This is a genomic window from Mycolicibacterium vulneris (assembly GCF_002104765.1).
Taxonomy (GTDB): domain Bacteria; phylum Actinomycetota; class Actinomycetes; order Mycobacteriales; family Mycobacteriaceae; genus Mycobacterium; species Mycobacterium vulneris.
The window spans coordinates 1-55,661 of sequence record NZ_NCXM01000016.1; the positions used below are offsets into that span (position 1 = coordinate 1).

Consider the following 55,661-nt stretch of genomic DNA (forward strand, 5'->3'; position numbering starts at 1 on the left):
GTCGAACAGTTCCTCGACTCGCTCGGCAGGGCTCACCGCCACCGGAGACGACGCAGTCGAGGACATAACGACATCATCGCAGCCGGGTACGACAAATCACGGCCGCCCAAACCGCCGGGGAGTGACCGCCATACAACTGCCAAGAGGTGCGCGGCCGCGCGCGATCCATGTCACGAAGACCAACGGCCGGTTCCCGGCTCAGTCGATGTGCGTCGGTGGGTCGCCGAAGGTGAAATCCGATGGCTGCTGGCCGGGACCCATCAGACCGCAGTGGTTGTCGGGCACGAGGTAGGAACTGGCGCCATTGGGAACCAGGCGGGTGACTGCGACGCAGCGTTGCCAGGTGCCGTCGGGCTGGACGGGTCCGTCGCACTTGCTGAGAACGGGTCCCCCGTACTGACAACCGGCGCCGGCCGGCGGCGCTGCGGCGATCAGCCCTGCGGCCGTCAGCAGGGCCGCCGATCCACCAACGATGCCGCGCTTCATGGTTGCCTCCCGTCACGACGCTACCGCTTGATTAAGCGATTCTGGCCGTTTAGTCCCGGCTACAGCGGGCACGCCGCCAGCATGTCAGTTACAGCCTTTCAAGATCTGCCGTTGGCCGACCGTGACCGCAAGTGGGACGGCGACGCGGCCGAAAAGCGGGTGCGGCAGTGGGCCGATGCGCAGGACGGGCCGAACCAGAAATACCGCGACGCGCACGTCTGGTACGACGGCGAAAAGAAGGACAACTTCACGGCCTACAAGCTGCTGATCGCCGACGTCATCGACGGCGACCTCAAAGCCGTGCCACGCGGAGTGATGGCGGCCGGCGCGATCATGGACGGCGCGCGCGGCGGTATCGACGTGCCCGCATCCGATGTCGATCGGATCAAGAGCCACCTGGCGAAGTACTACAAAAAGATGGGCGAGAAGCCACCCTGGGAGCGGGACTAGACCGCGACCATGAGCTGCGACAGCCCGCGCAGTGTGACGTTGGTCTTGTACTGGGGCTCGCTGTCCAGCCGGGCGTTCGGGAAACGGGCCGTCACCGCCGACAGGGCCACACCGGCCTCCAGCCGGGCCAGCGGGGCGCCCAGGCAGTAATGCGCACCGCGACCGAATCCTAAGTGCCGCAACACTTTCCGGTCCGGGTCGAAGACATCGGGGCGGTCGTATTCGGCGGGATCGCGCTGGGCGGCGGCGGTCAGCAGCATCATGATGTCGCCCGCGGGTACGTCGATGCCCCCAATTGCCATGTCGTCGCCCGCAGTTCGGGCGATCATCTGCACCGGCGGGTCGTAGCGCAACGTCTCCTCGATGACCGCCGGGGCACGGTTGGCGTCGGCGCCGAGCGCGGTCCATTGCGACGGTTGGCGCAGCATCGCCAGGACCGCGTTCCCGATCAGGTTCACCGTGGTCTCGTGACCGGCGACCAACAACAGGACGCAGGTGGAGACGATCTCCTCCGCGGTCAGCTGGTCGCCCGATTCTTCCACGGCGATCAGCCCGGACATCAGATCGTCACCGGGCCGCGAGCGTCGCCGGTCGATCAGGCCATGCAGGTAGGCGCGCAACCACATTCCGGCGTCCATCCGCTCTTTCAGGTTGTCCGACGGCGTTCCGGTGAAGGCGACGAAAGGGTCCAGGGATTGCGCCAGCAGCGCGGACACCCGGCTGAATTGCGGCTCGTCCTCGATCGGTACGCCGAGCAGGCGGCAGATCACCGCCACCGGCAGTGGATAGGCTAGGTCCCCGACGACTTCGAACCGTCCCCGTTCGGCGATCCGGTCGAGCAACCCGTCGATCAGCTCGGTGATGTCGGGTTGCAGCGCGTTCACCACCTTCGGCGCGAACGCCTTGCTGACCAGTTTGCGCAGCCGGGTGTGGTCCGGCGGGTCCTGGAACAGGAATCCCGGCGGGGTTTGCGGCGGCGCTTCGGCACCGGCCTCGATGAGCTGCCGGGACTGCGCCTCGATCTGCGCGCGGGCGGCCGTCGACTTGAGCCGGTCGTTGCTCGACGACGGGTGGCGCAGCACTTCGTCGCAGTCGCGGTAGGTCGAGAACACCGCGAGGTTGCCCTCCGGCAAAGCGAACGATCCGCGTTCGCGAAATTGCGCCAACATAGGGTAGGGGTCGGCACGGACCGCCGGGTCCAACAGCCGCACCAACAATTCGTCGGGCTTTGTGGACTCGGTCGGCGCTGTCGTCATGCTGACATTGTGCCCGCCGTCCGGCGGCGTCCGATTCAGCGGCGCAGGAACTGCACGATGTGGCCGGCCAGTTCCGCTCCGGCGTCCTCCTGCAAGAAATGGCCGGCACCGCGGACGACCGGGTGGTCGATCCCCTGTGCGCCGCGCATCTCACGCCGGAAGATCGCGGCCATCGGCCCGGTGATCGGGTCGCTGTCGCTGAAGGCGACCAGCATGGGTGTCGGGCTCACCGACAGCCTGGTCCAGGCGGTCTTGTTGGCCGCCGCCGCGGGATCGTCCGGCGAGGTGGGCACCAGGCCGGGCATGGCGCGCGGCCCGGCGCAGTATTCGTCGGTGGGGAACGGCGCGTCGTAGCCCGCGCGCTCCTGCTCGCTCATCTGGTGGCGACAACCACCCTGCACGAACGCGCCGATGTTCAGGGTCGGGGCCGACGTGATGGCTTCGCGGAAGCGCCACCAGACGTCGGCCATCGGCTGCTCGCCGTTCGGCAGCCCGGTGTTGGCGACGACCACCCGCGCGAACCGCTCGGGATGCTCTGCGGCAAGCCGCAATCCGATCAGCCCGCCCCAGTCCTGGCCGACCAGGGTGACGTTGCGGAGGTCGAGCACATCGAAGGCCACCGCGCGCATCCACTCGACGTGGCGCGCGTAGCTGTGGTCTTCGCGGCGGGTGGGTTTGTCCGAACGCCCGAACCCGACCAGGTCGGGGCAGATCACTCGATGACCGGCGGCGGCCAAAATCGGAATCATCTTGCGGTACAGATACGACCACGACGGTTCACCGTGCAGCATGAGAATCGGATCGGCGCCTTCCGGCCCGTCCTCGACCCAGGCGACGCGCAGTGTGCCGCCTTCATCGTCGGGCACTTCGCCATACCTTGGGGCGTAAGGAAAGTCGGGAAGACGGTCGAATCGGTCGTCGGGTGTTCGCAGCGTCTGCATGTCACGCCCCTTCGGATAGTCCGGCCAGGCCCGGATCCGCGATCAGGCGATCGAGAAAGCCGAGCTGGCCCTTCAGCAATTTGATGCGCGCGGTCGCGACCGCGAACCAGCCCACCCGGTCGACCTCGGGAAACTCCCGCAGCTTGCCCGACCCTTTCGGCCACTCCAATTCGAAAGTGTTGCTGCGCGCGTCGGTGATATCGAGGTCGCCGTGCACGGCGAAGGCGGTCACCACCTTGCCGCCGGATTGCTTCAGCTGACCCAGGTCTATTCGCGGGCCGGCCGGCACCGCCAGCCCCAGCTCCTCGGCGAACTCACGCCGCGCGGCAGCCCAGGGATCCTCCCCGTCGGTGTACTCGCCTTTCGGGATCGACCATGCGCCGTCGTCTTTGCGCGCCCAGAACGGTCCACCGGGGTGCGCGATCAATACCTCGACGACGCCGTCGCAGGTCCGGTACAACATCACGCCCGCGCTGAGTTTGGCCATCGAGTCCTATTCTCCCACAGCGTGTTCCAGATCCTTGAGCGAGGACTCCAGGTGCGCGAGCAGGCGCTGCAGATGCGGCACGCTGCGCCGGCACCCCACCAGACCGAAGTCCAGATTGCCGGCGTTGTTGGCCAGGGTGATGTTCAGCGCCTGGCCGTCCAGTGCGATGGACAGCGGGTAGTTGCCGTCGAGCCGGGCGCCCCCGTAGTAGATCGGCTGCGTCGGTCCCGGCACGTTCGAAATGATGATGTTGAACGGGGGCGACGTCGACGCGACCCAGCCCGGGACCGCCGCCAACGCCAATGCCGACGTGTTGACGCCCGACAGTGCCAGCGCCTGAAACCGCGGCAACTGCGAGAAAACCTTCTTGTTGCTGCGCATCGAGTCGCTGATGGTCAGCAGACGCTGCGCGGGATCTTCGGCGTCAGTGGCGAGATTGCACAGGATGGCCCCGACCAGGTTGCCACCGGCGTCGGCCTCTTCCTCGGTGCGCAGGCTCACCGGGACCATCGCGATCAATGGCGTGTCCGGCAGCGCGTCCTGCTCGAGCAAGTAATAGCGCAGGGCGCCCGAACACATCGCCAGGACGACGTCGTTCACCGTGACCCCCGCGGCCTGCTTCACGCTTTTTATGCGGTCCAGTGACCAGGACTGCGCCGCGCAGCGGCGGGCGCCGCCGATCTTGACGTTCAGCATGGTCTTCGGCGCCCCGAAGGGCAGGGTCAGTTGCTGCTCGAACAGCGCCGAACGCGCCAGCCCGATTGTCGAGGGAGCAAGTGCGGCAAGGGATCCCGCCGCGCGGACCAACGAGCTCAAGGGAGAGGACGGGCCGGATCTGCGCTGGGGTTTGCGCAGGCTCCATGGGGCACGGATCTCGACGTCGTCGGGGTCGGTGGACAGCGCGCGCTGCATCAGCTTCTGCGCGGAGACACCGTCGATCAGCGCGTGGTGCACCTTGGTGTAGATCGCGAACCGGCCGTCTTTCAGGCCTTCGACGACGTGCGTCTCCCACAAGGGGCGGTGGCGATCCAGCAGGGTGCTGTGCCATCGCGAAGTGAGCTCGAGCAATTCGCGGACCCGTTTGGGCGACGGCAGTGCCGAACGCCGAAGGTGATAGTCGATGTCGACGTCGTCGTCGTAAGTCCAGCCCAGATTTGCGATTCCGCCGACGAAGCTCGCGGGGTGCTTGCGAAACGTGGGCTGGAAATCCGGCTGGGCGGCCAGGCTCTTGTAGAGGTCACGAACGAAGCCGCGGCCTGTGCCCGATGGCGGCTCGAACAACTGCAAGCCTCCGACGTGCATGGGATGTTCGCGAGATTCTCCCAGGAGAAAGATCGCGTCGGTGGGCTTTATCAGTTCCATCCAACTATTAGACCCCTCCTGACATCGCGGCGAAGGCTCTCTCTCTAGAACATCGCCGCCGAGCCGATGTCGGGATGGCTGCGCATGTAATCCACGAGCCGATCGACATAGCTCCGGAACGCGGGCGGCTCGATACCGCTGCCGGCGAGATCGGCTCGGCAATGATCGGTCAAGTAGAAGGTGGGTTGCGCGAAGTAATCGACCGCTTCGGGGGGAATCCGCATCAACCGGTGGAGCCCCGGGACGTGTGCCAGTGATGCTTTCGTCAATTTCACGGGCAGCTTAACTTTGAGGAGCTCGCGATTTGTCGCCTGGGCCAGCGTATCCGCCATCTCATCGACCGTGAGCGGACGCGAATCCGCCAGCTGGTAGGTACGCCCTTCGGAAACGGAGAGTCCACTCAGATATCCGACGGCGTCAACGATGAAGTCGCGCGGGACCACGTTGACCCGCGTCGCCGTGGGATCACCCACCACCGGGAGGATCGCGTGCCGAGGCTGTCGCAGCAGCCACTGCATGACGAAGTAGGGACCGTCGAATTTTTGTGTCTGCCCCGTGCGACTGTCGCCGACGACAATCGAGGGGCGATAGATCGTTACAGGCATGCCCGTGGACATGCGCCGACGCACGTCCGCCTCGGCGAGGTTCTTGGTCTCTTCGTAAAAGTTGTTGAACCGCGCACCGACTTCGAGGTCGTCCTCGCCGAATGGGCCGGCATAGCGGCCGCTGACATAGCAGGTGCTGAAGTAGTGCAAGCGCGTCAGGGAGGGACAGCGCTGGAGCGCGTCCAGGACGTTTCGGGTGCCGTCGACGTTGACGCGAAGCGCCACGTCGCGGGGCACCGCCAAGTCATACGCGGCGGCCAGGTGCCACGCCTCGGTGACGGAGGTGAGGATATCCGCAGCGAGGCCAAGACCGGGCTGGGTGATGTCGCCTTCGACTGGCTGGATGCGCCCCTCGAGGAACGGCTCCGCATAGCTCAGTTCCTCCACGCGGCGCTGTGCCAACGCGCCGTATTTCGGCTGCACCAAACAGATTGCCGTTTCGCCAGTGCGCTTGAGGATGCCTGGCAGCAACGCGCTACCGAGAAAGCCGGGAAAGCCCGTCATCAAAACGGTCATGACTGCACTCCTTGCCGGGCGGTTTGTTGTCAAAGTGGTTGCGGCCAAAAAATCTGCCACCACGCAGCGCATGCGTACGGAGCGTCTTTCCTCGAAGAGCGGGCAGGGCGTGCATCGCTGTCTCCCCTACCGAAAAGGGTCCCGTCGCACAGAAAACGCTATCGACTTCAGGCCGCGTTAGGTCGGGTCTTTTGGCCCTCCACGGCGGCCATTGGTCCTCAGGTTGGGAGGACTGCACCCCGGTGACGCGCAAGCGCAGATACTGCTGAGCAGATGCCCCAGAAGACAGCGCAGGGAAGTGATGCACGGCAACGAAGCCGACCAGCCCGAGCGGGCCAAATGGGATCCAGTCTTCACCGAGCTGATGATCAACCTGGTCACGCCCGTCATCAGGAGATGGTTCCGGCCGGAGGTAAGGGGCCTGGACGCCTTCCCGCCGAAAGGCGTCGTCTTGCTGGTGTCCAATCACTCGGGCGGTGTGCTGACGCCCGATTGGAACGTGCTCGCCCCCGCGATGTACGACAGGTTCGGCTATGACCGCCCGTTGTTCACCGTGGCCCACTATGGGGTGTTCTTTACGCCGTTCCGTGCGTCGCTGGGCCGGCTCGGCGTCATTCATGCCACCCGGGAGAACGCTGCCGCAGCGTTATGTTCAGGTGCGGTCGTGCTGGCGTTTCCCGGCGGTGACTACGACGCGTTCCGGCCGACGATGAGGCAGACCGTTATCGATTTCGGTGGCCGTACCGGATACGTCGGCCCCGCAATGCAAGCCGGTGCGCCAATCGTCCCCGCCGTCTCGATCGGCGGACAAGAAACGCAACGTTCGTCACTCGGGGTCATTCGCTGGCAAAACGGTTAGGGCTCAAGCGGTTCCGAATCGAGATTCTGCCCGTTACCATCGGCATCCCCTTCGGTTTGACGGTGTTCTTCCCGCCAACCTTCCGCTGCCCGCCAAGGTCGTCTATCAAATTCTGCAGCCGATCGACGTCGCCGCGCAGTTCGGCATGGACGCCCGACGTCCACGAGGTCGACGCCTACGTGCGCTCGGAGATGCAAACCGCTCTGGACCGGCTGGGCCACGAGCGCCGGTTACCCCTATTGGGCTGAGGGGTCGCTTCCGTCGAAAAAGTCTTTCGACCCGGCGTCAGGGGTGGCAGCATGAATTCGTGACGACAGCACCGTTGACATGGGATGTGGTGGCCGTTGACAAGCCAGAGGATGTCAACGTGGTCATCGGGCAGGCGCATTTCATCAAAACCGTCGAAGACCTGCACGAGGCGCTGGTCGGAGTGAGCCCGTCGCTGCGGTTCGGAGTGGCCTTTTGCGAGGCGTCCGGACCACGGTTGGTTCGCCGCAGCGGCAACGACACCGATCTAGTGGAATCGGCGACACGCGCCGCGCTGGCCATCGCGGCCGGACACAGCTTCGTGATCTTCTTGCGTGACGGCTTTCCGGTCAATGTCCTCAATCCGGTGAAAGCGGTGCCTGAAGTGTGCGGGATCTACTGCGCCACAGCGAATCCGGTTGAGGTCATTGTCGCTGTGTCTCCGCACGGTCGCGGCATCATCGGCGTCATCGATGGGCAGCCTCCCGTCGCTGTGGAAGGCGATCGTGATGCCGCCGAGCGCCACGATCTACTGCGCGCCATCGGTTACAAGCTCTGAGGGTCAGGAGTGCCCGGTCTGGATCAGGGTCGACTCACTCGGATGCCATCGACCATACCGACGTGGCAATCAGATCACCGCGCTCCAATCCCGCGGCGCGGTGTTGGTGCACCTTGGCGTAGTCAGCAGTCGTCACCATGTCGATGAACGCCTGCGGGGTCGGATACTCGACAATGAGGATGGCGTCCCACCAAGGCTTTTCGCTATCACCGATAACAAAGGCCGGCGCTGTTCCCGCGTAGCGCAGGGTCGCGCCGACGCGTTGAAGGTGTGGGGCCACTTCCCGGCCGTACTGCAGATAGCTCTCCACGCCGCCCTCGGGTTTGAACTTCAAGAGGTTGACCATCACCACCGGCGCGTCAGCCGGTCGCGCCGCGAGCGCGGCGAACTGGTCGGGCGTCGGTTCCAAGCCGCCCATGTGAATCTCCTTGCGTTGTTTTGTTCTAGAAGCGGACCGGGCAGCTACAGCAGATCGGTGATGGTCTTCAAGCCCGCGTCGTAGAGCACGCCGGGCAGCATCCCGCCGTCGCATTCGATGGTGGTGCCGTTGACGAAGTCGACCTGTCCGCCGGCCAGGAAAACGCAGACGCGCCCGACTTCGGCGGGCTCACCCGCACGGCGCATGGGCACGGCGGCGAAATACTTTGCGCCATCGGGGTCGTCCTTGGGCAGCACGAAGGACCGGAAGTTCTCGGTCATCGTGGGCCCCAGCGCTATGCAGTTGACCCGCACCTCGGGTCCCCACTCTTCGGCCAGCGACCGGGTGAGGTGGTTGAGGCCGCTCTTGGCCGCCCCGTAGGAGACCAGGGTTGGCGAGCCCGCCGGATGTCCGGCGCCGCTGGAGATGTTGATGATGCAGCCGACGCCGTCCTGGGTCTGCATCTGCCGATAGGCGCGGATCGCGAACCACAGCGGGCTGATGAGATTCATCTGCACGGCGAAGGCGTGGAACAGGGCGGTGCGTGCGTAGTCGTCATCATCGGCGGGCGCGCCCTGAATGCGTTGCACCAGTTCGGGAATACTCTCGGCATGCGGCGCCGGGACGGTTCCGCCGGCATTGTTGACCAGGATGTCGACCCGTCCGTGGGTGGCCACGACGTCCGCGACGAACGCGTCGATCGAGCGGTAGTCACCCTGATCGCACACTTGTTGGGAAGCGCGGTCCGCCCAGTCCGGTTCGATGCCGGGGATGCTGTCGAGCGGTGAGCGCGAGCAGCCGATCACGGTCGCGCCGGCGCGCAGCAGTTCGTGGGCGATGCCCACCCCCACGCCGCGGCTCGTGCCGGTGACGATCGCGATCTTGCCGTCGAGGACGCTCATCAACGGACCCTCTCACCGAACGGTCGATTATTGACAGTCACTGCCAGCAAGTCATAGCCTGCCATTTCATTCGCCGATGTGTAAAGGCCGCACACCGTCCGGGAGGTCAAATATGAGTAGCCCGTCCAAGCTTCGTGTCGTCCAATGGGCCACCGGGGGCGTGGGGAAAGCGGCGATCGCATGCGTCATCAATCACCCACTGCTGGAGCTGGTGGGGTGCTGGGTGCACAGCGCGGACAAGAACGGCGTCGACGTCGGCAAGATCATCGGGACGCAGGACCTCGGTGTCAAAGCCACCACCAGCATCGACGAGATACTGGCGCTGGACGCCGACTGCGTGATGTACAGCCCGCTGATACCCAATGACGACGAGGTGATCGCGATCCTGCGGTCCGGGAAGAACGTGGTGACCCCGGTCGGCTGGGTGTATCCCGACCCGGGCAATAAGCGCCACCAAGCCGTCGCCGACGCGGCGACGGAAGGCGGTGTGACGCTGCATGGTTCGGGAATCCATCCCGGCGGCATCACCGAGCGCTTCCCGTTGATGGTGTCCTCGCTGTCGTCGGCGATCACGCATGTGCGTGCCGAGGAGTTCTCCGACATCCGCACCTACAACGCACCCGACGTCGTGCGCCACATCATGGGTTTCGGCGGCACCCCCGAGGAAGCCACGCAAGGGCCGATGGCCGGACTGCTCGACGCGGGCTTCAAGCAGTCGGTCCGGATGATCGCCGATCACATGGGATTTCGCATCGATCCCAACATCAGGACCATCCAGGACGTTGCCGTTGCGACCGCCGATATCGACTACGACCCCTTCCCGATCACGACCGGCACCGTGGCCGCGCGCCGGTTCCGCTGGCAGGCGCTGGTTGACGGCGAGCCGGTCATCACCGCGGCCGTCAACTGGCTGATGGGTGAGGAGAATCTGGAGCCTGCCTGGAATTTCGGCGACCGCGGCGAACGCTTCGAGGTGGAGATCACCGGCGATCCCGATGTGAGCCTCACCTTCAAGGGTCTGCAACCGGAGACGATCGCGGAAGGCCTGGTGAAGAACCCGGGCGTCGTCGTCACCGCCAACCACTGCATCAACGCCATTCCCGACGTCTGCGCCGCCGGGCCGGGCATCAAGACCTACCTCGACTTGCCGTTGTTCGCCGGGCGTCCGGCCGAGAAGCTCGCCGCGGGCAAGCCATGACGAGAAGAGCGTGCTCGACGGCACCCACCGCCGCGTCACCGACGCCCGTTGTACCGCTGACCAGGATCCGTTCGAGATCGGCGGCGTCCGAATGTCTTTCGTGAATAACCCGGACGGGATGCCGGTCCAGTTCATCGAACGACCCCACGGGGCGCGCGGCACGTACGAGATGCGCCGCGGTGTGCGGTTGCAGATGGGAACCGCCAGATGAGTTATAGCCACCCCGATTCGATGCGCGGGCACGTCGCGATCGTCACCGGCGCCGCCCAGGGCGTCGGTAAGGGCGTCGCCACCGCGTTGCTCGAACGCGGCGCCGAGGTGCTGCTGGTCGACATCCAGGAAGAGACCCTCGGCCGCACGGCCACCGAGCTCGAGGCGATCGGGCGGGTGGAACAACTCGTCGCCGATCTGCGTGACCCGGACAGCGCGCAGCGGATCGCGGCCGCGGCGGTCGACGCCTTCGGCACCGTGCACGGCCTGGTCAACAACGCCATCGCCACCAACGAGCCCAAGGCGTTCATCGACATCACCACCGAAGACCTGGCCCTCGGCTATGACGTGGGCCCGCGCGCGACGTTCCTGCTGATGCAGGCCGTGCACCCGTTGATGGTCGAGGCCGGCGGTGGTTCGATCGTGAACCTCGGTTCGGGGACGGGCACCGGCGGCGAGCCCAAGTGGGGCGGCTATGCCGCCGCCAAGGAAGGCATCCGCGGCCTGTCCAAGGTGGCCGCGCTGGAATGGGGCCGCGACAACATCCGCGTCAACGTCATCTGCCCCTTCGCCGAATCCGACGGCGTCAAGTTCTGGAAGTCGTTCGCGCCCAAGGAGTACGACAAGGCCGTGGGCCGGGTTCCGATGAAGCGCATCGGCGACGTCCGCACCGACGTGGGCGCGCTGGTGGCGTTCCTGCTCGGCACTGACGCCACCTTCATCACCGGCCAGACCATTCACGTCGACGGCGGGATCGGCTGCTTCCGATGACCTTTCCCACCAGACCAGTGTCGCTCCGCGACCGGCAGCGCGCACAGGTCCGGGCCGATATCCGGCGCGCGGCGTTCCGCCTGTTCGTCGAGCGCGGGTACGACGCGGTGACCACCGAGGAAATCGCCATGGCCGCAGGCGTTTCCCCGCGCACGTTCTTCCGGCACGTGCCGGCGAAGGAAGAGCTCCTGCTCGCACCCGTGCGCTACGGCGGCGCCGCGATCGTCAATCTCCTCGAGGGGCGGCCCGCCGACGAGTCGCCCGATGTCGCGCTGATCAACGCCATCATCACGCGGACTCGCTCATTCGAACAGTCCGACACCGAAGAGTGGCGCGAAGCCCTGCTGGTGGTTCCCGACCTGCTCGACAAGGTCACGGTGCACCGGCCAGCCGACAAGGAGCGCGCGACCAAGCTCATCGCCGAACGGATGGGCGTCGATCCGGATGCCGACCTCCGGCCGGGCCTGCTGGTCCAACTCGCGTTCGCGGCAGCCGATTTCGCCTTCCAGCAATGGGTGCGGCAATCCGGAAAGCCGCGGCCACTGGATCGATACGTCACCGATGCGCTGGACGCGGTTAAGAGCCCGCACTGGAAACGGAAGTGAGCCGGTTTCAGATTCGTTGCGTAACTTCGGGATTAGCGATCCTGATGGGCTGCCCGTCCAGGAAGGCCACCACCGATTCCACCGTGTCGGAGTAGAAGGCACCCAGCATTTCGCGCGTGACGTACCCCAGGTGGGGAGACAGGGTCACGTTCGGAAGCAGCCGCAGCCGATGGTCTTTTGGCAGCGGCTCGGTGTCATAGACGTCCAGCCCGGCCCCCGCGATGCGCCGGCTTTCCAGCGCCGCCAGCAGGGCTGCCTCGTCGACGATCGGGCCCCTAGAGGTGTTGATCAGGTAGGCGTGTGGCTTCATCAGTGCCAGCTCGGCCGCGCCGACCAGCCCCCGGGTGCGTTCCGAGAGCACCAGATGAATGGAGACCACATCCGATGATTCGAACAGTGTGACCTTCTCGACCCGGCGGGCGCCCGCACTCGCGGCGGCCTGCTCGGTGAGATTCTGGCTCCACGCAATGACTTCCATGCCGAACGCCGCGGCGTATTCAGCCATGCGCCGGCCGACTCTGCCCAGGCCGAGCAGCCCGAGGGTCTTGCCGGACAGGGTCATACCCGCGCTGCTCTGCCACCCGCCGTCCCGCATGTTGCGATGCTCGTCGGCGAGATTGCGCACCGTCGCGATCATCAGCCCCCAGGCGAGTTCGGGCGTGGCGTCGCGCGTGGACCTGAATCGGGGATGGGCGAAATCCGAATGCGCCACCAAAATCCCGTGTTCGGTGGCCGCGGCCATGTCGAGGTTCGGCAGGCTCCTGCCGACGATCGTGATCAGCTTCAGTTGCGGCAGCCGCTCGATCAGGGTGCGCGGAAACGCCATCCGCTCGCGCAGGGTGCACACTACATCAAACGGCCGCAACGCGTCGGCCGCCTCGTCCTCGCCAAGGTGCCGATCGAAGACGGTGACCTCGGCCCGCTTTTGCACCGGAGACCAGTCGGCCACCTGCAAGGCCACGCCGGCGTAGTCGTCGAGAATCGCTACCTTGGGCATGACGTCTCTTTGGTCCAGTGCATGGCTCACTGGACCATCATGTCGTCGGTGGCGTCAAGACCGTGACGGCATCGCGCGGCGCGCTAATGGCCTTCGATCCGCCACCGCATGATTTCCGGAGGGCAGCCGCGCTGCCAATCGTCGCGTGGCTCACGATGGCTTTATCGGGGCTCGCTGTTGCTCGTCGGAATGCCCCGTTCAGGTCGTAATCGCGGGTGGATACGGCAGATCCGTGCTGCTGTGTGGGTCGACGTATACCGGGCGGCCGAGATACGGGAAGGCGCGTTGTGGGCAGGCGGGCCGGTCGCAGATCTTGCAGCCGGCACCGATCGGCACGATCGATTCGGTGTTGGTCGGATCGATGCCGACGGAGTAGATGAGTTTTCCGGCGTGGGCGACGTCGCAGCCGAGCCCGATGGCGAAGCTCTTGTCCGGCCCGAGGTAGCGGCTCGGCTCGGTCGTGGTGGTCCGGGCGATCCAGAAGTAGCTGCGTTCGTCGGGCATCTGCGCGACCTGCGTCAGGAACTGGCCGGGCCGCGAAAACGCGTGATGCACCACCCACAGCGGGCAGTTTCCGCCGACGCGGGAAAAGTGAAACGCCGTGGCGGACTGGCGTTTAGAGATGTTCCCCGCGCTGTCGGTGCGGACGAAAATGAACGGGATGCCGCGGGCGTTCGGGCGTTGCAGGGTGGACAGCCGGTGGCAGATGGTTTCAAACCCCACCTCGAAACGCCTTGCCAACTGGTCGATGTCGTAGCGGACGCCCTCGGCGGCATCCAGGAATCTCAGGTAGGGCAACAGCAAGGCGCCGGCGAAATAGTTGGCCAGGCCGATGCGGGCGACGCCGCGCGCATCGTCGCTCAGCTGATCGTCGCCGGCGATGATCCCGGTGATCAACCTGTCCTGGGTCAGTAAGGCAATCTGGGTGGCGAGCTGAAAGGCACGCTGGCCGGGGTGCAGCCACCGGGCCAGATACAGGGTTCTTGATTCGGGCGCAAACAGCCGTTTGGAGTTGGGATCTAGCACCTGGCCGTCGTCGATCACCACCGTGACGTCGAGTTGGTCGGCAAGCAACTGCGCCAGCTGGCCGTCGAGACCGCCTATGCGCAAACGGTTCTCGTTGAACAGGTCTTCGGCCGCGACGTCCAGTTCGCCGATGTAGTTCTTGCGGTCGTAGAAGAAGTCGCGGACCTCTTCGAAAGGCATTGGCTGCTGGGACATTCCCGACGTGTCCGAGGTTTCCGAGTTGGCGCGACTGTGCAGCGCTTCGAGGTCGGCGGTGGCGTCGTGCAGCCGGCGGTGCAGATTGACCAGTGTCTGCCCGATCGCCGGCATCCGGGCGACCAGCTCCTCGACTTGCGCGGCCGTGGCATGCGTGTCGGCCAAAACTTCGCGCAGGTCCGACACCAAGCGGGCGTCGGATTCCGGTGCGAAGTAGTGGGTCGGCAAGTCGAACCGCTCGGTGAGGGTGAGCAGCACCGGCACCGTGATCGGGCGCTGATCGTTTTCCAGCTGGTTGACGTAGCTGGTCGACAGTCCCAGGACGCGCGCCAGCGCCACTTGGGTCAGCCCCTGCTCCTCGCGCAATCGCCGTAGCCGCGCTCCGGCGAACGTTTTCGCCACCCATCACACGGTACGCCCGGCCTTTTCACAAAGTTCGCAAAATGCCGTTGGTAAGGACACACGATTACGCTTTTACAGGGCATTTACCTCCCACACGGCGTTGCGTACTGTGCGGCTTATGCGCCTTCACGACGTTCGATCCCGACGCAGCGCCGACGACTTCCCACGGAATGAGCACCTGGCCTGGAAGATCGCCGAGGTCGCGGCCGACCCGGTCGCCGTGCCCGCCGACACCGAGGCGATGGTGATCAGCCGGATCATCGACAACGCCGCGGTGTCGGCCGCCTCGGTGACCCGCCGCCCGGTAGCCGCCGCCAGGGCCCAGGCCCAGGCGCACCCCAACTCGTTCAAGGGCGCCAAGGTCTTCGGCATCCAGGGGGACTACTCCCCGGAATGGGCGGCCTGGGCCAACGGCGTCGCGGTGCGCGAACTGGACTTTCACGACACGTTCCTGGCGGCCGAGTACTCCCACCCGGGTGACAACATCCCGGCCCTGGTGGCAGTGGCCCAGCACCTCGGGATCAGCGGAGCCGACCTGATCCGCGGCATCGCAACGGGTTACGAGGTCCAGATCGATCTGGCCAAGGGAATCTGCCTGCACAAGCACAAGATTGACCACGTCGCGCACCTCGGTCCGTCGGTGGCAGCCGGACTGGGCACCATGCTGCGGCTCGACAAGGACACCATCTATCAGGCGATCGGGCAGGCGCTGCACCTGACGACGTCCACCCGGCAATCGCGCAAGGGCCTGATCTCCAGCTGGAAGGCGTACGCGCCCGCCTGGGCGGGCAAGGTCGCCATCGAGGCCGTCGACCGCGCCATGCGCGGCGAGGGCGCACCCGCCCCGATCTGGGAGGGCGAGGACGGGGTGATCGCCTGGCTGCTCTCGGGTCCGGAGCACACCTACCGGGTTCCGCTGCCCGAGCCCGGCGAGCCCAAGCGCGCCATCCTGGACAGTTACACCAAGGAGCACTCGGCCGAGTACCAGAGCCAGGCGCTGATCGACCTGGCCCGCCGAATGCGGGATGCCGTCGGCGATCTCGACCAGATCGCGACGATCGTGCTGCACACCAGCCATCACACCCACTACGTGATCGGCACCGGAGCGGGCGATCCGCAGAAGTTCGACCCGGATGCCTCCCGCGAGACGCTGGATCACTCGGTGATGTACATCTTCGCGGTCGCCTTGCAGGACGGAACGTGGCATCACGAAAGGTCTTACGCCCCGGAGCGGGCGCACCGGCCCGACACCATCGAGCTCTGGCGCAAGGTGTCGACGGTCGAAGATCCCGAATGGACCCGGCGCTACCACTCCCCGGATCCGGGCGAGAAGGCGTTCGGAGCCCGCGCCGAGGTCACCCTCAAAAACGGTGAGGTCATCGTCGACGAGATCGCGGTCGCCGACGCACACCCCTTGGGGGCCAGGCCGTTTGCGCGCGAGCAGTACATCGGAAAGTTTCACGAACTGGCCGAGGGCATCGTCAGCGACACCGAGCAGCGGCGCTTCCTCTCCGCGGTTGAGGCCCTTTCGGACCTGCAACCTGGCGCGCTGGGCGCGTTGAACATCACGGTCGGTCCGCTGGTGCTCGACAGGGCGCCCACGATTCCCTCTGGCATCTTCTGATGAGCGGGCTGATCGAAGGCACCCTGTCGGCGTCGACCAAGCGGGTGCGATTCCATGCGGCGCTGGAAAGCGGCCGGTTGCAACGGTTCCCGGGCGCCTTCTCGCCCCTGGTCGCCAAGCTGATCGCCGAGCTCGGGTTCGACGGGGTGTATGTGTCCGGGGCCGTCCTGTCGGCCGACCTCGGCCTGCCCGACATCGGCCTGACCACCCTGACCGAAGTTGCCGGCCGCGGGGCGCAGATCGCGGCGGTCACCGACCTGCCCACCCTGGTCGACGCCGACACCGGCTTCGGCGAGCCGATGAGCGCCGCGCGCACCGTGACCGTACTGGAAGACGCCGGGCTGGCCGGCTGCCATTTCGAAGATCAGGAAAACCCGAAGCGGTGCGGGCATCTCGACGGCAAGGCGGTGGTGTCGGCCGCCGAGATGATCAAACGACTGCGGGCCGCCGTGGCCGCCCGCAGGGACCCCAACTTCATCATCTGCGCGCGCACCGACGCCGCCGGCATCGAGGGCGTGCCCGCCGCGATCGACCGCGCGAAGGCCTACGCCGACGCAGGCGCCGACCTGATCTTCACCGAAGCCCTGTACACACCACGCGAATTCGAGCGGTTCCGGGCCGCCGTGGACACGCCGTTGCTGGCCAACATGACCGAGTTCGGCAAGTCGGAGCTCCTGACCGTCCAGCAGCTCTCGGACATCGGCTACAACGTGGTGATCTACCCGGTGACCACGTTGCGGCTGGCCATGTACGCCGTCGAGGCCGGCCTTCGCGAAATCGCGGACGAGGGAACTCAATCCGGCCTGTTGGACCGCATGCAACACCGCAGCCGGCTCTACGAGCTGCTGCGCTACGCCGACTACAACCAATTCGATTCCGACATCTACAACTTCGCCCTCGGAGGAGATGCGCAATGAGCGCCATCGAAGACAACCAACCCCGCATCTACAAGGGCCTGGCCGGTGTCGTCGTCGACACCACCGCCATCTCCAAGGTCGTCCCGGAGACCAACTCCCTGACCTACCGCGGGTACGCGGTCCAGGACCTGGCGGCGCATTGCAGCTTCGAGCAGGTCGCCTACCTGCTCTGGCATGGCGAACTCCCCGACGAGCAACAGCTCGGGCTGTTCACCCAGCGGGAACGAGCTGCCCGCCGGCTGAACCGATCCCAGCTGTCGTTGTTGACCAAGCTGCCCGAGACCTGCCACCCGATGGACGTGGTCCGGACCTTCATCAGCTCGATGGGCGCCGAGGACCCCGAAGAGGACGACAGCAGCCCGGCGGCCAATTACGCCAAGGCGTTGCGGATGTTCGCGGTACTGCCCACCATCGTCGCCGCGGACATGCGTCGTCGGCGTGGCCTGGACCCGATCGCCCCGCGCAGCCACATGAACTACGCGCAGAATTTTCTGCATATGTGCTTCGGTGACGTGCCCGAGCAGGTGGTGGTGGACGCCTTCGAGCAGTCGATGGTCCTCTACGCCGAGCACAGCTTCAACGCCTCGACCTTCGCCGCGCGGGTGGTCACCTCCACCCAGTCCGACATCTACAGCGCGGTCACGGCCGCCATCGGCGCACTCAAGGGCCCGCTGCACGGCGGCGCCAATGAGGCCGTCATGCACGACATGCTCGACATCGGCACCGCTGACAGGGCCGCGGAATGGCTGCGGGGCAAGCTGGATCGCAAGGACAAGATCATGGGCTTCGGCCACCGGGTCTACAAGAACGGTGACTCGCGGGTGCCGACCATGAAGGAGGCCCTCAGGCGCGTCGCCGCGGCGCGCGACGGCCAAGAGTGGCTCGATATCTACGAAGTCCTGGAGAAGGGCATGGCCCAGGCCAACGGCATCAAACCCAACCTGGACTTCCCGACCGGACCGGCCTATCACCTGATGGGCTTCGACATCGGCACCTTCACGCCGATCTTCGTGATGAGCCGCATCACCGGGTGGACGGCACACATCATCGAGCAGACCGCGTCCAACGCGTTGATCCGTCCGCTGAGCGAGTATGTCGGACCTCCGCAGCGCGCTCTATCGTAAATACCGTGTTTGCGAAGGTATTGGTCGCCAATCGCGGCGAGATAGCGATCCGCGCGTTCCGCGCAGCCTATGAGCTGGAAATCGGCACGGTCGCGATCTATCCCTACGAGGACCGCAATTCCGTGCATCGGCTGAAGGCTGACGAATCCTACCAGATCGGCGAGGAGGGCCACCCGGTCCGCGCGTACCTGTCGGTCGACGACATCGTCGCGACGGCCCAGGCATGCGGAGCGGATGCGATTTACCCCGGCTATGGCTTCCTGTCGGAGAATCCTGACCTGGCGGCGGCGTGCGCCGCGGCGGGCATCACCTTCGTCGGCCCGAGCTCGGAGGTGCTCGAACTCACCGGCAACAAGTCGCGGGCCATCGCGGCTGCGCGGGAAGCTGGTCTTCCGGTGCTGGCCTCCTCGGCACCCTCGACGTCTGTGGACGAACTGCTGGCGGCCGCCGAGTCGATGGAGTTCCCGCTGTTCGTCAAGGCGGTCGCCGGCGGCGGCGGACGCGGGATGCGCCGGGTGACCGACGCTGCGTCGCTGCCCGAGGCGATCGAGGCCGCCAGCCGTGAGGCCGAGTCCGCGTTCGGGGACGCCTCGGTGTTTCTCGAGCAGGCGGTGATCAATCCGCGGCACATCGAGGTGCAGATCCTGGCCGACACCCAGGGCAACGTCATGCACCTCTACGAGCGCGACTGTAGCGTTCAGCGCCGCCACCAGAAGGTCGTCGAGATCGCGCCGGCGCCCAACCTGGACCCGGAACTGCGCCAACAGATCTGCGCAGACGCGGTGGCGTTCGCGCGCAGCATCGGCTATACGTGCGCCGGGACGGTCGAGTTCTTGCTCGACGAACGCGGCAATCACGTGTTCATCGAGATGAATCCGCGCATCCAGGTCGAGCACACGGTCACCGAGGAGATCACCGATGTCGACCTGGTGTCGGCGCAGCTGCGGATCGCCGGCGGGCAGAGCCTGGAAGACATTGGATTAAGCCAGGATTCGGTTGTCCCGCACGGCGCGGCGCTGCAGTGCCGGATCACCACCGAGGACCCGGCGAACGGCTTCCGCCCGGACACCGGCCGGATCACCGCCTACCGCACCCCGGGCGGCGCGGGCATCCGGTTGGACGGCGGCACCACGCTGGGCGCGGACATCAGCGCGCACTTCGACTCGATGCTGATCAAGCTGACCTGCCGGGGCCGAGACTTCGCCACGGCGGTGCGCCGGGCGCGGCGGGCGGTCGCCGAGTTCCGGATCCGCGGCGTGTCAACGAATATCCCATTCCTGCAAGCCGTTCTGGATGACCCCGACTTTCAGGCCGGACGCATCACGACGTCGTTCATCGAGGAGCGCCCGCAGCTGCTCACCGCCCGCAGCTCCGCCGACCGCGGCACCAAGATTCTCAACTACCTGGCCGACGTCACCGTTAACAAGCCTCACGGTGAGCGTCCGTCGGCGGTGTACCCGCACGACAAGCTGCCCGACATCGACCTGTCGGCTGACCCGCCTGCGGGATCCAAGCAGCGGTTGACCGAACTCGGGCCGGAGCGGTTCGCGACCTGGCTGCGCGAGTCGCCCGGCGTCGGCGTCACCGACACCACGTTCCGCGACGCGCACCAGTCCCTGCTGGCCACGCGGGTCCGCACCAGCGGCCTGATCAAGGTGGCGCCCTATATCGCCCGGACCACGCCGCAGCTGCTGTCCATCGAATGCTGGGGCGGGGCGACTTACGATGTGGCGCTGCGCTTTTTGAAGGAAGACCCGTGGGAGCGGCTGGCCACGCTGCGCGAGGCGCTGCCCAACGTCTGCCTGCAGATGTTGCTGCGCGGGCGCAACACCGTCGGGTACACGCCCTATCCGGAGACGGTCACTTCGGCGTTCGTCGAGGAGGCGACGGCGACCGGCATCGACATCTTCCGGATCTTCGATGCGCTGAACAACGTCGACTCGATGCGACCGGCCATCGACGCCGTGCGGGAAACCGGGGCGGCGATCGCCGAGGTGGCGATGTCCTACACCGGTGATCTCAGCGATCCGGCCGAAAAGCTGTACACGCTCGACTATTACCTGAAGCTGGCCGAACAGATCGTCGACGCGGGCGCGCACGTGCTGGCCATCAAGGACATGGCCGGCCTGCTGCGCGCCCCCGCGGCCGCGACGCTCGTCTCGGCGCTCAAGTCCCGCTTCGATTTACCGGTGCACGTGCACACCCACGACACCCCGGGCGGGCAACTCGCGACCTATGTGGCGGCCTGGCACGCCGGCGCGGACGCCGTCGACGGTGCCGCCGCCCCCCTCGCGGGAACCACCAGCCAGCCCGCGCTCTCGTCGATCGTGGCAGCCGCGGCCAACACGGCGTATGACACCGGGTTGTCGCTGCCGGCGGTCTGCGACCTGGAGCCGTACTGGGAGGCGCTGCGAAAGGTCTACGCGCCGTTCGAATCCGGGTTGCCGGCGCCGACGGGGCGCGTCTACCACCACGAGATCCCCGGTGGCCAATTGTCGAACCTGCGCCAGCAGGCTATCGCGCTGGGACTCGGTGACCGGTTCGAGGACATCGAAAACGCCTACGCCGGAGCCGATGCCATCCTGGGGCACCTCGTCAAGGTCACCCCGTCCAGCAAGGTGGTCGGCGACCTGGCGCTGGCGCTGGTGGGAGCGGGCGTCAGCGCGCAGGAATTCGCCGATGATCCCGCGCGCTACGACATCCCGGATTCAGTCATCGGCTTTCTGCGCGGCGAACTCGGTGACCCGCCAGGCGGCTGGCCGGAGCCGTTGCGCACCAAGGCATTAGAGGGACGCGGTCCGGCGAAGCCGGAGCAGCAGCTGTCGGCCGACGACGAGAAGGCGTTGGCCACGCCCGGTGCCGACCGGCAGGGGGCGCTGAATCGGTTGCTGTTCCCCGGGCCGGCAAAAGATCTCGAAGACCACCGCGAGGAATACGGCGACACTTCCGGACTCAGCGCCAATCAGTTCTTCTACGGATTGCGCCAAGGGGACGAACACCGCGTCCAACTCGAGCGGGGTGTGGAGCTGCTCATCGGCCTGGAAGCCGTCTCCGAAGCCGACGAACGCGGCATGCGCACGGTCATGTGCATCCTCAACGGGCAGCTGCGCCCGGTCGTGGTTCGCGATCGCAGCATCGCCGCGGATGCGCCCGCCGCCGAGAAGGCCGACCGCGCCAACCCGGACCACATCGCCGCGCCCTTTGCCGGCGTTGTGACAGTGACCACCGAGGTCGGCGAGGAAGTCGAAGCCGGCCAGACCATCGCGACGATCGAAGCGATGAAGATGGAGGCCGCCGTCACCACCCCCAAGGCCGGCAAGGTCGAACGAATCGCGGTGTCGCAGACCGCACAAGTGGAGGGCGGCGACCTCCTGGTGGTGATCGACTAGCGGCGATCGTGAGCGCGGCCGTGGCGATCGCGAGCGCGGCCGTGGGCGATCGCGAGCGCGGCGCAGCCGGGCGAAGCGGGTCGCCGCCGTCAGGCGAGGCTGCTCTTGACCAGGGCGGCACGCGCCAGTGTCTGCTCGGCCTGCTTCACGTGGGCCGCGTCGACCAGGACGCCCTTCACCCCGACCGCGCCGCGGCCCTTGGCCTCGGCTTCCCGGTAGGCGGCGACGTTGGCTTCGGCCCGGGCGATTTCGTCGGCGGTCGGGGCGTAGACCTCGTTGGCCACGGGCACCTGGTCGGGATGGATGGCCCACTTGCCGGTGTAGCCGAGCAGCGACGCGCGCCTGGCATCGCGCTCGTACCCCGACAGGTCCCGATAGTCGGGATAGGGTGCGTCGATCGCGTCGATGCCGGCGATGCGCGCGGCAACGATCACCTTGTTGCGCGCGTAAGCCCAGAATTCGCCAGGGTATTCGCTGAGCGGGACGAAGTTGGTGTCCACCCGCGCGCCCTGCGACAGCGAGAAATCGCCGACACCGAAGATCAGGGCATCCAGGCGAGGACTGGCCGCCGCGATCTCTTCGGCGTTGGCCAGGCCTTCCACCTCTTCGATGAGCACCTCGAGCCGAATGGCCTTGGCCAGGCCGAGTTTCGCTTCCAGTTGGGTGAGCAGCACGTCCACCCACCAGACGTCGCGGGCCCGGCGGGCCTTCGGGATGATGATCGTGTCGAGGTTCTGACCGGCCTTGGTCACCACATCGACGACGTCGTCATGGCACCACTGGGTGTCCAGGCCGTTGATGCGGATGGCGCGGGCCGTACGGCCCCAGTCGATGTCGTTGAGGGCGGCGATGACCTTGGCGCGCGATTCGACTTTGACGCCGGCGGGGGTCGCGTCCTCGAGGTCGAGGAACACCAGATCGGCACCGCACCGGGCGCCCTTCTCGAACATGTTGTCGTTGCACGCGGGGACCGCGAGTTCGGAACGACGGAGCAGATCGGTCACTAGTCAATTCCCTCTGTCACAACACGCCGCGGGCGCGCAGACCGTCAATGTCGTTGGCGGTCAAGCCGAGTAGCTCGCCGTAGACCTCGGCGTTGTGTTCGCCGAGGCACGGTCCGAGGTGGCCGACAGTGCCGGACGCCGATGAGAAACGGGGAACGGGAGCCTGCACCGTCATAGCCCCGAGCTGTGCATCGTCGACCGAGATGAACACATCACGATGCGCCAGCTGCTCGTCGGCGACCAGATCGCCGACGTCGTAGACCGGGGCCGCGGCCACCTCGTGGGCGTCAAAGACCTCCATCGCCTCCGAAAGCGTCTTTGTGGCAACCCAATCGGCTACCACAGCGTCGACCTCACGCGCCCTGGCAAGCCGGCGCTGAGGATCGGAGAAGTCGGGGTCTGTCACCAGGTCGTCTCGCCCGATCGCCCGGAACACCCGGAGCGCCAGCGCCGGTGAGCTCCCGGACATGGCCAGCCACCGCCCGTCGGCCGTCTGATAGGTGTTGCGGGGCGCCGAAATGTCCCACCGATTGCCGGACCGTTCGGGCACCAGGCCCAACTGGTCGTAACCCAACAACGTCTGTTCGAGCAGGCGGGCCAGCGGGTCGATCAGGTTCACGTCAATCAGCTGACCCGGCCCGCCGTGCACGTCGCGGTGATACAGCGCCATCATCACCGCGTAGGCGGCGTTCAGCGAAGCCACACCGTCGGCCAGCATGAACGGCGGCAGCGTGGGCGGACCGCCGGCCTGGCCGGTGATGTGTGCGAACCCGCTCATCGCCTCCCCCAGCGTGCCGAACCCCGGGCGCTCACTCTTGGGGCCGGTCAACCCGTAACCCGTGATGTGCAGCATCACGATCCGGTCGTTGACCGCGCGCAGGCTCTCGTAGTCCAGGCCCCACTTGCGCAAGGTCTGCGGACGGGTGTTGACGATGACGACGTCGGCATGCTCCACCAGGCGGCGCACCAGCGCTTGGCCTTCGGCGCAGCGCAGGTCCAGGGTGATCGATCGCTTGTTGCGCGACAACGACTTCCACATCAGTCCCACCCCGTCGCGCTGGTTACCCCAGCCCCGGATCGGGTCGCCATTGCGGGGATCCTCGACCTTGATCACATCGGCGCCGAACTCGCCCAGGTAGGTCGCCACCAGCGGCGCGGCGGCCAGGGTGGCGAGGTCGAGTACCCGCAGTCCGTCAAGCATTGGCACTGGCGGCCACCCGTGCGTTCGAAGGACGCTGCAGCCCAAGGTGTCCGCGCAGCGTGGACGACTCGTACTCGGTGCGGAACAGCCCCCTGCGTTGCAGCTCCGGAACGACCATGCGCACGACGTCTTCGAAGGCACCGGGCAGATGCGTTGCGGCCAACACGAATCCGTCGCAGGCGCGGGTTTCGAACCAGTCCGCCATCTGGTCGGCGACCTGCCGGCCGGTGCCGACGAAACGCGGTCCCTGCAGCAGGGTGGCGCGATGGTTGGCGAGGTCGCGCAACGTGACAGGGCGGCCTCCGCCGCCAGAAGAAATATGTGTTCGCAGGTTCTGCACCAGCCCCCGGATGCCGGAGACAGAGGCGAGCAGTTCGTCGGTCACCGGGTCGTCGAGATCATGTTGCGCGAAGTCGTAATTCATCAACTCCGACAAAAGCGTCAGGGATGCCATGGGATGAACCAGATCATCGAGGAAAATGGCTTCGCGATCCTTGGCGTGGGCTTCCGATTCGCCGACGACAGCGTATGCCATGGGGCAGATGCGGACCGCGGCGGGATCGCGGCCTGCGTCGGCGATCCGGTCCTTCTGATCCGCGTAGTGGCTGCGCGCGACGTCGATGCCCGGGTCGCCGGTGAAGATCAATTCGGCCCACCGCGAAGCGAATTCGCGGCCTCGGCCCGACGAGCCGGCCTGGATGATGACCGGGCGGCCCTGCGGGGTGCGCGGCACCGTCAACGGGCCGCGCGCGGAGAAGAACTGGCCGACGTGCCCCAACTCGTGCACCTTGGTGGGGTCCGCGTACTGCCCGGACAGCCGGTCGTGCAGGACGGCGTCGTCCTCCCAGGTGTCCCATAGGCCGGTCACCACATCCATGAATTCGTCGGCGCGGTCGTAACGTTCGTCGTGGCCGAGGTGGGCGTCGACGCCGAAGTTCTGCGCTTCGCTGTCGTTGACCGACGTGACCACGTTCCAGGCGGCACGGCCACCCGAAAGGTGATCCAGCGAGGCGAAAGTCCGCGCGACGTGGAACGGCTGGTAGTAGGTCGTCGAGTAGGTGGCGCCCAGCCCGATCTTCGACGTGGCCTGCGCGAGCACCCCGAGGATGACGCTGAGGTCCAGCTTGATCGGCCGCGCGCCATAGTGCACCGCTTCGTCCACCGAGCCGCCGTAGACCCCCGGCATTGCCAGGCGATCGTCGAAGAACATCAGGTCGAAGCAGCCCTCCTCGAGCTGACGACCGATCTTGGCGTAATAGGACGCATCCAGGTATCGGTGCTCGGTTGCGGGGTGCCGCCACGATCCCGCGTAGACGGAAGTGCTGCCGGCCTGCATGAAGGCGACAAGCGCCATCTTGTCGGTACGCATGTTTTGAAACGTAACATCTGATATTTCAGATATCAAACGCTAGGTCTGTCGTTTGGTATTCTGCGCAGGTGGCAGGCATCGACATCTCCGGAACGGTCCGCGAGCGCGCCGCCCGCGAGCTGCGCGACCGGATTCTCACCGGCGCCCTGCCTGCCGGATCACGCGTCGACCTCGACGCCATCACCGAGGAATTCGCGACCAGCCGCACGCCGGTGCGCGAGGCGCTGCTGGAGCTGTCCTTCGAAGGGCTGGTCCAAGTCGCGCCGCGCAGCGGCGTGACGGTGCTCGGCATCAGCCCGGATGACGTGCTGGACAGCTTCACCATTCTCGGTGTGCTCACCGGGCAGGCCGCGGCGTGGGCCGCCGGGCGGATCGAGGCTGCAGAACTCGCGACCCTGCGTGAACTCGCGGCCGACGTCGTCGCACGGTCCGGCGACGACAGCATCGGCGAGGCCAACTGGCATTTCCACCAGATGATTCACCGCGCCGCGCACTCGCCGCGGCTCTTGAATCAGATCAAGCAGGCGGCCCGCGTGGTGCCGAGCAATTTCCTCACCTTGTTCCCCGAGCACGAGAAGCACTCACTCGACGAACACCAGGAATTGCTGGACGCCCTCGGTGACAACGACGCCGAGCGGGCACGCACCATCGCCGAACGACATGTGCTGGATGCGGGGCGCTCGCTGGCCGAGTGGCTGGAGCAGCGCCGCGACGGTTAGGCGAGTGCGGGCAGGACTTTATCGGTGAGCAGCTGGACCGACTTCCACGCTTCGTCGACCGGCATGCCGCCCACCAGGGGGTGCATGACGAGCGGGCCGTAATTGTCGGTTTCGCGCACTTCGGCGATCACCTGATCGGGAGTGAGGAAGCGGTAGCGGCCCGACGCCCTCACCTGGTCCAGGGTTTGGACGCCGGGCAGGTGCATGAGCGAGCGCTGGTCGGTTGACCATCGACCGTAAGTGACTGCCTCCCAAAGGATGTGATCGCCGAGCTCCGCCCATGCCCGGTCGGGATCCTCGTGCAGGTAGATCATTCCGCGATTGATCGGACCCGGCATCAGGATGAACGGCGACATGCCGGCCTCGGCACACAGCTCGCGGTAATACGCGGCGATCTCCGGCAGGTGATCGGCCAGGCTGAGCGGCAGCCGGAACCGGGCAGCGCGGCGTGCCGTGGCACGGGCGCCGCCGCCGACGTACAGGGGTGGATGCGGCCGCGTCCAGGTGCCGGCGCAGATTGCGTTCTCCGGATCGCCGCCGGACCAGACGGCCAGCATCCGCTCCAGCAGGCTGTCCATCAGCGCACCGCGCCGGCCGAAATCTGCTCCCAGAGCGTCGTATTCGACCGTCCGATACCCCAGACCGACCGTGGTGTGCAGGCGGCCGCGACTCATGTTGTCGACGAGTGCGATGTCTTCGGCAAGCCGCACCGGGTTCCACAGCGGACCCAGTGCGCAATCGACGCTCGCGATCAGCGTCGAGGTCCGGGCCAAGAACATCGCCGCGGCCATGATCGGATTGCAGCTCCAGCCGTGCCCAGTCGCGTGATGCTCGTCGACGCTGATGGAGGTGATGCCGTGGGCCTCCCCCCACTGCCCCAGCTCGAGCGCCGCGGAAAGGAGCTTGCCCTGCGTGCGTGGATCACCTTGCGGGGACGCGAAGTTGAAGCGAAGTACCGTCAGGAGCATCGGCGATCCCGCCTCACGACGCTTCCGGCCCGGCCGCCGCCTGCAGGAAGGCCGGAAAGTCGGGGAACAGTGCGCGGTCGACGATCTCGATGCGGGTTCCCGCCGCGTCGACGTAGTAGGCGAAGAGGGCCAGATCCGGTGGAGCGGTGTCGGCGGTCGCTTCGAAGGTGAAGCCGTTGTCTTCCAATCTCTTCGCGCTCTCGGCCAAATCGTCGGTCCAGTAGCCGAGGTGGTGAATCGCGTTGCCGGGTGCCGCCGTCCAGGCCGTCCCCGGCACCTCCTTGATTAACTCGACGTGCGGCGCCTGCAGCGAATAGACGAAAGTCGAAGTCACCTCTTGGGTTCCGGTCGTCGTGCGGAACGGCAACGTGTAGCTGACCGGGGTGATCCAGCGGTAACCGGCCAGCGCGGTCAGCCGGGCCATCGCCGCGTCGAGGTCGGACACGATGATGCCGGTGTGATAGAAGTCCTCGGGCCGTAGCGCGAATGCCGTCATGTGTTCCTCGCTATCTGGTTGCGGAGCCAGGCACTTTCCCAGAAGTTCGTGCTGCCGGCGAGCAGTTTTTCATGCGCATCCCGCAGCACGCCGCGAGCCCCCGGATGGTCCGCCGGGACAAGCTCGGCGAGGTGGATGGCCTGCAGCGCACGATCGGCGGCCAGGTGTGCACGCGCCCGCTCCACCAGCGCATCGGCGCCGGCCAGCTCGACCACATCGGCGGCGACGGAATCGAACGCGACCGGGTAGAGCTCGGTGGTCGATTCGTGGTGGAACCAGCCCGAGTAGTTCTCCCAGACGGCCCGCACATCCCACGCGACTTTGCCGTAGCCCTGGCCCACTTCGTATTCCGCGGGCAGGGTGATCTCCCGCATCAAGGCGCGAACGTCTTTGCCGGCGTTCATCCCGGCGACGGTCTGATCGTGGATGTATCGAATCGCATCGCGCAGCCGGGTCAACTCCGCGTTGATGCGTTCGGCACCCCTGATCGGCTCGAAGTGGCCGGTCACCAGCAGGTCAGCCTGCAGGTCGCGGACCCTCTCCACCGATGCGATGGCCGTCAACGCGTCCCGATACCGGTCGCCGCGCATGGTGACCAGATTGGGAATGTGCCCGATCAGGGGTCCGAACGTGTTTCCGCACAGACAGATTCGTTCGTGGGGCAGCCAGATCACCAGGGAGTCGGTGGTCTCGCCGCCGGGGACGGAAACCAGTTCCATGAGCCGGCCGCCGACCTCCAGGCGCAGGGTGTCCTCGAAGTCTATGTCGACCACGGGCACGCTCTGGCCGGCCAGCCGCGTGGTTCCCAGGCGCCGCTGGATGGCCTGAATGCCACTGGCCAGCGTGTCCTTGAAGGCGAAGGCGCTGCGGTTGGCCCGGTACGGGATCAGCCGGTCGTTGTCGTCGCGCCAGGCCTTCCAATTCGCCTGTGCGACAACGGTCGTCTCGGGATCCCGCACGCTGTCCAGGCCGCCGACATGATCCACGTGGCCCTGAGTGAAGATGATGTAGCGCACCGGCGACGAGTCCACGGCGTCGAAGTTGGCGCGATGCACCGGACCCTCGAAGCCCATGCCGGTGTTGACGATCACCCGGCCCTCGGTCGTGGTGAGCAGATACGAGTTGGACAAGCCGGGCGAGCACCACAAGCTCGGGGCGATCTCTTCGGCTTTCTCGGCAGACGCTGGGCGCATCGCGTCGGCACCCGGCCTGCTCCGATAGACAGGTTCGGACATCGCTGGTGACTCCCTCATTCCGGACGGACGTCGAACTTGTCGAAGTAGAAGCCGAAACGGCCGCGCAGTCCGTCGGCGGAGGTGCCAAAGTGCCGCTGTAGTTCGTAGCGGATGCGGCCGTGTTTACCCCGAGGATTGCCGTCCAGGTAGCGCTGGAAACGTTGCTGCACCTTGGGCGGTAGGTCGACACCGGCGCACTGGTAAAGCCGTTCGAGCACCGGCATCTCGTTGCCGTTGAGCTGCTGGAAGTTGATGTCGATACTGCGTTCGGGCGCCACCAGGTCGCGGTCACGCACGCACGCGCTGAGCAGTCGGTGCACGCGATCGCTCCAATAGTCCAGCAGCCACTGCGGATCAATGCTGTTGCGGCGCAACCGATCCGAGTACGCCATCATGGTGATCGCCGACTGGATCACCGCGACGGGATCGCGGTGGGTGAAAGCCACTGTGGCATCGGGGAAAGTCGCCATCAGCGGGCCGAGCTGCTCGCAGTGCTGCGGACTCTTCAGCACCCATGTCCGCGGCCCGCGCAGGAAGGTCAGCGCCTGCAGCACCTTCTTCATATAAGCGTAGTGCCGGGTCTGGTCGAGACCCAGATAATAGTCACGCCAGTCGGGCACGCGCGCATGCCATTCCAGCACGTATGAGGCCAGATCGAGGTCGAGGAGCTCCACCTCCTCCTCGATCGCCTCAGGGAACCGGTCGTGCATGGCGGCCACCACGGGGGCGCTCACCATCAGCGCATCGTGTTCCGACTTGGCGCGCGCGTAGCGGGGATCGACGCCGAAGATGTCCGGACCCTGCCCGAGAGCGGGGATGGGATCCTGGCTCTCCCAGTACGGCAGGGCGCGCCGGCGTGGGTCGGAGGCAATGAGATTCACCAGATGTGTGGTGCCGGAGCGCGGCATCCCGACGACGATGAATGGCTTCTCGATCGGGATGGACTCGATCTCCGGAAACCGCCGGATGAGTTCGGTCAGCGACATGCGGTTGCGTAGCAGGCGCACGATTCGTTGGCGCAGCGAGCCGCGGGTGAGCTGAAGCAGGCCTTCGTCGGCTTCGATCGCCGCGACGTGCGTGCGCAGGCGGTCGGCGAAACCGTCGGTGTCGTCGAGATCGGCGGCTCCGGCTGGCAGGCCCGTCTGCTGGACGGCCTCCGCGAGCATCCGGTCGGTGTCGAGGTCGACGGGCCTGGCTTCGGTGAACTCCAGGATCTGACGCTGCACGTCGGTCAGTTGCGGCGCGGTCAAGTCGTCGAAGTCGATGTCGTCAACCGCAGAACCCACCGGAACCCCTATTCGACGCGTCAGGTGAGAAATATGACACAGACGCTAGACGCGGTGGAGATGCGTCGTTCATCCACCTCGCCGGTGCCCCGGCACTACAGATTGGCCAGATCGTCGGGCACGTCGACCATGTGTTCTTGCAGCGCCTCCAGGGGCACCACTTCGAGGGTCCTCTCGTGAGTGGCCGCCAACACCACCGGCGCGGCGCATCCGTCCTGGTGAGCGCGCAGCCAGTTCAGCGCGGTCACGCACCAGCGGTCCCCCGGCAGCAGGCCCGGGAACCGATACTCGGGCACCGGTGTCGACAGGTCATTGCCGATGGAACGCTGGTGTTCCAGGAATTCGGCGGTCATCACCGCGCAGATCGTATGCCGCCCAAGGTCCTGAGGGCCGGTCGAGCAGCAGCCGTCGCGGTAAAAGCCGGTCAGCGGGTCTGAGCCGCAGGGTTCCAGCGGACCGCCTAACACATTTCGATCAGGCACCTGTTCAGTATTGCGCCCTCGGGGGGAAAGTTTGAAGCAATTTCGCCGACTGCGCGGTCAGGTTTTTTTCGGCGCCGGTGCCTCGGCCGCCGTGTGGACGCCCGGCCGGCGGACGTGTTAACTCGAACTGATGTCGACGCCACCCAACCCATCCGAAATTCCGCCCGGCGAGCCACCCTGGGGATGGCAGCCGCCCGGTTACGGGTCGCAGCCGAATCCGTACACGCCCTCGCCGGGATATCCGCCTCCGCAGGCCTACCCCGGGCACGCCGGCTATCCGGCATACCCTGGTCACCCGGGATATGTTGACCCGCAGGCGCCCTACGGCCGCGATCCGGTTACCGGGCTGCCGCTGTCGGACAAGTCCGCCACCACCGCCGGCCTGCTCCAGCTGTTTCTCGGCTTGTTCGGTATCGGCCGCTTCTACATCGACTCGACTCAGATTGCGGTGGCGCAGTTATGCCTTGGTCTGTTCGGAGTTCTCTTCAGCGTGTTCTGTTTTCTGGGGTTTCCGGTCCTGCTCGGCGGCATCGTCTGGGCGATCGTCGACGCGATCTTGATCTTCACCGGCAGCGTCAAAGACAACCACGGCCGCAAGCTGCGATAGGAACTTGCGATGGACAACGGTTTCGATTGTCCGGCAACGTTTTTGACTCGCGCTGGGGCCAGATTTTAACCTGGGCGGCTTGGCAAGGGTCCAGGGCACGCCGGTGATACTGGTCACGGATTGGTCACGATCGCGCGCGAAAGTCGCGACTCGGCAGCTCTGACGACGAACCCGTCGCGACGCGCTGAGCAAATCCCGGGGAAATCGCCCCGAAAACTTATCGTCACATCGTGGAACGACGTACGGCCCTGAAACTCCCCCTGTTACTGGCGGCAGGCGCCGCAGTTGCCCGGATGCCCCGGGCTTCCGCGGAGGAAGCGGGCCGGTGGTCCCCCGACCGCGCGAACCGTTGGTATCAAGCGCAGGGCTGGCTCGTTGGAGCAAACTACATTCCGGCGAACGCCATCAACCAACTCGAGATGTTCCAGCCCGACACCTTCGATCCGCGGCGCATCGACACGGAACTCGGCTGGGCCCAGTTCTACGGCCACAACACCGCACGGGTGTTCCTGCACGATCAGCTCTGGGCGGCCGATCAGCGCGGCTTCCAAACCCGCCTGGGTCAATTCGTCGACATCGCGGCTCGCCACCGCATCAAACCACTGTTCGTTTTCTTCGACTCTTGTTGGGATCCGCAACCGCGAGCGGGACGCCAGCGCGCGCCGCGGCCAGGCGTGCACAACTCGGGCTGGGCGCAGAGCCCGGGCGCCGAACGTCTCGGTGACCCGAAGTATGTCCCGGTCATGCGCGACTACGTCACGGCGGTAATGACCCAATTCCGCAACGACAACCGGGTTTTGGGCTGGGACCTGTGGAACGAGCCTGACAACCCCGCGCGCCAGTACCGCAACACCGAACGAAGCGACAAGGAGCAGCTGGTCACCAACCTGCTCCCCCAGGTCTTTCGCTGGGCCCGGGCGGTGGATCCCAGCCAGCCGCTGACAAGCGGTGTGTGGCGCGGGGATTGGGGACAGCCGCAGGGCCGCAGCGCGATCAGCGACATACAGCTGGCCAACGCCGACGTGATCACCTTCCACTCCTACGCCGGACCTTCCGGGTTCGAGAACCGGATCAACGAGCTCACTCCGATGGGCCGCCCCATCCTCTGCACGGAATACATGGCGCGGCCCCAGGGCAGCACCGTCGAATCGATCCTGCCGGTTGCGAAGCGCCACAACGTCGGCGCCATCAACTGGGGCCTGGTCGCCGGCAAGACCCAGACCTACTTTCCCTGGGACTCATGGGACCACCCCTACACGTCGGTCCCGAAGGTGTGGTTCCACGACCTGATCCGGCCCGAGGGACGGCCGTTCCAAGACATCGAAGCGCTGACGGTGCGAAAGCTGGCCGGTAATCAGACGTGAGCCGGTTTCGGTCTTCGTGACCCTTCGCTGAAGTCAATCAACGCGAACCCGCCATAGACCTCCCGGTAGTAGGGTTATACCTGCTCAGAAGGGGGCGGCGATGCTCGTCGGTGCTGGTCGGCTACTGGCGACGCCATGACGTGGGAAAACCTGAGCGAAGCAGAACTGATCGCGTCGGCCGGCGGCGATCCGTGGGCGATCAACCAGAGCCTGCAGGCGGGCAGCCCATTTCAGATCTCGCGGCTGGCAGAGGCCTTTCATGGCGCCGGCCGGCACACCGCCGAAGCCGACCACGCCTTCGAGGACGCGCAGAAACGCTTCGCCGCGGCCTGGAACCATCAGGATGGTGGCCACCCGATCAATGACTCCGATGAAGTCCAACGGGTTACCAAATCCCTTGGTGCGCAGTCTGAGCTACTGCCGAAGATCGGCGCCGAGCTGCAGTCCATCGCGGCCGCCCTGGCCGACGCGCAAAAGCAAGGGGCTCAAGAGATCGCCCTTCTGGACAGTGAGCTGCGGGGGCTCGACAGACTCATCGGCGCGATAAAACATGACTTGACGCTCGACCTCACTCAGGCGGAACGCACCAAATTGCAGAAACTGAAGGAGGCTGCGCACGCCCAGGCCGTGGACGACGTCCGAGATGCCGTCAAACAGTTGAATTCAATTCGAAACGCCTACTCGGACACGTTGCGCAAATCGATGGACGCCCTGCATACCGACGGGTACGACCCTCCGAAAGCCGTGGACGACTGGATCGAGAGTCCGCTGAAGCCAGGCGAGGTAAGGGATCTCGGGCCGATCGCCGGGACCGGCGGCATTCCCGGCATCCCAGGGATCGGGGCGGCTGACTTAGGGGAAGTGATCGAGGTTCCCGGGCAGCCCGGGAACTACCTCGCGATCTTCGGGGATTCGTTCTCCGGCGATAAGGTCGGGGAGGGCGAGCATTATCGATCTGTGGCAGTACCAGTGACTTTCGACGCCGACGGGCGTCCGCATTTCGGCGCGCCATTGACGGGAGCAAAAGATAGCGGCCGTGAGCTGTTCCCCATGCCGGCAGAGGCGGTCAAGGCCGGAATCAACGACACGTTGCCAGCCGGGACGATCACGCTCGGCGACAAAACGTACATGATGGTGACGGGCACTCAGGGTGATTTGAAGCCAGTGGCTTCGTGGCTGGTCGAAGTCAACGGCGATCCCGGCAGGGGGTGGGCAATGGCGCCGGGGTCGTATCGGGGCGCGGGCGCCGCGCCCACACAGGTCAGCGGCTACAAAGGGTCAGACGGCAAGGTCTACATTGCCGCCGATTCCTTCGACCGCAGCCGAGGCATCACCATGTACCGCGCGGATCCCGGCAACGTGTTCGATCGTTCAACCTGGCAGCCTTGGAACGGGAACGACTGGGGAAAGCCCGGACAACAGGCCACACAGGTAACCGCCAATCGCTACGGAGAGCTCAGCTTCCGGGAAATCGGCGGGAAGCCCGTCTTGTCTGGCTTTAATGTAGATGCGCGTAAGGGAAGTATTGAAGTGCGAGTAGGAGCCAACCCGACCGAAATGTTCGGCGCGAACGTGCCCACGACTCTCGTCGCGCAGAACGGCGATCCAGGCGCCCCGAAGTTCATCTCACAACCGTACGGTGGATATATCTTGCCAGGATCAACGCTGGACAATTTGAAATTATTTGGCAGTCAATGGAATACGCTTAAAGATGCGAACGGCGTGCCGTTCGGTACTCCGTACAACACCCGAGAATTTCAACTCAGCCCCTACCACTGACCGTCTGAACCGATTGGATGCATATGGTCATCAAGAAGCTGGCCGGCGCCATGACACTCATCGGAGCTGCTTTCGCAGTTGCCTGCACGGCGCATGCCGACCCGCCCAGATTTCCGGACCTGAGCGCAGACGCCCCGGTGAACGTCGGCGATTACACGATCGACGTTCCCAACCCTGGCCGGCCGCCCCTGCCAACGGTGTATTTCCTCACTCCCGATGGGGTCGTCTGCAGCTACACGCCCGATCAAGCACAGTGCAGTGGAAATAACTTGCCGGCGGTCCCGCCCGCGCCTTCGAATCCCAATGCGGGAATCACCGGGGTCAATTGGATCGGAACAACTACTGGGCTGAAGCAGACGAATGAGGGCGAACCATCACGCGTGATTGACGGACAGCCGGTCAAAACGCTTCCTCCGGGTCATTCCATCACCGTCAATGGCATCATCTGCGGGGTCGACAACGCCGGCACGACAGCGTGCAAAGACGCGCAAGGCCGCGGCTTCGTGCTGTCGCCGAAGGGATCTGGGTGGCTGCCCCACGTGTGAGGGCCGCTCAAGGGTGGCGGCACGGTCACCGGACGCGCATAGCGACCAGAGTCGTGATCCGAAAAGCTTGGCCTAGAAGGCTTTACGATGCAGCGAAGTCGCCGACGGCGGTCATCTTGTTGCCGTCCCAAGCGGTGGCGAAGCCGCCCGCGTTATATGCGCAGTTCAAAATGATGTCTCGGTGTGGCGGACTCTGCATCCACATGTCGAGGGCTTCCTTGGGAGTCGCAGCGGATCCGGTGCCCCAGAAGACGATCTCACCCGAGTACCGGCTTCTGTAGCCCGCCGCGGTGATTCGCGCCTGCGGCGACGATCCGTCCGAACCGATGTGTCCGCTCACCCCGTTGCGCAGCATGTCATCGGCGTGGCGCTGGGCGGCTTCGGTTAAACGCGGATCGTCGCTGATCGGCCCGCATCCTGGGCGAAGCTGGTTGATGCCGCTGTAGAGCGCTGTCCCCGAATCGTCTGCGTTCGCGACGAAACCGGACAGTGTCCCGGGAGCCGTGATGAAGGCAGTACAGATCGCGAAGACGGCGATGATCTCGACTTTCTTGGCCATGATGCCTCTTGTCGCGCGCTCGCTTTGCTGTTTTCGGTATCTAAATGTTACCCATTTTCAACCAAGAACGATCACGAATCGCAAATCGGTTCCGCGGCACCGACATGCTTACCGGCTCAACCCCAAGGCCGTTCTAGTGACCGGCGTTGTGAGCGAGATCGATGGCGTACTGGCTCACGAAGTTGCCGGCCGGCGGATCACCTTTGCCGCAGGTCCCATCGGACTCACCGGGGCGTTTGATCCACAAGTACGCGTCGGCGTGCGCACCCGCGGTGCTGGCGGTCGGCGGAGTGCCCAATGCTCGGCCGCTCGGGTTGCACCAGTTGAGGTCGGAGTCGGGGGCCGGTCCCGCACCGTTGCGCGACGTGTCGATCACGTAGTGCGACCCATTGGTGAGCCCCGAAATCGCCTCGCCATAACCGATTTCGTCGTCGGTGGTGAAGAAGTTCGCGGTGTTGATGCTGAAGCCCCGGGCGTGGCCGACGCCGGCCTGGTTGAGCCGGGCGGCCATGTCGTCGGCGCTGTGCCAACGCAGGTGACCCGCGTCGACGTACACGGCCGCGTTCGGATCCTTGGTCAGCGTGTCGACGGCGTAGCGGATCAGGTCGAAGCGTTCCTGGCGCGCATCACCCGACAAGCAGTCGGCCATGGCAAGCGCGTCGGGTTCGACGACGATCGCCACCCGCGAAGCGCCCACGCCGGATGCGATGCCGTCGATCCACGAGCGGTAGGCGTCGGCCGAGCCCATCCCGCCGGCCGCAAAGCTGCCGCAGTCGCGGTGGGGGATGCCATAAATCGCCAGAACCGGGATGGCGCCGGCACCATTCGCGTCGCCGACATACTTCCCGACGGTTGCCGCCGACCCACCCGGGACGATCCAGTACGCCTGCGGTGTGTTGGCGATGGCGGTCAGCTCGGGGCTCGGCGGATCGGCGCTCTGCGCGGCGCGCATGGCCGCCGAGGCCGGGTTGACGTAGAACGGCGCTCCGGCCAACGGGTCGCCGTCGGCGACCAGCCGCACTGCAGGGGCGGGACGGACCTGTACCGGGTCGGCGACAAGACCCATGCCGGCCACGGCTGCAACCGTGAGCAAGGGGACGATCCACCGCGCGGCTGCACCTGCAGCTGAGAAGTTCACCTGAGGAAAATTAGTGGCTCGGAAGCATCGAGCGCCAATCGGCGCCGGCCCGAGCCGTGCGTCCGGTCGGCTAAATGAGGACGACGACGGCCATCCGCTTACATCGAGCCGCGCCCGCCAGGACCGCCGGCTAGAAGGCCGGCCGCGAAGGACGCGCCCTTGTCGATCGCCGCGGCGTTGGTCGAATACCACCTGCACGTCCGGGCACGGACCGGCGGTGGCGGAGGGGACTGCAGAGGCGAGGCCGGAAGCGGCAACGCCTGACGCCGCGGCTAGAGGAGAAACAAGGCGACGAAGGGTTTGACGTGCGATCATGCCGCCGGCCGCCCACAAACGGGACTCCTAAACAGCGATTTTTCGCCACCGAATGACCTGGACGCTGTCGCGACCAGGCACGGCACGCAAAATACGCTCACGGAGCGATCAGCCAGTTTCCAGCAAATCTGGAAACCGCTTACGTCCGTGCAATCTTTGGCGGTGGCGGAGGGATTTGAACCCTCGGACGGTTTTAGCCGTCACACGCTTTCGAGGCGTGCTCCTTAGGCCGCTCGGACACGCCACCGCCGAGCAGCTTACCGAACGGCATGCCCCTCACCCCAATCGCTGGCGGGCGAAGAAGGCTTCCAGTGGCGCGGCGCACTCCTGGGCCAGCACACCGCCCCGCACTTCCGGGCGGTGGTTGAGCCGCCGATCCCGGACCACATCCCACAACGACCCGACCGCTCCGGTCTTGGGCTCCCACGCGCCGAACACCAGCCGGGCGATGCGCGACAGCACCAGTGCGCCCGCGCACATGGTGCACGGTTCGACGGTGACCGCCAGCGTGGCGCCTTCCAGCCGCCACCCGTCCCCGAGGACCTCGGCCGCCGCGCGCAGCGCCACAATTTCGGCGTGGGCCGTCGGGTCTCCCCACGCCTCACGGGCATTGACCGCGCGGGCCAGCTCGGTTCCGTCGGCGCCGACCACCACCGCGCCGATGGGCACGTCGCGGGGACCCGCCGTCGCGGCAACCGACAGTGCGGAACGGATCAGGTCTTCGTCAGTGATCACCGACCGAGGCGGTCGATCACCGCCGACAGCTGATCGGCGAAGCCCATCTCGCGGGCGATGCGGCCCAGCTGCTCGTCGGCGTACAGGTCGGTCTCGTCGAGGATGACCCCGAGGACCGCGTCGGGCAGCCCGACGTCGGACAGCAGACCTAAGTCGCCCTCTTCGAAGGGATCCGAGTCCTCGAGATCCTCGGGATCGATGTCGGCGTCCAGCTTGTCAAGCACTTCCGCGGCGATGTCGTAATCGAGGGCCGCGGTGGCATCAGAGAGCAACAACCGCGTGCCCGACGGCGCCGGCCGGACGATGACGAAGAATTCGTCGTCGACATCCAGCAGGCCGAAGACCGCCCCGGAACTGCGCAATTCACGCAGCTCCGTCTCGGCGGCCACCAGGCTCAACAGCGATTTACGGGCCATCGGAGCGCAGCGCCACTGCCCCTCTTCGCGCACCACCGCAACGCCGAACCCGTCCGGCGTGTCCGCGGACAGGCCCTGGGCAGAGGCCCGTTGTGCTCCCATGGCCGCTTACGGTAGTCCCTGACCAGGCCCCTGACCAGATGGCTCCTGGTAACCGCGAGATCTGGCGGCGCCGTTCCCGTCCGGATGTGCCAACCTTGGAATGTGGCAAGCCCTCCTTCTAAGACACCGGTGTGTGTGCTCGGGCTGGGGCTGATCGGCGGCTCGATAATGCGGGCCGCCACGGCAGCCGGCCGTGAGGTCTTCGGCTATAACCGCTCGGTGGAGGGCGCGCAGGCCGCGACCGCCGACGGCTATGACGCCACCACCGATCTGACCGCGACCTTGTCTCGCGCCGCCGACTCCGGTGCGCTGATCGTGCTGGCCGTGCCGATGCCGGCGATGGCGGGCATGCTCGCCCACATCAAGGAGACGGCCCCGGCGTGTCCGCTGACCGACGTCACCAGCGTCAAGCAGGCGGTCCTCGACCAGGTCGTGGCCGCGGGTCTGCAGGAACGCTTCGTCGGGGGACATCCGATGGCGGGCACCGCCCACTCGGGTTGGACCGCCGGCTACGCCGGGTTGTTCACCGGGGCCCCGTGGGTGGTCAGCGTCGACGATCACGTGGATGCGGCGGTCTGGTCGACGGTGATGACGTTGGCGTTGGACTGCGGCGCGGTGGTGGTGCCGGCCAGGTCCGACGAACACGACGCGGCCGCGGCTGCAATCTCGCATCTGCCCCACCTGCTCGCGGAGGCGCTGGCCGTCGTCGCCGGAGACGTCCCGTTGGCCTTCGCCCTGGCCGCCGGCTCCTTCCGCGACGGGACCCGGGTGGCGGCCACCGCGCCGGACCTGGTGCGGGCGATGTGCGAAGGCAACTCCGACCAATTGGGGCCGGCGGCCGATCGCGTCATCGAGCTGCTGACCCGAGCCCGCGAATCGCTGGCTTCCCACAACTCGGTCGCCGATCTCGTCGAGGCCGGCCACGCCGCGCGCACGCGCTACGACAGCTTCCCGCGCCACGACATCTTCCACGTCGTCGTCGGCGCGGAGAACTGGCGTGGGGAACTGGCCGCCGCGGGCCGGGCCGGCGGGGTGGTCAGATCCGCTCTGCCAAGCCTGGATAGTCGACGATGAATCCTTCGTCGTCGACGCTCACCGTCGTGTCGGAGATCGGCGAGCGCAATTTGATCTCGTCCAGGCTGCCGGTACTGCTGTAGCTCACGGTGTCCGCGGCGATGGACATATCCGGCAAGTTCACATAGACGACGGGCAGCGTGACCGAGGCCGCCCGCTCATACAAGCCGAGCCGCCGGATGGGGAGCGCGTTGAAGAACGGGCTGAACTCGACGTCGACGTCGAGCGCGCCGTTGTAGGCCGCACGGCGTTCGCCCTGATGGTCGGTGACCAGCCACATGTTCTCTTCGTCACGGGCGAAGGAGAAGACGCGCTCTCGCTCGGCGAGGGTGACGGTCATTCCGAGGCGCCTGGTGGCACCGGCCTCGTCGGTCAGCAGGTCGTAGTAGGCGCCGAACGCGGGATGGGTGTCGGTGGCGGCGGCGATGATGCGGCCATTGGCCTTGATTCTGTTGCCGGACACCTGGACTCGTACCGATTCCATCCGGGGGTCATCCTTTGCGCGCCAGGTGAGCATCGCCTGCCACACGCGGCGAGACGGATCAGAGGGGGCTGCGTTCACTCGTCTACCGTAAGACGTGCCTGCCAACCGCTGCGGCGTGCCCGGTATGTTCGCCGTAATCGCCCGGTGCCCGGCACCGCAATCCACACCGCCACCGCGAGCAATCCATCGAGCACCAGCGCCAACGCGGCCACCATCAGCGCACCGACCAGAGCGAGATGAAACTCACGTTCTTTGATCCCGTCAATCAGGTATCGGCCCAGACCGCCGAGGCTGGCGTAGGCGGCCACGGTCGCGGTGGCGACCACCTGCAACGTGGCGTTGCGCAGCCCGCCCAGGATCAACGGCAACGCGTTGGGCACCTCGACGCGCAGCAGCACCTGGGCCTCGGTCATGCCCATCGCGCGGGCGGCGTCGACGACCGTCGGCTCGACGTTGGCGATCCCGGCGTAGGTGCCGGCCAACAACGCCGGCACACCCAGCAGCATCAGCGCCACCAACGACGGACCCAGGCCCAGCCCGAACAACAGCGTTCCGAACAGCAGCACGCCCAGCGTCGGTAGCGCGCGCAGGCCGTTAACGGCCCCGACCACCAGCAGGGTGCCGCGCCCGGTGTGCCCGATGATCAGGCCGACGGGGATCGCGATCAGCGCCGAGGCCCCCACCGCCAGGGCGGTGTACTCGAGGTGCTCCAGAATGCGGGCCGCGAGCCCGACCGGGCCGGTCCAGTTGTCGGCGGTCGATACATAGGAGAGCGCCCGCTCGATGAAGTTCACCGCGCACCACCCACCACCGGTGCGACGACCGAGCGGCGGCCGGTGCTGCGCGTGGCGTGCGCCCACGGTGTGGCCAGCCGGCCGGCCAACACGATGAGCACGTCGATGACGACCGCCAGCAGGAACAGCGCGATGATGCCGGCCAGGATCTGATCGCTCTTGTTGGTCTGGTACCCCTGGGTGAACCAGCTGCCCAGCCCGCCGATGCCGATGACCGAGCCGACCGAGACCATCGCGATGTTGGTGACCACGACTACCCGCAAGCCAGCAACGAGAACCGGAACCGATAGCGGCAGTTCAACTTTCAGCATCCGCGTGATCGTCGGGTAGCCGACCGCGGTGGCGGCGTCGCGCACCTGGGTGGGCACCGCGTCCAGCGCCTCGAGCACCGCCCGCACCATTAGCGCGGCCGTGTAGGCCGTCAACGCCACCATCACGTTGGCCTCGTCGAGGATGCGGGTCCCGATGAGCATCGGCAACACCACGAACAGCGCCAGCGACGGAATGGTGAACACAACGCTGGCGGCCGCCGTCGTGAGCCGGCGGGCGATCCGGGTGCGCTGCACCAGCATGCCCAGGGGCAGCGCGATCGCCAGACCGATCAGCACCGGCACCAACGCCAGCCGCAGGTGTACGACGGCCAACCCCCGGGCGTCGTCGAGATGGGTGAGTAGATAGTGCATCGGCTAGGTCCCCCGGGGTTCCGAACCCAGCCGTCGGGAGTCCACCGCGGCCAGCACGTCGGCGGCCAGCACACCGCCGATCACCCTGCCGCCGTCGTCGACGGCGACACCGATGCCCGACGGCGACGACAGCGCCGCGTCCAGCGCCTGGCTCAGATTGCCCCGCGGCCGAAACAGCGATCCGACCCCGCTCATGCTGTCCGGCAACGCCACACCGTCACGGTGGCGTCGCAAGCCCTCGCCGTCGATCCAGCCGAGCGGAACTCCGACATCGTCGACGACCACGGCCCAGCCGTCGGCAAGCCCTGTTGCGGAGAGCTTGTCGGCCGTGATCCGTTGGACGTCGTGCAGCGGCAGCCCGGCCGCGTCGAGGAGTTGCAGCCATCGGTAGCCGCGGCCCAGGCCGATGAACCGCGACACGAAGTCGTTGGCCGGCCGCGACAGCAGTCGGGCGGGCTCGCCGTACTGCTGTAGCGAACCGCCCTTGAACACCGCGACCCGTTCGCCGAGCCGCAGTGCCTCGTCGATGTCGTGGGTGACGAAGACGATCGTCTTGTGCAATTCGCCTTGCAGGCGCAGTATTTCGTTCTGCAGATCGTGGCGGACCACCGGATCGACGGCGGAAAACGGCTCGTCCATCAACAGGATCGGCGGGTCGGCGGCCAGCGCTCGTGCCACGCCGACCCGCTGTTGCTCGCCGCCGGAAAGCTGTGCCGGATAGCGGGTCGCGAGCTTGGCGTGCAGCCCGACCCGTTCTAGCACCCCGTAGGCTTCTTTGCGGGCGGCCCGGCGAGTCTGGCCCCGCAAGACGGGAACCGTTGCCACATTGTCGATTACGCGTTGGTGGGGCATCAGACCGGCGTGCTGGATGACGTATCCGATGCCGAGGCGCAGCTTCACCGGGTCGCGGGTGGAGACGTCGACGCCGTCGATCGTGATGGTGCCCGAGCTGGGCTCGATCATCCGGTTGATCATGCGCAGCGCCGTGGTCTTGCCGCTGCCGGATGATCCGACGAACACGGTCAGCTTGCCGGTGGGGACGCTCAAGCTGAGCTCGTTCGCGGCGGTGGTTCCGTCGGCGAAGACCTTGCTGACTTTGTCGAAGATGATCAAGTCATCCTCCGATCGGATGGTCGAAGCCGTTGTCGCGTACCCAGTTTCGCGCCGCCTGGTCGGGATCGATGCCCGAATTCCCCGACACCGCGGCGTTGAGTCCGGCGACGCCGGACGTCGTCAGCTTCACCGAGACCGCATCCAGCACCTCTTTGAGCCGCGGAGATCTCTTCTGCGAATTGAGCAGCGGCACAATGTTTCCGGCCACAAAATTATGCTCGGGGTCGTCGAGGGCCACCAGGTGGTTCTGCGGGATGGCCGGTGACGTGGTGAAAATGTTGGCGGCGTTCACCCTGCCCTCGACCAATGCGCGCACGGTGACCGCGCCGCCGCCGTCGTCGATGGCGACGAAGTTGCCCGGCTTGATCTCGAGTCCGTACTTCTGCCGCAGCCCGGGCAGCCCGGCCGGCCGGGTCGCGAACGCCGAGGGCGCCCCGAATCGCACGTCGGCCGAATGGACGGCCAGATCGGCGATTGTCTTCAGGTTCCAGGAGTTGGCCGTTTGCCCGGTCACGCTGACGGTATCGGTGTCGGTGGCCGGGGCGGGCGTCAGAATTGAGAGGTCAGCGGGCAGGCGCTGGTCAAGCTCACGCTCGACGGAATCCAGCGTGGTGGCGTTGGACTGCGGCGAGATGTAGAGGAGCAGATTGCCGATGTATTCCGGCACCAGATCGATCGAATGGTCTTTGAGCGCAGGAATATACGTCTCCCGGCTCCCGATGCCCATCCGCTTACCTACTTCGAAACCATTGGCCTGCAAGGCTTGTGCATAGATCTCGGCGATGATCTGCGATTCCGGAAAGTCGCCGGAGCCGATGACAATGGAGTTGGGGCTTCGAACCTGCGCTCCCAGCGGATCGGAATTGCTGCACGCTGCAACGACGGACATGGCCATCACCAGTATCACCGCGCGCGTGATCACGCCCCGCACGTGCGGCCATCCCGTCATACCGCCGACCCTAACGCCCGAACCCCGCAAACGCTGGCCTGCAAGGTTCGGTTGTCCGAATCGGTTTCAATCGGCGTCCGATAGGGCAAAGATGGCAGTATGAGCAGCCACACCCCTGCCTCGCCCGGGCAGCCGCCCCCCAAGCCCGACCCCGCCGCCAAGACCGGCGCGCCCGCCAAGGAACCGGCCATCGGGTTCACCCGCGCCGGCGCTCTGTGGTCGTCGTTGTTCGCCGGCTTCGTGATCCTGATCCTGTTGCTGATCTTCATCACCCAGAACACGACACCCGCAGAGTTTCAGTTCTTGGGCTGGCACTGGAGTCAGCCCAAGGGTGTTGCGATCCTGCTGGCGGCCGTGGTCGGGGGGCTGATCACGGTTGCGGTCGGCACCGCACGGATCTTGCAGCTGCGCCGCGCGGCCAAACGGCAGCACGCGGCCGCCCAGCGCTAGCCGGGCAGCTTCGCCAGTTCGGCCAGACCCCGGGAGATCAGCGGCGCGACCACCTCGGGTGTGTGCTCGGACGCGTCGACCGCGCCGCGGGCCTGATCCGACATCCGCCGGCGGAAGTCGATGCCCGCGGCGATGATGGCGAGCTTGAAGTAGGCCAGCGCCATGTAGAACTCCCAATGCGCCAGCGGTGTACCGGCCACCAGCGAATAGCGGTCCGCAAGTTCGTCGGCCGTCGGCAACAACGGTGACGTCCACGCGGCCTGCGCATTGACGATCAAATCCAGGGCGGGGTCGCGGTACACGCACATCAGGGCCGCATCAGACAGCGGATCCCCCAGCGTGGAGAGCTCCCAGTCGACCACCGCACGAACCTTGGTCGGGTCGTCGGCGTCCAGAATCGTGTTGTCGATCCGGTAGTCGCCGTGCACGATCGACGTGCGGCTCTGCTGCGGAATCGCCTCGCCCAGACCGGAATGCAGCCGTTCCACATCGGCGTCGCGCCGATCCTCGGGCAACCGCACCAGCGACCATTGCGAGCCCCACCGCCGCACCTGACGCTCCAGATAGCCGCTGGGCTTGCCGAAGTCGGCCAGGCCGACGGCGTTGGGATCGACGGTGTGGAGGTCGACGAGCACGCGGATCAACGAGTCGACGCAGCCGCCGATGACCGTGTGGCTGAACGACTCGAGTTGAGCGCGGCGGCGCACCACTTGCCCGGCGACGAATTCGACGATCTGGAAGGGGGCGCCCAGCACCGAATCGTCCTCGCAGAGCCCGATCGTGCGCGCCACCGGAACGGGTGTGTCCTGCAGCGCCGCGACGACGCGGTACTCGCGGGCCATGTCGTGCGCCGACGGGGTCAACCCGTGCAGCGGCGGCCGGCGCACCAGCCAACTGGTGCTGTCGTCGTAGACACGGAACGTCAGATTGGAGCGACCACCGGAAATAAAGTCCGCGCGTAACTCGCCGTCGCGCTCGATCCCGAGCGAACGCAGATAGGAGTCCAGCGAGGCCAGGTCGAGGCCCTCGAGTTGGCCAGCTGAAGTCACCGAACTTGTCTACCATCGCCGGGCTCGACGCGGCGCACCACCTGCGATTTACCGGACTTCCGCTCAGGCCTTGCCACGGCTCGCGTCGTCGTCGAGCAGCCTCTGGTTTCGCGGCAACAGGTCCCAGACGTGTTCGGTGGTGTTGACCGCCGCCACCGTCGCTTGCCCGGACCGGGAGAACAACAGCCGGGTGACCGACGCATAGTCGACCGGAAAGGACAGCAGTCGGGCTGTGCCGAGGATTTCGTGCAGGAGGACGTTGATGACCCCGCCGTGGCTGAACACCGCGACCGTGTCGTCGGGGTCGCCGGTGGCGACCAGGTCGTCGACCGCGGCGCGCACCCGGGCACGAAAAGCGTCCTCGTCGACCGCGCTGGGCAGATGCCCCTGAGCCAGGCGCGCCCACTCGTCGGGCATCTCCGCGCGGATCTGCTCGACGGGGATGTACACGGGAAGGTCGCGGTCGTATTCGGCGAAGCGATCGTCGATCTCGACGGTCAGGCCGCGATCCGCCGCGACCGGTTCGGCGGTCTGGATGGCCCGGCGCTGCGGGCTGCTGACCACCCGCGCGATGGGAAACCTGGCGAGCGCCTTGGGGAGTCGCTCGATCTGGGCCAACCCTTCCTCCGACAGATCCGGATCGGAACCTTGCCCGTGTTCGCTGCGCAGCGGGAGCGCGTGCCGGACCAGAAGCACTTGCATGTTTCTTCCTGCCTTGTCGAAAGGTTGTGCCGGTCCGAAGTCTCTCATCGCCCCTTGCCCGTCGTTCACGGCGTGCACAATGGCATCGCTGCACTAGCTTCATTCCCCCAGTGCCGAGAAGGACGGATGACTGAACCGGACAGCTCGCCCGACGGCCCCCTGGCGCACCTGGACCACGACGGCGAGGGCCACTTCATGGCGCCCGGGTTCCTGCTGAGCGCGCGCAAAGTGGGCTGACAGCCGCACTTGCCTCTAGCCCGGAGAATGCTATTCTCCGGGCAGAGATCGGGATGTGCAGAGAGGGTTGGCGAGTGACTGGTGGATCGGGACTCGACGCGGGCGTCCTCGCTCGCTGGCTGGATGCGAACGACGCACCGGGCGGTGGCGAAGAGGCGCGACCGACCCAGCTGAAAGGCGGCTCGCAGAACACCCTTTATCTGATCGAGCGCGGTGGCCAGCGGATGGTGCTGCGGATGCCCGGCGCCCGGGCCGACGCCGCCCGCATCGACGGGCTGCTGCGGGAGATCCGCCTGGTCCGGGCGCTGTCCGGCACCGATGTCCCGCACGCGGCGCTGATCGCCGCCGACGAGACCGGCGCCGTGCTCGGTTTGCCGTTCTACGTCATGCAGGCGATCGACGGGTGGAGCCCGATGGACGGCGGCTGGCAATCACCGTTCGACACCGACCTCGAGGCCCGGCGCGGCCTGGCCTTCCAATTGGTCGACGGCGCGGCCAAGCTGGGCCGAGTGGATTGGCGCAAGCAGGGACTCCAAGGGTTCGGCCGCCCGGACGGATTCCACGAGCGGCAGGTCGATCGCTGGCTGGCGTTCCTCGATGCCTACAAGGTTCGCGAGCTGCCGGGTTTGGACGATGCCTCCGACTGGCTGCGCCGCAACCGTCCGGCGCAGTACCGGCCGGGCATCATGCACGGCGACTATCAGTTCGCCAACGTGATGTTCGCCCACGACGCCCCCGCACGCCTGGCCGCGATCGTGGACTGGGAGATGACCACGGTCGGCGATCCGCTGCTCGACCTGGCGTGGTGCCTGCTGGGCTACGACGGCGAAAAGCCGCGCGAGGACGGGTTTTATCTCGACATGCGCGGCATGCCGACGCGCAGCGAGCTGTTGGAGCATTACGAAACCGTCAGCGGTTTGTCGACCGAGAACATCGACTACTACCTGGTGCTGGCCAACTGGAAGCTGGGCATCGTGCTGGAGAAGACGTACGCAGCCGGGGTACGGACCGGCAAGGTCGACCCCAAGATCGCCGACGCGTTCGGCCCGATGATTCTGCAGCTCATCGCCACCGCGGCAGAACTCGCCCGATCTAACAAGGGATCTTGAAATGGGTTATGCCGACGAGCTTTTCGATCTGACCGACCGCGTCTTCCTGATCACCGGGGGTAGCCGCGGCCTGGGCCGCGAGATGGCGTTCGGTGCGGCCCGCTGCGGTGCCGACGTGGTGATCGCGAGCCGCAACATGGACAACTGCGTCTCCACCGCCAAGGAGATCGAGGCGGAGACCGGCCGTTCGGCCATGCCTTATCAGGTGCACGTGGGGCGCTGGGATCAGCTCGACGGCCTGGTCGGTGCGACCTACGAACGGTTCGGCAAGGTCGACACGCTGATCAACAACGCGGGCATGTCCCCGCTGTACGACAAGCTGACCGATGTGACCGAGAAGCTGTTCGACGCCGTGGTCAACCTCAACCTCAAGGGCCCATTCCGCTTGTCGGCGTTGGTGGGTGAGCGCATGGTGGCGGCCGGCCGGGGCTCGATCATCAACGTGAGTACGGCCGGCTCACTGCGGCCTACGCCGGACATCATCCCCTACGCCGCGTCCAAGGCCGGGCTCAACGCCATGACCGAGGCGCTGGCGAAGGCGTTCGGTCCGGCGGTGCGGGTCAACACGCTGATGGCCGGCCCGTTTCTCACCGACGTGAGCAAGGCCTGGAATCTCGGGGCGGCCGAACAGAATCCGTTCAAGCACCTTTCGTTGCAGCGCGCGGGCGATCCGCGCGAAATCGTCGGCGCGGCAATGTTCCTGGCGTCCGACGCGTCCAGTTTCACCACCGGCTCGATCCTGCGGGCCGACGGCGGGATCCCCTGACGTGGCGATCGCAAGCGCGGCGCAGCCGGGCGCAGCGGGTCGCCACAATCGACATGAGCCGGGCGCAGCGGGTCGCCACAATCGACATGAGCCGGGCGCAGCGGGACGCCACCAGTGAAAGGAGTGTTCAAATGTCCTGGGACTTTTCTACCGAGCCGGAGTTCGAGGAGAAGCTCGAGTGGATCCGCGGCTTCGTTCGCGACGAGGTGGAACCGCTCGAGGTGCTGTTTCCCGGCTGCGAGTTTCTGCCGCTGAACGACGAGCGGCGCCGCATTGTGGACCCGCTCAAGCAGCAGGTGCGCGACAAGGGTTTGTGGGCACCGCATCTGGGGCCCGAACTGGGCGGGCAGGGATTCGGTGCCGTCAAGCTGACCCTGATCAACGAGATCCTGGGCCGCAGCCCGTGGGCGCCGATCGTGTTCGGAACGCAAGCGCCCGACACCGGCAACGCCGAGATCATCGCCCGCTTCGGAACCCAGGAACAGAAGGACCGTTACCTGGCGGGCCTGCTGTCCGGTGAGATTTTCTCGTGCTTCTCGATGACCGAACCGCAGGGCGGCGCGGATCCGCGGGTCTTCACCACCCGCGCCGTCCGCGACGGCGACGACTGGGTGATCACCGGGCGAAAGTACTTCTCCTCCAACGCGTCCGTCGCCTCGTTCTTCATCGTCGTCGCGATCACCGATCCCGATGTGCCGGTCCATACCGGTGCGTCGACGTTTTTGATCCCCGCCGGCACCGAGGGGCTGGTCCTGGAGGCCAATCACCACCTGGTCGGGGCCGACCCGCACGAGCCGGGCCATTCACTGGTGCACTACAACGACGTGCGGGTGCCCGCCGACGCGCTGCTCGGCGAGCCCGGCCAGGGCTTTTTGATATTGCAGACCCGGCTGGCCGGTGGGCGGCTGCATCACGCGATGCGCTCCATCGGGATGGCGCAACGCGCCGTCGAGATCATGTCCCGCCGGGCGAAAAGCCGCTTCACTCAGGGCAGTCTGCTGGCCGACAAGCAACTGGTCCAGGAGTTCGTCGCCGACTCGTACACCGAGCTGATCCCGTTCCGGCTGACCGTGCTGCACGCCGCATGGCTGATCGACAACGGTGAGGAGCGCGCCGCCCGCGCCGAGATCGCCGCCTGCAAGATCCTGGCATCGCAGGTACTCAAATCGATTGCACTGCGGGCCATTCAGGTGCACGGGGCGTTGGGGCTCACCGATCAGCTGCCGTTGGTCAACGTACTGCTGGGCGGCATCGCGCTGGGCCTGGCCGACGGACCGACCGAGGCCCACAAGGTCAACCTGGCCCGGATGCTGCTCAAGGGTTACGAGGCCGAGGAGGGTGACTGGCCCAGCGAGATGCTCGACGTGCGACGCGCGGCTGCGCGCTCCAAATACGGTGAGTTCGTTGACCTCTGACCGGGTGACCGCAGCGGTCGAGCGGGCACTGGATGACCGCCAGCGGGAGGCCACCGAGGAGGTGGAGCGCATCCTGGCCGCCGCGGTGCGCGTCATGGAACGCGTCGCACCCGAACCGCCGCGGGTCAGCGACATCGTCGCCGAGGCGAATTCGTCGAACAAGGCGTTCTACCGCTACTTCGCCGGCAAGGACGATCTGATCCTGGCCGTCATGGAACGCGGGGTGGGCATCGTGGTGTCCTACCTCGAGCATCAGATGGCCAAGGAACCCGAGCCGCGCGACAAGGTCGCGCGGTGGATCGAGGGCACGCTGGCCCAGGTGGCCGACCCGCACCTGATCAGCATGACCCGCGCGGCGGCCGGCCAGATGTCGGCCGGTACCAGCTGGCGCGCGGCCGACCAGGAGATGATGCGGCCGCTTCGCGAGCTTCTGGTTGAACCCATTGCGGCGCTGGGCAGTAGCGACGTCGAGCGCGATGTCCAGGCGGTGTTCAGCTGCACCGCCGCGACCATGCGCCGCTATGTGGGCTCGGCCGACCGGCCCGGCCCCGACGACATCGCACACGTGGTGCGGTTCTGCTTACGTGGTCTGGAGGCCAGTTGATGCGCGCGGTGATCTGTCGTTCCTACGGCGCTCCCGAGGATCTGGTGATCGACGACGTGCCCGATCCCGTCGCGGCCCCGGGCCAGTTGCTGGTGCGGGTCCGCGCGGCCGCGGTCAACTTCCCCGACGTGCTGTTCATCGCCGGCAAGTACCAGGTCAAGATTCCGCCGCCGTTCATCCCCGGCAACGAGATCGCCGGCGAGGTCATCGCCGCCGGTGACGGCGCGCCGTTCCGTCCCGGACAACGGGTTTCCGGAACCACCTTCGGGGCGTTCGCCGAGCAGGCGCTGCTGGACGCGGGGCAGGCCGAACTCGTGCCCGACGATGCCGACTTCGCCTCCGCCGCCGCATTCGGCGTCACCTACCGCACCGCCTATCACGCGCTGCGCTCGACGGCCGCTGTCACACAAGGACATTGGGTGGTCGTGCTCGGCGCCGCGGGCGGCGTGGGACTGGCCGCGGTCGACCTGGCGGTCGCGATGGGGGCCCGGGTGCTGGCCGCGGCATCCAGCCCGGAGAAGCTCCAGCTGTGCCGGCAGCGCGGCGCCGAGGCGACCGTGGACTATGACCGCGAGGACCTGAAGACGCGGATCCGTGAGCTCACCGGCGACAGCGCCCGCGTGGTGCTGGACCCGGTGGGCGGATCGTATTCGGAGCCGGCGCTGCGCGGGCTCGCGCGTGGCGGCACCTTCGTCACGCTGGGCTATGCGGCCGGCACAATCCCGGCGATTCCGCTGAATCTCATTCTGCTCAAAGACATCTGCGTGCGCGGCATGGAGATTCGCACGTTCATGACCGACCGGCCCGACGACGCCGTTCGCGACCTCAGGGAGTTGGCACAGATGTTCGCCGCCGGCACGGTGCGGCCCTACATCGGCGCGCGGTTCCCGCTGTCGGAGACGGCCGCGGCCTTACGGCATGTGGCCGACCGCAAGGTGCTGGGCAAGGTGGTGATCGACGTCGCCTGACGCGGCGTCACGGCGTGACGATGTTGAAATTCGGGTCTGGGCCGTCGAGCACACTGAGCAGGTCCTGCAGCGCGCTCTGATCACCGGTAAGCTCCAGGCCGGGCGAGCTGAAGTCGCCCAGCAGCACCGCGAGAAGCCGAATCTTGTTGGTCAATCTTATCGTAACGGTTGCCGCCGAGGGATCGGGTGCCGCCTTGCGGCGCACCAGCACCCCGTTGCGCAGGGTGAGCCGATAGTTGACGGCGGTATCGGCGAAGGCGACGTCGATGGCGATATCCAGATCCCAGCTGCGTGGCCCGTTGACCCGAATGGCCAGACCGTCGAAGATCTGCTCCGGCGTCAGTTGCGACATCATGGTGGGCGAGGCAACCTGGCCCGCGGTGCCGAAGTTGCCGTCGCGCAATTCGGTGGCCCCGCTCAAAAAGAAATTGCGCCAGGTCGCGTTTTCGGCACCGTAGGCGAGTTGCTCGAGGGTGTCCGAATACAGCGCGCGGGCGGCCGCGTGCTCGCTGTCGGTGAAGATCGCGTGGTCCAGCAGCGTTGCGGCCCAACGAAAGTCCCCGGAGTCAAAAGCCGCCCTGGCGAGCTCGACGACTCGGTCGATTCCGCCCATCGCCTCGACATACCGGGGCCCCAGCGCCTCGGGAGGATGGGGCCATAGCCGGCCGGGGTTGCCGTCGAACCAACCCATGTAGCGCTGGTAGATCGCCTTCACGTTGTGGCTGACCGATCCGTAATAGCCATGCGTATGCCAGGCCCGCTCGAGAGCCGGTGGCATCTGGAATATTTCGGCTATCTCGACGCCGGTATGGCCCTGGTTGAGCAGCCGCAGCGTCTGGTCGTGCAAGTACGCGTACATGTCGCGCTGCAGCGACAAGAACTCGACGATGCTGTCCCGACCCCAGGTCGGCCAGTGATGGGAAGCGAACACGACATCGGCGCGATCGGCAAACGTGTCAATCGCTTCAGTGAGATAACCTGACCAGGCGTGCGGGTCACGCACCAGTGCGCCGCGCAAGGTCAGCAGATTGTGCAGGTTGTGCGTGGCGTTCTCGGCCATACACAAGGCGCGAAAACGTGGGAAATAGAAGTGCATTTCGGCGGGCGCCTCGGTGCCCGGCGCCATCTGGAATTCGATCTTCACACCGTCGATGGTGTGTGTCTCACCGGTGGCGCGGATGTCGACGGTCGGCACGATGAGGGCCACCTCGCCGGTGGACGTCGCCTGCCCGAGCCCACAACCGACGTGAGTCCGGGGCCCGCGTTCCAGCATCGAGCCGTACATGTAGGTCGCCCGTCGCAGCATCGCCGGTCCGGCGTAGACGTTCTCCTGCACCGCATGCTCGACGAAGCCCTCCGGCGCCAGGACGGCCACCGCACCGGCATCCACCTCTGCCTGCGAGGTGACGCCCAATACGCCGCCGAAATGGTCGACGTGGCTGTGCGTGTAGATCACCGCGACGACGGCGCGCTCGCCACCCCGGTGGGTGCGATACAACGCCAGCGCCGCCGCGGCCACCTCCGTGGACACCAGGGGGTCGATGACGATGATGCCGTTGTCGGATTCCACGAACGTGACGTTCGAGATGTCAAAGCCGCGAACCTGATAGATGCCCGGAACCACTTCGTAGAGGCCCTGTTTGGCGGCCAGCGTCGACTGTCGCCAGAGACTGGGATGCACCGACGCCGGTGCGGGGCCGCCCAGGAACGAGTAGGCATCGTTGTCCCAGACCACCCGCCCGTCGGCCGCTCTGATCACGCACGGCGACTCCGCGGCGATGAATCCCCGGTCGGCGTCGGCGAAATCCGTTTCATCATGAAACGGCAGCACATGGTCGCGATGAGCCGACTCGATGACGGCGCTGGGAGGCTTGTGGTCCACCCTGACAACCATGCCATTAACGCGCCGCCCGCCAAGGCCATTCGGACGGCTTTTCGTCGTCCAATTAATGAATACAGCAACAATTTCTTCGGGTTCTGGATCGCGGCCCAGTTAACCCGCATACTGCCCAGACGGCCCTCAATGCCGAGGACCGCAACTATCGGGCAAAGGAGAACAGGTGAAGCGTCAACTGACGGTGGCGGTGGCCGGTGCGGCAATTCTTGCCGCGGGAATATCGGGCTGTTCAAGCAACAAATCAAATGGCGTTTCGACCTCGGTGCCGGGAGGCTCCGTGTCGGCCGGCGGCAACAACTCGTCGAAGGTCATCATCGACGGCAAGGACCAGAACGTCCAAGGCACCACTATTTGCACCAAGGCCGGCGGCAACATCTCAATCGCGGTCGGTGGGAACCAGACCGGGATCAGCGTCGTGCTCGCCGACGCCAATCCGCTCGCGGTGAAGGCGGTCCAGCTCGGCAACGTCAACGGCGTGACGCTTCAGTACGCACAAGGTAGCCAGGGCAATGCCTCGGCGACCAAGGACGGCAACACCTACAAGATCACCGGCAGCGCCACCGGCGTCGACATGGCGAACCCGATGCAGCAGGTGAACAAGCCGTTCGAAATCGACGCGACTTGCTCCTGACCTAACCGACAGCGGGCGGTTGCCATCCGTTGGGTGGCAACCGCACCGTGAATTCGGTACGACCCGGCGCGCTGTCCACCGCGATAGTTCCGTTGTGCGCCTTGACAACCGCCGAGGCGATCGCCAGGCCCAGCCCGGTACTGCCGCCCTTGCGAGAACGCGACGAGTCACCGCGGGCGAACCGTTCGAAAACCTCGGATTGCAGCGCCGCCGGGATGCCGGGCCCGTTGTCGATCACCTGCAGCACGGTGTGCGACGGCTCGGCGCTCAACCGCGTCGTCACGACGGTGCCCGCCCCGGTGTGGACCCGGGCGTTGGCAAGCAGATTGGCCAGCACCTGGTGTAGCCGCGCCGCATCCCCGGTGACGACCACCGGCTCTTCGGGCAGGTCGAGTTCCCATTGATGATCGGGCCCGGCGACGTGAGCGTCGCTGACCGCGTCCACCGCCAACCGCGACAGATCCACCGGTTCGCGTTCCAGCGGACGGCCGGAGTCCAGGCGGGCCAGCAGCAGCAGGTCCTCGACAAGGCGCGTCATCCGCTCGGTCTCGGAGGCCACCCGGCTCATCGCCTGCGCCACCGCCTCGCGGTCGTCGCCCATCCGTTGAGTCAGTTCGGTGTAGCCGCGGATCGCCGCCAGCGGCGTACGCAGCTCGTGGCTGGCGTCGGCGACGAATTGGCGAACCCGCGTCTCGCTGGCCTGCCGCGCCGACAGCGCCGCCGCGATGTGGTCCAGCATCTGGTTGAGGGCCGCGCCGAGTTGCCCCACCTCGGTGGAGGGGTTCGCGTCGGATTCGCGCACCCGCACCGGGAGTTCGACCTCGCCGCGCGCCAGAGGCAAGCCGGCTACCTCGCTCGCCGTTTGCGCGACGCGACGCAGGGGCGCCAGCGCCCGCCTGATGATGACCACACCGGCCGTGGTCGCGGCAACCAGCGCGATGACGGTGACAATCCCGAAGATGACCAGCATCCGCATCAGGGTGGCGTCGATGTTGGCCATCGACAGGCCGGTGACGATGACATCGCCGCCGTTGCGGCTCGGGGCCGCGACCACCCGGTAGCGGCCCAGCCCGTCGAGGCTCAGGGTCACCGGCTTGCGGCTGTCGGCGATCCCGGACAGCTGCAGCTGGGCGGTCGGGGTCAGCTCGGCCCGGTCGCCGCTGCTCGTCGTGTAGCCGGCATCCACCGTGTTCCCGTGGCTGACGACCGCTGCCACCATGCCCGCCGGTTGGCCCGGGGCGTCCAGGAATCGCGGGCCGGGGCCCGGCCTCGGATAGACGTGTTGATGCCGCCAGCCCGAGTGCGGCGGCTCGGGATACATGAGCGCCGAGCGGTAGGAGGTGCCGGCAAGCTGCCCGTCGAGCTGGGCCACCAGGTGATGCAGCAGCGCCAGTTCGGTCGCCGCGGTGATGCCCACGCAGACGAGCGCCAACACGACGATCTGACCGACCAGCAGCCGCAGGCGAAGCGACCAGGCCCTTCGCGTGTCAGCGGGCCGGCTTGAGGACATAACCCGCGCCGCGCAGCGTGTGGATCATCGGTTCCCGGCCGTTGTCGATCTTCTTGCGCAGGTATGAAATGTAAAGCTCGACGATGTTGGACCGGCCGCCGAAGTCGTAACTCCATACCCGGTCCAGGATTTGGGCTTTACTCAGCACCCGCTTGGAGTTGCGCATCATGAATCGCAACAGCTCAAACTCGGTGGAGGTCAACGAGATTGGCTCACCCGCCCGGGTGACCTCATGACTGTCCTCGTCGAGCACGAGGTCGCCGACCACCAGTTGCGCGCCGCTGTCCACCGTCGTCACACCGGTGCGGCGCAACAGCGCGCGCAGGCGCAGCACGACTTCTTCGATGCTGAACGGTTTGGTGACATAGTCGTCGCCGCCCGCCGTCAGGCCGGCGATGCGATCTTCCACCGCGTCCTTGGCAGTCAGCAACAGCACCGGCAGTTGCGGGTTCTCTTCGCGAAGTTTGTGCAAGACGTCAAGGCCGCTCATGTCGGGCAGCATCACGTCCAGAACAACCACATCGGGTCGCTGCGAGCGGGCGTTCGCGATGGCCGATGCCCCGTCACCGGCGGTGGATATGTTCCAGCCCTCATACCGCAGTGCCATCGACACCATGTCGGCCAGGACAGATTCGTCGTCTACGACCAAAACGTTGATGGGGTTGCCGTCTGCACGACACATAACAACCCGCTCTACTGAGGCTCGGGGCTGCGTCACAAGTTCCAGTATCCGCCGCGGACTGAGGCAAAGCTATGCCGAACCTATGCTTATCCTGTGAAACGAGTCGCGCGACTCGATACTCCAGTCGAATTGTTAATACCAGTAGCGGCGGCCGGCGACGGGGCGACCGATCGAGCCCAGGATCCACAGGACCGCGCCGATGACCAACAGCACGATACCCAGAGTGGTCAGGATGGGTACGTGGAAGAAATAACCGAGAATAAGCAGGACAATTCCTAAGATAACCATGTCGATTCCTTTGGTTGAGCGGTTAGGCGTTGATTGATTGCATTGAACTTGGTTGCGGCAGATGGCAATCCGTGACTTTTGGATTGACACCGAAGTAATTCAAGGGTCCCGCGATTACGGTCACCGCAACCGTGCCCGCCGAGGCGCAAGATGTGTTGTCGTTTTTGAAGTAATCGCGCTGCCACGCCGCGAAGACTCCGATTAGCAACCACACCAAAGCAACCGTTCCGATGATCCCGCTGCCACGCATCGTGACCTCCAATGTGGTCGAGAAGAAGTTTTCTCGTGGACGAGAAGTTACCCGTTCGACTTATGTCTAAACATGCAATGGGTTATGCGGCAGTACTTGTCGGCGCAGCTCGCGGGGCTAGAGGTGGTCTGCGAGCCAGGT

58 protein-coding genes, 1 tRNA gene and 2 pseudogenes (1 of these 61 running past the window's edge) are annotated in these 55,661 nt (G+C 66.2%); 25 read left to right on the forward strand and 36 right to left on the reverse strand.

Going from position 1 to position 55,661, the window contains the following annotated elements; genetic code table 11:
- Positions 1-198 precede the first annotated feature (198 nt).
- Complete coding sequence (locus tag B8W69_RS16360) at positions 199-486, reverse strand: CDGP domain-containing protein (protein ID WP_085290867.1); 288 nt, start codon at positions 484-486, stop codon at positions 199-201.
- 81 nt (positions 487-567) lie between these two features.
- On the opposite strand from B8W69_RS16360, the gene B8W69_RS16365 reads away from it, so the two are divergent.
- Positions 568-936, forward strand: coding sequence for a hypothetical protein (locus B8W69_RS16365; protein WP_085290868.1), 369 nt, complete (start codon positions 568-570; stop codon positions 934-936).
- Here the strand turns inward: B8W69_RS16365 and B8W69_RS16370 are convergent.
- Genes B8W69_RS16370 through B8W69_RS16390 form a run of 5 tightly spaced genes read right to left on the reverse strand, consistent with a single transcriptional unit; the run spans position 933 to position 6,103 of the window.
- Complete coding sequence (locus B8W69_RS16370; protein ID WP_085290869.1) at positions 933-2,192, reverse strand: cytochrome P450; 1,260 nt, start codon at positions 2,190-2,192, stop codon at positions 933-935. The genes B8W69_RS16365 and B8W69_RS16370 overlap by 4 nt on opposite strands.
- A gap of 35 nt (positions 2,193-2,227) precedes the next feature.
- Positions 2,228-3,133 (reverse strand): haloalkane dehalogenase, encoded by a 906-nt coding sequence (locus B8W69_RS16375; protein WP_085290870.1) that lies wholly within the window; start codon positions 3,131-3,133, stop codon positions 2,228-2,230.
- A 1-nt stretch (position 3,134) separates the two neighbouring features.
- Positions 3,135-3,620 carry an NUDIX hydrolase gene (locus B8W69_RS16380; protein WP_085290871.1) on the reverse strand — a complete coding sequence of 162 codons (486 nt, stop codon included), beginning with the start codon at positions 3,618-3,620 and terminating at the stop codon, positions 3,135-3,137.
- A 6-nt stretch (positions 3,621-3,626) separates the two neighbouring features.
- Positions 3,627-4,982, reverse strand: a complete 1,356-nt coding sequence (locus tag B8W69_RS16385; protein WP_085290872.1) for a WS/DGAT/MGAT family O-acyltransferase — start codon at positions 4,980-4,982, stop codon at positions 3,627-3,629.
- A 44-nt stretch (positions 4,983-5,026) separates the two neighbouring features.
- Positions 5,027-6,103: an SDR family oxidoreductase gene (locus tag B8W69_RS16390; protein WP_085290873.1), complete on the reverse strand. Its 1,077-nt coding sequence runs from the start codon at positions 6,101-6,103 to the stop codon at positions 5,027-5,029.
- A gap of 301 nt (positions 6,104-6,404) precedes the next feature.
- On the opposite strand from B8W69_RS16390, the pseudogene B8W69_RS16395 reads away from it, so the two are divergent.
- A pseudogene (locus tag B8W69_RS16395) lies at positions 6,405-7,210 on the forward strand (1-acyl-sn-glycerol-3-phosphate acyltransferase).
- A 74-nt stretch (positions 7,211-7,284) separates the two neighbouring features.
- On the forward strand, positions 7,285-7,767 hold the full coding sequence (locus tag B8W69_RS16400; RefSeq protein WP_110881969.1) for an adenosine-specific kinase: 483 nt from the start codon (positions 7,285-7,287) through the stop codon (positions 7,765-7,767).
- 34 nt (positions 7,768-7,801) lie between these two features.
- Here B8W69_RS16400 and B8W69_RS16405 read toward each other — a convergent pair whose 3' ends face one another.
- Both B8W69_RS16405 and B8W69_RS16410 read right to left on the reverse strand, forming a co-directional pair.
- Positions 7,802-8,185 carry a DUF1330 domain-containing protein gene (locus B8W69_RS16405; RefSeq protein WP_085290875.1) on the reverse strand — a complete coding sequence of 128 codons (384 nt, stop codon included), beginning with the start codon at positions 8,183-8,185 and terminating at the stop codon, positions 7,802-7,804.
- 44 nt (positions 8,186-8,229) lie between these two features.
- Positions 8,230-9,087 (reverse strand): SDR family oxidoreductase, encoded by an 858-nt coding sequence (locus tag B8W69_RS16410; RefSeq protein WP_085290876.1) that lies wholly within the window; start codon positions 9,085-9,087, stop codon positions 8,230-8,232.
- Between the two features lie 112 nt (positions 9,088-9,199).
- On the opposite strand from B8W69_RS16410, the gene B8W69_RS16415 reads away from it, so the two are divergent.
- From B8W69_RS16415 to B8W69_RS16430, 4 genes are read left to right on the forward strand one after another with little or no spacing between them, the layout of a single operon-like run.
- On the forward strand, positions 9,200-10,285 hold the full coding sequence (locus B8W69_RS16415; protein WP_085290877.1) for an NAD(P)H-dependent amine dehydrogenase family protein: 1,086 nt from the start codon (positions 9,200-9,202) through the stop codon (positions 10,283-10,285).
- 10 nt (positions 10,286-10,295) lie between these two features.
- On the forward strand, positions 10,296-10,496 hold the full coding sequence (locus B8W69_RS16420) for a lactoylglutathione lyase (protein WP_085290878.1): 201 nt from the start codon (positions 10,296-10,298) through the stop codon (positions 10,494-10,496).
- Complete coding sequence (locus B8W69_RS16425; RefSeq protein ID WP_085290879.1) at positions 10,493-11,266, forward strand: SDR family NAD(P)-dependent oxidoreductase; 774 nt, start codon at positions 10,493-10,495, stop codon at positions 11,264-11,266. Before B8W69_RS16420 ends, B8W69_RS16425 begins: the two co-directional genes overlap by 4 nt.
- The gene (locus B8W69_RS16430; RefSeq protein ID WP_085290880.1) at positions 11,263-11,871 is read left to right on the forward strand and encodes a TetR/AcrR family transcriptional regulator; all 609 of its coding nucleotides are present in this window, start codon (positions 11,263-11,265) and stop codon (positions 11,869-11,871) included. Before B8W69_RS16425 ends, B8W69_RS16430 begins: the two co-directional genes overlap by 4 nt.
- 7 nt (positions 11,872-11,878) lie before the next feature.
- Here B8W69_RS16430 and B8W69_RS16435 read toward each other — a convergent pair whose 3' ends face one another.
- Together B8W69_RS16435 and B8W69_RS16440 are read right to left on the reverse strand one after the other, a co-directional pair.
- Positions 11,879-12,868, reverse strand: coding sequence for a D-2-hydroxyacid dehydrogenase family protein (locus B8W69_RS16435; protein WP_085290881.1), 990 nt, complete (start codon positions 12,866-12,868; stop codon positions 11,879-11,881).
- A gap of 198 nt (positions 12,869-13,066) precedes the next feature.
- The gene (locus B8W69_RS16440; protein WP_085290882.1) at positions 13,067-14,491 is read right to left on the reverse strand and encodes a short-chain fatty acyl-CoA regulator family protein; all 1,425 of its coding nucleotides are present in this window, start codon (positions 14,489-14,491) and stop codon (positions 13,067-13,069) included.
- A gap of 118 nt (positions 14,492-14,609) precedes the next feature.
- On the opposite strand from B8W69_RS16440, the gene prpD reads away from it, so the two are divergent.
- Genes prpD through B8W69_RS16460 form a run of 4 tightly spaced genes read left to right on the forward strand, consistent with a single transcriptional unit; the run spans position 14,610 to position 21,545 of the window.
- Positions 14,610-16,115, forward strand: coding sequence for a 2-methylcitrate dehydratase PrpD (prpD, locus tag B8W69_RS16445; protein ID WP_085290883.1), 1,506 nt, complete (start codon positions 14,610-14,612; stop codon positions 16,113-16,115).
- Positions 16,115-17,032 carry a methylisocitrate lyase gene (prpB, locus tag B8W69_RS16450; protein ID WP_085290884.1) on the forward strand — a complete coding sequence of 306 codons (918 nt, stop codon included), beginning with the start codon at positions 16,115-16,117 and terminating at the stop codon, positions 17,030-17,032. Before prpD ends, prpB begins: the two co-directional genes overlap by 1 nt.
- Positions 17,029-18,156: a bifunctional 2-methylcitrate synthase/citrate synthase gene (locus tag B8W69_RS16455; RefSeq protein WP_085290885.1), complete on the forward strand. Its 1,128-nt coding sequence runs from the start codon at positions 17,029-17,031 to the stop codon at positions 18,154-18,156. The genes prpB and B8W69_RS16455 overlap by 4 nt, the downstream gene beginning before the upstream one ends.
- Positions 18,157-18,161: 5 nt before the next feature.
- Positions 18,162-21,545: a pyruvate carboxylase gene (locus B8W69_RS16460; protein WP_085290886.1), complete on the forward strand. Its 3,384-nt coding sequence runs from the start codon at positions 18,162-18,164 to the stop codon at positions 21,543-21,545.
- An 89-nt stretch (positions 21,546-21,634) separates the two neighbouring features.
- Here B8W69_RS16460 and B8W69_RS16465 read toward each other — a convergent pair whose 3' ends face one another.
- The 3 genes from B8W69_RS16465 to B8W69_RS16475 are packed head-to-tail and all read right to left on the reverse strand — an operon-like array spanning position 21,635 to position 25,119.
- Positions 21,635-22,549 (reverse strand): HpcH/HpaI aldolase/citrate lyase family protein, encoded by a 915-nt coding sequence (locus B8W69_RS16465; RefSeq protein WP_085290887.1) that lies wholly within the window; start codon positions 22,547-22,549, stop codon positions 21,635-21,637.
- Between the two features lie 16 nt (positions 22,550-22,565).
- Positions 22,566-23,750, reverse strand: coding sequence for a CaiB/BaiF CoA transferase family protein (locus B8W69_RS16470; RefSeq protein WP_085290888.1), 1,185 nt, complete (start codon positions 23,748-23,750; stop codon positions 22,566-22,568).
- Positions 23,743-25,119: an LLM class flavin-dependent oxidoreductase gene (locus B8W69_RS16475; protein WP_085290889.1), complete on the reverse strand. Its 1,377-nt coding sequence runs from the start codon at positions 25,117-25,119 to the stop codon at positions 23,743-23,745. The genes B8W69_RS16470 and B8W69_RS16475 overlap by 8 nt, the downstream gene beginning before the upstream one ends.
- Before the next feature lie 68 nt (positions 25,120-25,187).
- Here B8W69_RS16475 and B8W69_RS16480 point away from each other — a divergent pair, with 68 nt between their 5' ends.
- The gene (locus tag B8W69_RS16480) at positions 25,188-25,838 is read left to right on the forward strand and encodes a GntR family transcriptional regulator (protein ID WP_085290890.1); all 651 of its coding nucleotides are present in this window, start codon (positions 25,188-25,190) and stop codon (positions 25,836-25,838) included.
- Here the strand turns inward: B8W69_RS16480 and B8W69_RS16485 are convergent.
- The 5 genes from B8W69_RS16485 to B8W69_RS16505 form a co-directional block, all read right to left on the reverse strand.
- A complete protein-coding gene (locus B8W69_RS16485) occupies positions 25,835-26,806 on the reverse strand; it encodes an LLM class flavin-dependent oxidoreductase (RefSeq protein ID WP_085290891.1) in 972 nt (323 codons plus the stop codon). The genes B8W69_RS16480 and B8W69_RS16485 overlap by 4 nt on opposite strands.
- Before the next feature lie 13 nt (positions 26,807-26,819).
- Positions 26,820-27,302 (reverse strand): VOC family protein, encoded by a 483-nt coding sequence (locus tag B8W69_RS16490; RefSeq protein WP_085290892.1) that lies wholly within the window; start codon positions 27,300-27,302, stop codon positions 26,820-26,822.
- Complete coding sequence (locus tag B8W69_RS16495) at positions 27,299-28,537, reverse strand: MBL fold metallo-hydrolase (RefSeq protein WP_085290893.1); 1,239 nt, start codon at positions 28,535-28,537, stop codon at positions 27,299-27,301. Before B8W69_RS16495 ends, B8W69_RS16490 begins: the two co-directional genes overlap by 4 nt.
- A gap of 14 nt (positions 28,538-28,551) precedes the next feature.
- Positions 28,552-29,823, reverse strand: coding sequence for a sulfotransferase family protein (locus B8W69_RS16500; RefSeq protein ID WP_085290894.1), 1,272 nt, complete (start codon positions 29,821-29,823; stop codon positions 28,552-28,554).
- Between the two features lie 95 nt (positions 29,824-29,918).
- Positions 29,919-30,305 (reverse strand): DUF2237 family protein, encoded by a 387-nt coding sequence (locus tag B8W69_RS16505; protein WP_085290895.1) that lies wholly within the window; start codon positions 30,303-30,305, stop codon positions 29,919-29,921.
- 130 nt (positions 30,306-30,435) lie between these two features.
- On the opposite strand from B8W69_RS16505, the gene B8W69_RS16510 reads away from it, so the two are divergent.
- From B8W69_RS16510 to B8W69_RS16525, 4 genes are all read left to right on the forward strand, one after another.
- The gene (locus tag B8W69_RS16510) at positions 30,436-30,912 is read left to right on the forward strand and encodes an NINE protein (protein ID WP_085290896.1); all 477 of its coding nucleotides are present in this window, start codon (positions 30,436-30,438) and stop codon (positions 30,910-30,912) included.
- Between the two features lie 230 nt (positions 30,913-31,142).
- Complete coding sequence (locus tag B8W69_RS16515; protein WP_085290897.1) at positions 31,143-32,276, forward strand: cellulase family glycosylhydrolase; 1,134 nt, start codon at positions 31,143-31,145, stop codon at positions 32,274-32,276.
- Positions 32,277-32,411: 135 nt separating this feature from the next.
- Positions 32,412-34,055, forward strand: a complete 1,644-nt coding sequence (locus B8W69_RS16520) for a putative alpha/beta hydrolase (RefSeq protein ID WP_085290898.1) — start codon at positions 32,412-32,414, stop codon at positions 34,053-34,055.
- Positions 34,056-34,072: 17 nt separating this feature from the next.
- Positions 34,073-34,600 carry a hypothetical protein gene (locus B8W69_RS16525; RefSeq protein ID WP_439330620.1) on the forward strand — a complete coding sequence of 176 codons (528 nt, stop codon included), beginning with the start codon at positions 34,073-34,075 and terminating at the stop codon, positions 34,598-34,600.
- A gap of 82 nt (positions 34,601-34,682) precedes the next feature.
- On the opposite strand, the gene B8W69_RS16530 is transcribed toward B8W69_RS16525, so the two are convergent.
- From B8W69_RS16530 to B8W69_RS16550, 5 genes are all read right to left on the reverse strand, one after another.
- Entirely contained in the window at positions 34,683-35,159 is a 477-nt protein-coding gene (locus B8W69_RS16530) for a CAP domain-containing protein (protein WP_085290900.1), read from the reverse strand.
- Positions 35,160-35,292: 133 nt separating this feature from the next.
- On the reverse strand, positions 35,293-36,297 hold the full coding sequence (locus tag B8W69_RS16535) for a glycoside hydrolase family 6 protein (RefSeq protein ID WP_085290901.1): 1,005 nt from the start codon (positions 36,295-36,297) through the stop codon (positions 35,293-35,295).
- 472 nt (positions 36,298-36,769) lie between these two features.
- Positions 36,770-36,859: transfer RNA gene (locus B8W69_RS16540), tRNA-Ser, on the reverse strand.
- A 29-nt stretch (positions 36,860-36,888) separates the two neighbouring features.
- Entirely contained in the window at positions 36,889-37,347 is a 459-nt protein-coding gene (locus B8W69_RS16545) for a nucleoside deaminase (protein WP_085290902.1), read from the reverse strand.
- Positions 37,344-37,865: a tRNA adenosine deaminase-associated protein gene (locus B8W69_RS16550; protein ID WP_085290903.1), complete on the reverse strand. Its 522-nt coding sequence runs from the start codon at positions 37,863-37,865 to the stop codon at positions 37,344-37,346. Before B8W69_RS16550 ends, B8W69_RS16545 begins: the two co-directional genes overlap by 4 nt.
- Before the next feature lie 129 nt (positions 37,866-37,994).
- Between B8W69_RS16550 and B8W69_RS16555 the strand changes: the two genes are divergently transcribed.
- Positions 37,995-38,939, forward strand: coding sequence for a prephenate dehydrogenase (locus B8W69_RS16555; protein ID WP_165762629.1), 945 nt, complete (start codon positions 37,995-37,997; stop codon positions 38,937-38,939).
- On the opposite strand, the gene B8W69_RS16560 is transcribed toward B8W69_RS16555, so the two are convergent.
- The 5 genes from B8W69_RS16560 to B8W69_RS16580 are packed head-to-tail and all read right to left on the reverse strand — an operon-like array spanning position 38,902 to position 42,908.
- The gene (locus B8W69_RS16560) at positions 38,902-39,501 is read right to left on the reverse strand and encodes a putative glycolipid-binding domain-containing protein (RefSeq protein WP_085290905.1); all 600 of its coding nucleotides are present in this window, start codon (positions 39,499-39,501) and stop codon (positions 38,902-38,904) included. The genes B8W69_RS16555 and B8W69_RS16560 overlap by 38 nt on opposite strands.
- A complete protein-coding gene (locus B8W69_RS16565) occupies positions 39,498-40,217 on the reverse strand; it encodes an ABC transporter permease (RefSeq protein ID WP_085290906.1) in 720 nt (239 codons plus the stop codon). The genes B8W69_RS16560 and B8W69_RS16565 overlap by 4 nt, the downstream gene beginning before the upstream one ends.
- Positions 40,214-40,900, reverse strand: coding sequence for an ABC transporter permease (locus B8W69_RS16570; RefSeq protein WP_085290907.1), 687 nt, complete (start codon positions 40,898-40,900; stop codon positions 40,214-40,216). Before B8W69_RS16570 ends, B8W69_RS16565 begins: the two co-directional genes overlap by 4 nt.
- Before the next feature lie 3 nt (positions 40,901-40,903).
- Positions 40,904-42,013 (reverse strand): ABC transporter ATP-binding protein, encoded by a 1,110-nt coding sequence (locus B8W69_RS16575; RefSeq protein WP_085290908.1) that lies wholly within the window; start codon positions 42,011-42,013, stop codon positions 40,904-40,906.
- Position 42,014: 1 nt separating this feature from the next.
- The gene (locus B8W69_RS16580) at positions 42,015-42,908 is read right to left on the reverse strand and encodes an ABC transporter substrate-binding protein (RefSeq protein ID WP_439330623.1); all 894 of its coding nucleotides are present in this window, start codon (positions 42,906-42,908) and stop codon (positions 42,015-42,017) included.
- A 153-nt stretch (positions 42,909-43,061) separates the two neighbouring features.
- On the opposite strand from B8W69_RS16580, the gene B8W69_RS16585 reads away from it, so the two are divergent.
- Positions 43,062-43,412: a LapA family protein gene (locus B8W69_RS16585; protein WP_085290910.1), complete on the forward strand. Its 351-nt coding sequence runs from the start codon at positions 43,062-43,064 to the stop codon at positions 43,410-43,412.
- On the opposite strand, the gene B8W69_RS16590 is transcribed toward B8W69_RS16585, so the two are convergent.
- Both B8W69_RS16590 and B8W69_RS16595 read right to left on the reverse strand, forming a co-directional pair.
- Positions 43,409-44,461 carry a phosphotransferase family protein gene (locus B8W69_RS16590; RefSeq protein ID WP_085290911.1) on the reverse strand — a complete coding sequence of 351 codons (1,053 nt, stop codon included), beginning with the start codon at positions 44,459-44,461 and terminating at the stop codon, positions 43,409-43,411. The two genes, B8W69_RS16585 and B8W69_RS16590, sit on opposite strands and share 4 nt — an antisense overlap.
- Before the next feature lie 63 nt (positions 44,462-44,524).
- Positions 44,525-45,163: a histidine phosphatase family protein gene (locus tag B8W69_RS16595; RefSeq protein WP_085290912.1), complete on the reverse strand. Its 639-nt coding sequence runs from the start codon at positions 45,161-45,163 to the stop codon at positions 44,525-44,527.
- Positions 45,164-45,307: 144 nt separating this feature from the next.
- On the opposite strand from B8W69_RS16595, the pseudogene B8W69_RS29960 reads away from it, so the two are divergent.
- From B8W69_RS29960 to B8W69_RS16620, 6 genes and pseudogenes are all read left to right on the forward strand, one after another.
- Positions 45,308-45,400 (forward strand): annotated as a pseudogene (locus B8W69_RS29960) (SAM-dependent methyltransferase); the annotation flags it as partial.
- Positions 45,401-45,453: 53 nt separating this feature from the next.
- On the forward strand, positions 45,454-46,509 hold the full coding sequence (locus B8W69_RS16600) for a phosphotransferase family protein (protein WP_085290913.1): 1,056 nt from the start codon (positions 45,454-45,456) through the stop codon (positions 46,507-46,509).
- A 1-nt stretch (position 46,510) separates the two neighbouring features.
- Positions 46,511-47,275 carry an SDR family NAD(P)-dependent oxidoreductase gene (locus B8W69_RS16605; protein WP_085290914.1) on the forward strand — a complete coding sequence of 255 codons (765 nt, stop codon included), beginning with the start codon at positions 46,511-46,513 and terminating at the stop codon, positions 47,273-47,275.
- Positions 47,276-47,406: 131 nt separating this feature from the next.
- Positions 47,407-48,690 (forward strand): acyl-CoA dehydrogenase family protein, encoded by a 1,284-nt coding sequence (locus B8W69_RS16610; protein WP_085290972.1) that lies wholly within the window; start codon positions 47,407-47,409, stop codon positions 48,688-48,690.
- Positions 48,671-49,294, forward strand: coding sequence for a TetR/AcrR family transcriptional regulator (locus tag B8W69_RS16615; protein ID WP_085290915.1), 624 nt, complete (start codon positions 48,671-48,673; stop codon positions 49,292-49,294). Before B8W69_RS16610 ends, B8W69_RS16615 begins: the two co-directional genes overlap by 20 nt.
- A complete protein-coding gene (locus B8W69_RS16620; RefSeq protein WP_085290916.1) occupies positions 49,294-50,262 on the forward strand; it encodes an NADPH:quinone oxidoreductase family protein in 969 nt (322 codons plus the stop codon). The genes B8W69_RS16615 and B8W69_RS16620 overlap by 1 nt, the downstream gene beginning before the upstream one ends.
- Before the next feature lie 7 nt (positions 50,263-50,269).
- On the opposite strand, the gene B8W69_RS16625 is transcribed toward B8W69_RS16620, so the two are convergent.
- A complete protein-coding gene (locus B8W69_RS16625; protein WP_439330621.1) occupies positions 50,270-52,144 on the reverse strand; it encodes an alkyl/aryl-sulfatase in 1,875 nt (624 codons plus the stop codon).
- A 178-nt stretch (positions 52,145-52,322) separates the two neighbouring features.
- Here B8W69_RS16625 and B8W69_RS16630 point away from each other — a divergent pair, with 178 nt between their 5' ends.
- On the forward strand, positions 52,323-52,790 hold the full coding sequence (locus tag B8W69_RS16630; protein ID WP_085290918.1) for a lipoprotein LpqH: 468 nt from the start codon (positions 52,323-52,325) through the stop codon (positions 52,788-52,790).
- 1 nt (position 52,791) lies between these two features.
- On the opposite strand, the gene B8W69_RS16635 is transcribed toward B8W69_RS16630, so the two are convergent.
- From B8W69_RS16635 to B8W69_RS16650, 5 genes are all read right to left on the reverse strand, one after another.
- Positions 52,792-54,300 carry a sensor histidine kinase gene (locus B8W69_RS16635; protein ID WP_085290919.1) on the reverse strand — a complete coding sequence of 503 codons (1,509 nt, stop codon included), beginning with the start codon at positions 54,298-54,300 and terminating at the stop codon, positions 52,792-52,794.
- Positions 54,278-54,982, reverse strand: a complete 705-nt coding sequence (locus B8W69_RS16640) for a response regulator transcription factor (protein ID WP_064953923.1) — start codon at positions 54,980-54,982, stop codon at positions 54,278-54,280. Before B8W69_RS16640 ends, B8W69_RS16635 begins: the two co-directional genes overlap by 23 nt.
- A 132-nt stretch (positions 54,983-55,114) precedes the next feature.
- Positions 55,115-55,270 (reverse strand): DUF6131 family protein, encoded by a 156-nt coding sequence (locus tag B8W69_RS30660; protein WP_165762628.1) that lies wholly within the window; start codon positions 55,268-55,270, stop codon positions 55,115-55,117.
- Positions 55,271-55,292: 22 nt separating this feature from the next.
- Positions 55,293-55,532, reverse strand: a complete 240-nt coding sequence (locus B8W69_RS16645) for a hypothetical protein (RefSeq protein WP_085290920.1) — start codon at positions 55,530-55,532, stop codon at positions 55,293-55,295.
- Positions 55,533-55,637: 105 nt separating this feature from the next.
- On the reverse strand, positions 55,638-55,661 hold the 3' portion of the coding sequence (locus B8W69_RS16650; RefSeq protein WP_085290921.1) for an MmcQ/YjbR family DNA-binding protein. Its footprint extends 387 nt past the window's final position; the window shows 24 of its 411 coding nt (coding positions 388-411); its start codon lies beyond the right edge, outside the window; it ends in the stop codon at positions 55,638-55,640.

Excerpts from the sequence above, each read along its gene's own strand:
- B8W69_RS16360 (WP_085290867.1), bottom strand. The coding sequence starts at position 486 with ATGAAGCGCGGCATCGTTGGTGGATCGGCGGCCCTGCTGACGGCCGCA.
- B8W69_RS16365 (WP_085290868.1), top strand. The coding sequence starts at position 568 with ATGTCAGTTACAGCCTTTCAAGATCTGCCGTTGGCCGACCGTGACCGC.
- B8W69_RS16370 (WP_085290869.1), bottom strand. The coding sequence starts at position 2,192 with ATGACGACAGCGCCGACCGAGTCCACAAAGCCCGACGAATTGTTGGTG.
- B8W69_RS16375 (WP_085290870.1), bottom strand. The coding sequence starts at position 3,133 with ATGCAGACGCTGCGAACACCCGACGACCGATTCGACCGTCTTCCCGAC.
- B8W69_RS16380 (WP_085290871.1), bottom strand. The coding sequence starts at position 3,620 with ATGGCCAAACTCAGCGCGGGCGTGATGTTGTACCGGACCTGCGACGGC.
- B8W69_RS16385 (WP_085290872.1), bottom strand. The coding sequence starts at position 4,982 with ATGGAACTGATAAAGCCCACCGACGCGATCTTTCTCCTGGGAGAATCT.
- B8W69_RS16390 (WP_085290873.1), bottom strand. The coding sequence starts at position 6,103 with ATGACCGTTTTGATGACGGGCTTTCCCGGCTTTCTCGGTAGCGCGTTG.
- B8W69_RS16405 (WP_085290875.1), bottom strand. The coding sequence starts at position 8,185 with ATGGGCGGCTTGGAACCGACGCCCGACCAGTTCGCCGCGCTCGCGGCG.
- B8W69_RS16410 (WP_085290876.1), bottom strand. The coding sequence starts at position 9,087 with ATGAGCGTCCTCGACGGCAAGATCGCGATCGTCACCGGCACGAGCCGC.
- B8W69_RS16415 (WP_085290877.1), top strand. The coding sequence starts at position 9,200 with ATGAGTAGCCCGTCCAAGCTTCGTGTCGTCCAATGGGCCACCGGGGGC.
- B8W69_RS16425 (WP_085290879.1), top strand. The coding sequence starts at position 10,493 with ATGAGTTATAGCCACCCCGATTCGATGCGCGGGCACGTCGCGATCGTC.
- B8W69_RS16430 (WP_085290880.1), top strand. The coding sequence starts at position 11,263 with ATGACCTTTCCCACCAGACCAGTGTCGCTCCGCGACCGGCAGCGCGCA.
- B8W69_RS16435 (WP_085290881.1), bottom strand. The coding sequence starts at position 12,868 with ATGCCCAAGGTAGCGATTCTCGACGACTACGCCGGCGTGGCCTTGCAG.
- prpD (WP_085290883.1), top strand. The coding sequence starts at position 14,610 with ATGCGCCTTCACGACGTTCGATCCCGACGCAGCGCCGACGACTTCCCA.
- prpB (WP_085290884.1), top strand. The coding sequence starts at position 16,115 with ATGAGCGGGCTGATCGAAGGCACCCTGTCGGCGTCGACCAAGCGGGTG.
- B8W69_RS16455 (WP_085290885.1), top strand. The coding sequence starts at position 17,029 with ATGAGCGCCATCGAAGACAACCAACCCCGCATCTACAAGGGCCTGGCC.
- B8W69_RS16470 (WP_085290888.1), bottom strand. The coding sequence starts at position 23,750 with ATGCTTGACGGACTGCGGGTACTCGACCTCGCCACCCTGGCCGCCGCG.
- B8W69_RS16475 (WP_085290889.1), bottom strand. The coding sequence starts at position 25,119 with ATGCGTACCGACAAGATGGCGCTTGTCGCCTTCATGCAGGCCGGCAGC.
- B8W69_RS16485 (WP_085290891.1), bottom strand. The coding sequence starts at position 26,806 with ATGCTCCTGACGGTACTTCGCTTCAACTTCGCGTCCCCGCAAGGTGAT.
- B8W69_RS16490 (WP_085290892.1), bottom strand. The coding sequence starts at position 27,302 with ATGACGGCATTCGCGCTACGGCCCGAGGACTTCTATCACACCGGCATC.
- B8W69_RS16495 (WP_085290893.1), bottom strand. The coding sequence starts at position 28,537 with ATGTCCGAACCTGTCTATCGGAGCAGGCCGGGTGCCGACGCGATGCGC.
- B8W69_RS16510 (WP_085290896.1), top strand. The coding sequence starts at position 30,436 with ATGTCGACGCCACCCAACCCATCCGAAATTCCGCCCGGCGAGCCACCC.
- B8W69_RS16520 (WP_085290898.1), top strand. The coding sequence starts at position 32,412 with ATGACGTGGGAAAACCTGAGCGAAGCAGAACTGATCGCGTCGGCCGGC.
- B8W69_RS16525 (WP_439330620.1), top strand. The coding sequence starts at position 34,073 with ATGCATATGGTCATCAAGAAGCTGGCCGGCGCCATGACACTCATCGGA.
- B8W69_RS16530 (WP_085290900.1), bottom strand. The coding sequence starts at position 35,159 with ATGGCCAAGAAAGTCGAGATCATCGCCGTCTTCGCGATCTGTACTGCC.
- B8W69_RS16550 (WP_085290903.1), bottom strand. The coding sequence starts at position 37,865 with ATGGGAGCACAACGGGCCTCTGCCCAGGGCCTGTCCGCGGACACGCCG.
- B8W69_RS16570 (WP_085290907.1), bottom strand. The coding sequence starts at position 40,900 with ATGCACTATCTACTCACCCATCTCGACGACGCCCGGGGGTTGGCCGTC.
- B8W69_RS16580 (WP_439330623.1), bottom strand. The coding sequence starts at position 42,908 with ATGGCCATGTCCGTCGTTGCAGCGTGCAGCAATTCCGATCCGCTGGGA.
- B8W69_RS16585 (WP_085290910.1), top strand. The coding sequence starts at position 43,062 with ATGAGCAGCCACACCCCTGCCTCGCCCGGGCAGCCGCCCCCCAAGCCC.
- B8W69_RS16595 (WP_085290912.1), bottom strand. The coding sequence starts at position 45,163 with ATGCAAGTGCTTCTGGTCCGGCACGCGCTCCCGCTGCGCAGCGAACAC.
- B8W69_RS16600 (WP_085290913.1), top strand. The coding sequence starts at position 45,454 with ATGTGCAGAGAGGGTTGGCGAGTGACTGGTGGATCGGGACTCGACGCG.
- B8W69_RS16605 (WP_085290914.1), top strand. The coding sequence starts at position 46,511 with ATGGGTTATGCCGACGAGCTTTTCGATCTGACCGACCGCGTCTTCCTG.
- B8W69_RS16610 (WP_085290972.1), top strand. The coding sequence starts at position 47,407 with ATGTCCTGGGACTTTTCTACCGAGCCGGAGTTCGAGGAGAAGCTCGAG.
- B8W69_RS16620 (WP_085290916.1), top strand. The coding sequence starts at position 49,294 with ATGCGCGCGGTGATCTGTCGTTCCTACGGCGCTCCCGAGGATCTGGTG.
- B8W69_RS16635 (WP_085290919.1), bottom strand. The coding sequence starts at position 54,300 with ATGTCCTCAAGCCGGCCCGCTGACACGCGAAGGGCCTGGTCGCTTCGC.
- B8W69_RS16640 (WP_064953923.1), bottom strand. The coding sequence starts at position 54,982 with ATGTGTCGTGCAGACGGCAACCCCATCAACGTTTTGGTCGTAGACGAC.
- B8W69_RS30660 (WP_165762628.1), bottom strand. The coding sequence starts at position 55,270 with ATGGTTATCTTAGGAATTGTCCTGCTTATTCTCGGTTATTTCTTCCAC.